This is a genomic window from Kribbella sp. NPDC050820 (assembly GCF_040653975.1).
GTDB lineage: Bacteria > Actinomycetota > Actinomycetes > Propionibacteriales > Kribbellaceae > Kribbella.
In genome coordinates, this window is sequence record NZ_JBFAHB010000018.1 from 1 (window position 1) to 55,848 (window position 55,848).

Below are 55,848 nucleotides of genomic sequence, written 5' to 3' on the forward strand. Positions count from 1 at the left end.
GAACAAACCCTCACAACAGGCCACCCCCCACTCCGAACCCTCCTAACCACCCTCCAGCCCCCCCCCCCGGGGGGCGGCGCCCCCCCTTTCTCTGGTAGCCCCGACGGGATTCGAACCCGCGCTACCGCCTTGAGAGGGCGGCGTGCTAGGCCGCTACACAACGGGGCCAGAGGGTTGTCGTCCGATCCTTTCGGACCGGGCAACGAGGCTGAACTCTACCGATTTTCATCGGTGCGGTCCAATCCGCTGGGGTACTAGGACTCGAACCTAGACTAACTGAACCAGAATCAGACGGGCTGCCAATTACCCCATACCCCAAAGGCATTTCACTGCCGCTGTGAGTTTGTCTCCGCCCTCACAACCTGGCTCGAAGAGAGTACCCGAGCAAGGGCCGAGACACCAAAACGAGGTCCCCCCGGCGGGTTGTCACTCCCGTCACACCAGCCTCTTGCCTGGCATCGGCGCAGCGGTCAGCGGCAGGTCGCAAACGGTCGCGAGCTTCGTCCGCCGCGCGATCCACAACGCCACCAGCCCGAACGCGACGAACTTCGCCACATCCGCGATCACGAGCCCCCACGGCGCGTCCTTGGCGCCCAGGCTGTCGCCCACGCTGTCGGTCAGGGCCGCGAACACGAACGTCACCACGTTGTTCGCCGCGTGCACCGCGATCGGCGCCTCCAGGCCGCCGGTGCGGACGGCGAGGAAACCGGCCACCAGCCCGAACGCGAACCGGTCGAGGAACAGCGCCGGGCTCTCCCACGGCCAGATCCCGTGCGCCATCGTGAACAGCACGGTGGTGACCAGCACTGCAATCACCGAGCTCCGCACCAGCGCACCGACCGCCTGCAGCAGGTAGCCGCGGTAGAAGTACTCCTCCCCCGCGGCCTGGAATGTCGACGTGAGCAGCGTGACCGCAATCACCCCGGCCGCGTCCGGCGCGATCCCGCCGCTGCCGTCGCCCAGTGTCTCCACGCCGCCGAACTGGATCACGCCGACCATCACCAGCTCGATCAGCACGGCGACCGCCGCGAACCAGGCCAGGGGCCGCCAGCGCACCTTCCCGGCCACCGAGGACAACAGCCCCGGCGCCTGCCGGTTCAGCTTCTGCGCGACCAGCATGCAGAGCGGGATCAGCGCGATCAGCGAGAGGTTCGTCGCCAGCAAACCGAACCACGAGACGGTGCCCTCGGGGTCCGTGCGGATGCTCTGCTGGACGAGCGCGATCAAAAGGCTGACGAAGATCCAGCCCGCGAAGATCGCGAAGGCCCCGAGGACCACGTAACCGCGCGGGTTCAGCGGGTTGCGCAGCAACCGGTGGTACGGCGCCGGGGTCGCGTCGGGCATCACTCCGCCAGCAGGGACGCGCGGGCCCGCTCGAGCCGGTGCAGCGACTTCTCCCGGCCGAGCAGTTCCAGCGACTCGAACAGCGGCGGCGAGATCCGGCGCCCGGAGATCGCCACCCGGACCGGCCCGAACGCGTTCTTCGGCTTCAGGCCGAGTCCTTCGATCAGCGACGTCCGCAGGGCCGCCTCGATCGCCTCGGTGGTCCAGTCGACCTCGGCCAGCGCCTTCACCGACGCCTCCAGCACGGCGCCCGCGTCACCCGTCAGCACCTTGCCGGCGGCGTCCGGGTCGAGGCTGAACGCTTCCTCGTCGACGAAGAGGAACCCGAGCATGTCGACGGACTCCGACAGCGAGTTCATTCGCTCCTGCACCAGCGGTACGGCGGCCTGCAGGAGGGCGAGCTGGTCCGCCGACGGCTCGACCGGCAGCACGCCGGCCTTGGCCAGGAACGGGATCATCCGGGTCCCGAAGTCGTCGGCCGGCAGCATCCGCATGTGCGCGGCGTTGATCGCCTCGCACTTCTTCGGGTCGAACCGGGCCGCGTTCGCGTTCACCTTGCGGATGTCGAAGGCCTCGACCATCTCCGCCATCGTGAACACATCACGGTCGTCGGCGATCGACCAGCCGAGCAGGGCCAGGTAGTTCAGCAGGCCCTCGGGCAGGAAGCCGCGCTCCATGTACTCGCCCAGGCCGGCCCCGGGGTCGCGCTTGGACAGCTTCTTGTTGCCCTCGGTGCCCATCACGAACGGCAGGTGCCCGAACCGCGGGGTCCGGCCGCTGCCGACACCGATCTCGGCCAGCGCCTCGTAGAGCGCGATCTGCCGCGGCGTCGACGGCAGCAGGTCCTCGCCGCGCAGCACGTGGGTGATCTCCATCAGCGCGTCGTCGACCGGGTTCACCAGCGGGTAGAGCGGGTAACCATTCGCCCGGACCAGCACGTAGTCGCCCAGGTTCTCCGGCAGGAAGGTGATCTCGCCGCGGACCAGGTCCTCGAACACGATCGGCCGGTCCGGCATCCGCAGCCGGACCACGGGCCGCCGGCCCTCGTCGACGTACGCCTTGACCTGCTCCTCGGTGAGGACGCGGCAGTGACCGTCGTACCCGCTGTGCTGCCCGGCGGTGCGGGCGGCCTCGCGGCGCTGGTCGAGCTCCTCCTGCGAGCAGTAGCAGTGGTACGCCTTGCCGGCGGCCAGCAGCTTGGCCACGACGTCGGCGTAGATGTCCATCCGCTCGGACTGCTTGTACGGGCCGTACTCGCCGCCGACCTCGGGGCCCTCGTCCCAGGTGAGGCCGAGCCAGCGCAGCGACTCGAGGGTGTAGCCGAGGGCCTCCGGAGTGTTCCGGGCCTGGTCGGTGTCCTCGATCCGGAGCACCAGCGTGCCGCCGTAGTGCCTTGCGAACGCCCAGTTGAACAGGGCGCTGCGGATGTTGCCGACCGTCAGCAGCCCGGTCGGGGACGGTGGGAAGCGCACCCGCACCTTGTTCGGCTCCAGGTCGCCCAGCACGTCGTCAGTCACGCACGATCACCTTGTTCGTCAGAGTTCCGATTCCTTCGACGCTGACCGACACCTCGTCGCCGGGCAGCATCGGACCGACCCCCGCCGGGGTGCCGGTGAGCACCACGTCGCCGGGCAGCAGCGTGGTGAAGGAGGTGATGTAGGCCAGCACCTCCGGGATGCCGAAGATGAACTGCGAGGTCCGCCCGTCCTGCTTCGGATCGCCGTTCACGGTCGTGGTGACCTGCAGGTCGGACACGTCGAGCTCGGTGCTGATCCACGGGCCGAGCGGGCAGAACGTGTCGTAGCCCTTGGCCCGGGCCCACTGCCCGTCGGTCTGCTGCAGGTCGCGCGCGGTGACGTCGTTGGCCACCGTGTAGCCGAAGATCACCTCGTTGACCCGCTCCTTGGGCAGGTCCCGGCAGATCCGGCCGATCACGATCGCGAGCTCGCCCTCGAAGTGCAGGTTGTTGGTCTGCTCGGGGTAGACGATGCCGTCGCGCGGGCCGATCACGCTCGTGTTCGGCTTGAGGAAGATCATCGGCTCCTTGGGGACCTCGTTGCCGAGCTCCTCCGCGTGCGCCGCGTAGTTGCGCCCGACGCAGACCACCTTGCTGCGCGGGATCACCGGCGCCAGCAGCCGGACGTCGGCCAGTTGCAGCTTCTCCCCGGTGAACTGGACCGGCCGGTAGAGCGGGTCCGAGTCGAGCACGGAGACGGTGCCGACGAGCCCCTCGGGGTCGTCGGTCTCGACGACGCCGTACTTCGGCTCGTCGTCCACGGAGAATCTGGCGATACGCACGGCCCGAGCCTACCGTCGGCCCGGGATGAGACAGTTATCCGGTGACTCTAGAGATCCGGCTTGCGCTGCCCACCGAGTACGACGCGGTCGGCGAGCTGGCCGCGGAGGCTTACGCGCACGACGGCTTCCTGAAGCCCGGCTACGCGCAGACCGTGCGCGCGGCGGCGGACCGGGCCGCGAAGGCTGAGCTCTGGGTCGCGGCGGACGCTACCGGTCTGCTCGGCACAGTTACTTACTGTCCGCCCGGCTCCGTCTACCGGGAGATCGGCCTGGACGACGAGGGCGAGTTCCGGTTGCTCGCCGTACCGGGTCGCGCCCGGGGGCTCGGCATCGGGACGGCGCTGACGGTGCGCTGCATCGAGCGCACCCGCGAGCTCGGACTGTCCAGGATCGTGCTGAGCAGTGCGTCGTACATGGCGGCCGCGCACCACATCTACGAGCGACTCGGCTTCGTCCGCCTGCCCGAGCGGGACTGGTCGCCGCTCGCCGACATCGATCTCTACGCCTTCGCACTGGACCTGTGACTGTCACGCTGCCCCGCCCGGAATGGACGTCTTCGGCTGACGCCCATGGTGCCCGCGTCGACTCGTTGGTCGCGGACCACCTGGACCGCCGGCGTCGCCGCGAAGCGCACCCGGTCGAGGACTTCCTCTTCACCTACTACCCGACCCGCCCCAACCAGCTCCGCGTCTGGCACCCCGGCCCCGGCGTCCGGCTCCTCGACGCACCCGAGTACGGCGGACGCCGCGGCTACACGTCCGTCGACGGCGCGACCGGCCTGGATCCGGCCGAGATCTCGCGGCGGCGTGACAGCATCCAGTGGATCCGTGAGTTGCTCGCGGCGACCGCGGACCGCCAGCCGCAGTTCGGCTGCTTCGGGATGCACGAGTGGGCGATGGTCTACCGGACCGCCGACGTACGGCACGAGAAGTGGCCGCTGCGACTAGGTGCCGAGGGCACCGATCGGGTGGTCGAGTCGCACAAGATCGCCTGCTCGCACTTCGACGCGTTCCGGTTCTTCACCACGCCGGCGCGCGGGCTGAACGTCCTGCAACCCACCCGGGAGTCGCAGCCGGCACTGGAGCAGGGCGGCTGCCTGCACGCCAACATGGACCTCTACAAGTGGGCCGGCAAGCTGATGCCGTTCACGCCGAGCGCGTTGGTACTGGACTGCTTCGAGCTGGCTCGGGACATCCGCACGCTGGACATGCGCGCCTCGCCGTACGACCTATCGGCGCTTGATTATCAGCCGGTCGCAATCGAAACGCCCGCCGGAAAGGCCGAGTACGCGGCCGCCCAACGCTCCTTCGCCACCCGCGCCCGGCCGTTGCGGCAGCAACTCGTTGCATTGTGCGACGAACTCCTCGAGCCGGCTGGTTGAACGCGGCCGTGACCCCCACGCTCAGGGGACCCGCACCGCCTGTTCGTCGCCACATCGGGGATCACCGCGGACGCGGCCGAGTACTTCGGCCTCCCCCACGACCGGGTCGTCATCATGGGCTCGCACATCAGCGTCTAGTGTCATCACATGGGGAAGATTGTGGCGATCGCGCTCGGCGTCCTGCTCACTGTCTGCGGCGCCGTCTTCACGTTCCAAGGGCTCGGGTACCTCGAGGGCAGCTCTATGACCGGCAGCAGCTTCTGGGCCATCGTCGGCCCGATCATCGCCGCCGCCGGCGTCTCACTGCTGTACGTCGCGATCCGCGGGCCGAAGCAACGCCGCTAGCGGCTGCGTGGAGTGGCTGGAGTCGGCCCAGCCCAGGCGGGCGGGGACGAACGCGAGGTAGGTCCAGACGCGCATCGCGAAGTAGCGCGCGGCGGCGGCAACGATGAGGATCCGGCGCCTGCCCGGACGCCAGCCGACGTACACGATCAATGGGATGACGAGGATCTCGAGCACGCTGTTGACCGCGATGTAGTACGGGATCGACGGCAGGAACATCTGCTCCAGCGCCTCGCCGGTGAGCGATGTGCTGTTCAGCGCGCCCTTGAGCAGCAGGATGGCCATCAGGCCACCACATCCGGCGAACGCGAAGCCGGCCGCGCCGACGGCGTCCTATGGCGAGGAAGCGGGCGGAGCTGCTGGCGGCGTTGGTGCAGGAGATGCCGTGGTACATCTCGGCCGCGACGCGCTACCAGATCGCCGTCGCCGACCAGCTCGGCATGCCCGTGGCCGAGGTCCACGCGGTCGGCGCCCTGCTGGAGATCGGCCCGGCCGGAGTACGGCGACTCGCCGACCTCATGGGGATGACCACCGGCGCCGTCACCCGCCTCGTCGACCGTTTCGAACGCGCCTGCTACGTCCGCCGCGAACCCGACCCCGCCGACCGCCGCCGGGTCGTCGTCCAGGTCGTCCCTGAACGCGTCGCCGACATCGGCCGCTACTACGAACCCATCGGCGAACGCTGGCAGAACCAGGTCTCCACCTACACCGACGCCGAGCTCGCCTTCCTCCTGGACTTCCTCCGCCAAGGCCGCGCCTCGTCGGACTGACTCAGGCCGGCGTGCGCAGCACCGCCCACTGGTAGTGCATTGGGCCGCCCACGCTCCAGTTCGACCATTGCTCGATCGCTCCGTGACGCGTGAGCGCTGCCTGGACCGCACTGTCGGTGCGGATGCTGAAGAACCGGCCGGGCCCGTGGCCGCTGTCGTCCTGCCAGACCCGTTCTCCACCGACCTCATCACCCCACAGGCCGACGCCCAACGGAGCACCCGGCCGCAGCACCCGCACGATCTCCGCCAAGGCGGCGTCCAGATCCTCGTCCGCGACATGCAGCAACGTGCTCATCGTCCAGCCCGCCTCGAACACCCCATCTTCGAACGGCAACTCGAGCACCGACCCGACGTACGCCTGCAGACCAAGCGACCGGCATGCCTCGACGCTCGCCGGAGCCAGATCAACGCCGGTGTACTCGAGCCCCGCCGCCACGAACGCCTCCCCGTCGCGGCCCGGCCCACAACCGATCTCCACCACCGACCGACGCCCCTCGGCCTGCAACTGCCCGACAAAGCCTGTCCGTACGTCGATTCTGGCGTCTGGCAGCTCGCGATCTCGACGGTCCTGCACCTCGTTGGTGTAGTAGTCGATCAGATCGCTCTCACGCTGCGCCCGGTCACTCATCGAGACATTCTAGGAGCGGCGAAGAAGGCCAGGAGGTGCCGGTTGACCGGCTCCGGGCAGTCCAGCTGGGGGACGTGGCCACAGCCGTCCAGGATCACGAGTTGATCGTTCGGGAGCAGCTCCGCGAAACGGTACGCGCGCTCGACAGGCTGGATGGTGTCCTGCTTGCCCCAGAGCACCAGCGTCGGGGTCTTGGTGGCAGGGAGGGCACCTTCGGTCGGCGCCCAGTCCAGACGTCGCTCCAGCAGGTAGGTGGCGCGGATGTTGTCGTGGAAGGTCATCGGAGCCCACCACTCGTCCAGCAGTTGCTCGGTGAGGCGGCCCTTGTTGACCAGCATGCCCTCGGCGAGCCCGCGCACGGTGGACTTGCCGGTGGACAGCTTCACGGCCAACTCGCCGACTACGGGGATCTTCAGGGACTCCCACATCAGCGTGCCGCGCATGTCCAGTCCGGTGGCGTCCAGCAGGGCAAGTTTGGTGACCCGATCGGGGTGGCGCTGGGCGAAGGCCAGAGCCCAGCCGCCGCTCCAGGAGTTGCCCGCCACGGCGGCCTGCCGGACGCCGATGCTGTCCATGAACGTACTGACGGCGGAGACCATGGCATCCAGGTCGAAGGCGAAGCCGGAATCCTTCAACTGGGTGTAGCCCTGGCCGGGAAGATCGACCACGTAGACCGTGTGTTCACGGGCTAGCACGTCGACTTGGTCCTTCCAGCCGATGACAGAGGTACCGCCGGGCGACAGCAGGATCACGGGCGTGCCGGATCCGGCCTGGACGTAGTGGAAGCGGGCGATCGGCGTCTCGGCGTAGCGTGATCCGGCCTCGGCCAGGTACGGCGAGCGGAATGCGCGACCGTCCTCGGCCGGCTTCCAGCCGTACGCGCCGAAGAGCAGGATCGCCACCAGCACCGCCAGCACAGCCGCCAACCAGTGGCGCCAGCGCCGCTTCCGAGCCGGACGGGCCTGTATGGGTTGGCCGGTGGTGCCGGGTTGCGGTGTTTTGTCCAGGTTGACCATGGCGACCCCTTGGCTTGATCCGTTGCGTGTTCCTACGTCTGGACACGTCGGCTTCGGCCGAGGTGACACCGCGGCAGATGACACGGCTCACACGCGGCGGTAGAAGTCGATCTGGTCGGCGACCACGCGGTCCCGGAAGGCGGGGTCTGTGTAGAAGGTGAAGTGAGTGCCTGGGTAGGCACGCAGCTCGCCTCGCGGCGCACGGTCGGCAAGCTGCCTGGTGGTCTCCAGCGGCGTCTCACGATCCTCGGTTGCGACACAGACCAGCAGCGGGCAGGTCAGCCGTGCCGCGGCCTCGGCGGGCCGATAGCGCATCATCTGCAGTAGTCCTCTGGGCGCCACGCTGTTGCGCCACAACGTCGTTTGGCCGCCGGTCAGAATCTGGATGTGTTGCTCGGCCTCGGGCGTCGCGGTCACAGCGAGCTGTCCCGGCCGGCCCACCATGGGGATGTAGTACGGCGGCAGGCCGAGCTTGCCGCGGACCGCGTCCCAGACGATCGCGCCCAGCAGTCGCAGAGTGTCAGCTGTCGACCGTCCCTCGACCTTCTTCGGGAACCCGTTGAACGGGATCTGGGCCACCACGCCGGCGATCCGGGGATCGCTGCCGGCCACGGTGATCACGTGCGCGCCGCCCAGCGAGTTGCCCCACAGCAGCACCCTGTCGGGATCGACGCGCTCGTGCCCTCGGGCGAACGCCACAGCGGCGCGAACATCGACGAGCTGTGCGTCGATGTCGGGAAGCTGACGCGGCTCGCCGTCACTCTCGCCGAAACCCCGATAGTCGAAGACCAGCGCAGCGAACCCCGCGGCGGCGAAGCGCTCGGCATAGTCGAACAGGCGGTCCATCGTCCCGCTGAAGCCGTGGCAGAGCACCACGCAGGGCAGCGGACGGGAACCGGCGGGCAAGTAGAGGTAGCCGACGCACTGGACGCCGGCCGCGCTGAAGGACACCTTGGTCCGCATACGGATCTCCCCAGAGTCATAGACTGACTTCCGGTAAGCACTCTAGCGAAAAAACTGACCGCAGGTAAGTGAGCGCTATGACATCCGAGCGGATCCTGGAAGCGGCCCGAATCCTGTTCGCCGCCCGCGGCTACCGTGCCTCCTCCATGCAGGCCATCGCGGACGAAGTGGGCATCACCAAGGCCGCCCTCTACTACCACTTCGACTCCAAGGAGGAGATCCTCCGCCAGCTCACGGTGCCGTTGCTGGACGAACTGGAGGCGGTGCTGGCTCAGGCCGAGTCCGGCGCCGATGCCGATGAGGTCCGTTGGCGGGCAATCGAGGGGTACGTCGACGTACACCTGCGTCACCGTCACACGCTCACGATGCTGGTCAAGGACATGACCCTGCTCGTCCAAGCGCCGATCGCCGACCGTTTCCGCACCTCGATCGCGTTGGCCAACGACTTGGTGGCCGGCCCGAGCAGCGGGCTCGAGCAGCGGGTGCGTGCCTGCCAGGTGGTCGCCGGACTGGCCGATCCGGTCGTGCTGTTCCGCGACGCACCGGCCGATCGATTGCGCAAGCTGATCCTGGACGGCGCACGGGCGTTGCTGGGCGAAGCGCCCGTACCCCAGGAGCGCGGGCGCGCCCGGGGACGCAACGGCGGGCGACGCCCGCTGCTCACCGAGGAACAGCTGGCAGAGGCTCGGTCCCTGTACGCCGATGGGCAGAGCGCCGAGGAGATCGGAACGCGTCTCGGCGTCTCCAGAGCGACCGTCTATCGCCATCTCAAAATCTAAAGATTCTGAGATTTGATTATGAGACGAACGGCTTCAGGCCCTGACCGCCTTGAGTGCGAAGAGCAGGGGGACGCGGGGCGCGTCGTCGGGTAGGCGCCACCAGCCCTCTGGGGTTTGTTGCATGGACGGCCAGCGCGGCCATTGGAGGACTTCGGACTCGCGGAGGCTGGTGATGGTGAAGCCGGTGGCGGCGAGGGTGGTGACGAGTTCGCCGAGGCCGTGCCGCCACTCATAGCTGCGTTGACGGCCGGGGACTTCGTCGCCGGTGTAGGTCACCGTCGATTCGTGCGCGATCGGGCCGCGGCCTTCGAGGTAGTCGGTACGGATCGTCAGCTCTTCGGACTCGCCGGGCAGCGACACCGGCCGAAGCGCGTTCAGGAGCGGGTGGAACTCGACGATGTAGAGCGCACCGCCGGGCTTGAGCAAGTCGCGAACGACCTTCGCCCACGCCTGCAGCTCCGGCAGGTAGCAGAGCGCGCCCTTGCCGGTGTAGACGACATCGAACTGACGACCCCGCACTGCCTCGACGGCGTCGTACACGTTGGCGTGCACATACTCGACTGCCTGCCCCGACTCGCTTGCGATCCGGCGCGCTTCCTCAAGCGACTTCGCCGACAGGTCCAGCCCGACCGTCCGGGCCCCACGACGCGCGAACGCGATCGTCTCGGTCCCCAGGTGACACTGCAGGTGCAGTACGTCGCGCCCGCCGAGTCGACCCAGGTCCTCCCACTCGTAATCGGCGAACCAGTACTCCGCCGGCTGACTGTAGAACTGGCTGGCCGCGTGCAACGGCGCTCGTGCGTCCCAGTCGGCCTCGTTGGCCGCCACCATCTGCCGAGTCTCCGCGTCCAGGCTCACTGACCCCTCCGTTCGCTGACGTTCAGCCACGGCCCAGTCTGCCCAAGCCCAGGTCCACATCTCCGCGCTCATGCTCATCGGCGGTTCTCACTCACAGTCATGCCACCGATGCCAAGGAAGCTCAGGGCCTGATCGCAACGCTGAGTAATCATGATTCGATCGCACTCCCCTTCACCTCCGCACCATCTTGTTCAAGGTTATGAAGTAAGCTTGAACACGGAAGGGACATGGTCATGGCGCGAGTGGAGTTGCATCGGTGGCCTGGGCACCCGGACGGGTTCACCCGGGCGGAGCGGTTGGGCGGGTCGTACGAGCTGTACTTCCCGGATCCCTTGGTCGGGCGGACGTTCGACCTGAGTGACGACGTGCTCGCCGCCCTGGAGGACGCGGCCGGCGATCTCGCCCGGCTGGACGCGACGGCCGCCGTCCTGACGAACAGTGAGGCGCTGGCACGACTGCTGCTGCGGGCCGAGGCGGTCGGGTCCTCGCAGATCGAGGGACTGGTCGTCGGCGCGCGCCGCCTGCTGAAGGCCGAGGTCCTGGGGGAGCGACAGCGTGACGTGACCGCCGAGGAGGTGCTCGGCGCGGTCGACGCCATGACCTGGGTGACCGAGTCCGTGCAGGCCGGCGACAAACTCGAGGTCGCGCACCTGCTGGAAGCCCACCGCCGGCTGATGGCGCACTCGCCGACGCCAGAGCTCGGCGGCGAGGTCAGGTACCTGCAGAACTGGATCGGCGGCCGCTCCCCCGCCGAGGCGTACTACGTCCCGCCGCCGGCCCAGCTGATCCCGGAGCTCCTCGCCGACCTGATGACCTTCGTCCGCGAGTCCCGCCTGCCGGTGCTGGCGAAGACCGCGATCGCGCACGCACAGTTCGAGACCGTCCATCCCTTTGCCGATGGCAACGGACGGACCGGCCGCGCGCTGATCCACCTGATCCTGCGTGCGGAGGGCTTGGTCGAGCGAACGGTCCCGCCGGTGTCGCTGTCGCTCGCGACCCACGCCACGCAGTACATCGAGGCGCTCACCGCCTTCCGGCACGTTGGCAAGCCGACCACTCCACGGGCCCGCACGGCAGCCAACCAGTGGCTGCAGATGTTCGCCGCCGCGTGCAGCCACGCCACCGCGGAGGCCGCCCGCTTCGAGAGGACGGCGGCCGACCTCAAGGCCGCCTGGCGAGACCGGGCCGCACCGGTGCGGGCCGGCTCGGCCGTGGAGCTGCTGATCGAGACGCTGCCCGCGGCGCCGGTGCTCACCTTGGCGGGCGCGGCCCGACTGATCGACCGCTCGCAACAGGCCGCGAACCAGGCGCTCGCGAGGTTGGTCGAGGCCCGCATCCTGCGGGAGGTCACCGACGGTCGCCGGAACCGCGTCTACGAAGCACCCGAGCTGATCGATGCCTTCACCTTGCTGGAACGGCGTTTCGCCAGCCCGGCCGCCGATACCAGGATCGAACCGCCTAGCAGGCCAGTGCCGTCGAGGCCAGAACCGACACGCAGTGCTCATTGACTTTCTCCTCCCGTTCAGGCAACAATTCGAACACATGTTCGATCCTGCTGCAAAATCTGATCGGGAGCGTGAGGAACCGTGATGCCGGAGCCGTTCGACTGGGACATCCTGTACCGCCCCTCGGCGATGGCGATGGTCCGCGGCCAGCTCGGCTTCAGCTGGATGGTGTTGTCCACCCGGCTCGCGGAGCTGACCGACGAGCAGTACTTCTGGCAGCCGAGCGGCGAGGCGCTGACCGTCGTCCGGCGCCACTACGCCGGCCGGTTCCGATCACTCGGCTCCGGCGAGTGGGTCGCGCAGTGGCCGGACGAGCCCGACCATCGCGGCCCGCGCACGATCGCCTGGCTGATCGCCCACCTGACCGAGATGTTCTTCGAGCGCTGGGAGTGGACCTTCGGCGAGCGAAGGCAAGGGCGCGCCGACATCACGTTGCACGGCAACGCCCGCGACGCCGTCGCCTGGCTGACGCACTGGGTCGAGGCCTGGCGTGAATCGGTCGCCGCGCTGGACGAGGAGCAGGTGATGACGGTCGGCCTCAGCCAGGCGACCGAGCTCGACGCCGCCGAGCCGTTCGGTCACGTCGTACTGCGCCTCAACCGGGAGCTGATCCACCACGGCTCGGAGATCATGACGCTGCAGGACCTCTACGCGGCGGCGGCCTGAGACGCGGGGCGGCGGGGACCACAAGATGTGCGACACGCGGCGTGGCGCTGCCACAAAATGTCGGAGCCGAGCCCTAGCATCACTACTGCTGGTGGTTCGGAGTCACCAACACCACAAGATGTGGGTGACGCCGAGGCAACAGGGGAATCCGGTGCGACTCCGGAGCTGCCCCGCAACGGTGAGCGGAATCCGTCCGCGAGTCCGAGTACCTGCCACCGGCGCGTGCACCGCCGGTGCGCGCGGTCCGAGACCTCGAGGGCGGGTCGCAGGGCGTGACAGGCGCAGTTCCGGCCGGTGCTGCCTGTCCCGTCATGCTCCCCGCCCGCGAGTCCAGGCCCTCCGAACTCGCGTGGAAAGAGCATCTGTGACCGTCACTTCCTCATCGCGATCGACGGCCGGCCGGCCGTCGATCGAGCTGACCGTCGTCCGCCGCGACGGCAGCAGTACGGCGTTCGACCAGTCCAAGATCGCCGTTGCCATGTCCAAGGCGTTCCTCGCCGTCGAGGGCCCGGACGCAGGCGCGACGCACCGGGTCCGCGACCTGGTGACCGACCTGACCGGCCGGGTCGTCGACGCGCTCACCAGCCGCGGTGACGCCCGTCGTACCGTCCAGGTCGAGGACATCCAGGACCAGGTCGAGCTGGCGCTGATGCGCGCCGGCGAGCACCAGGTCGCCCGCGCCTACGTCCTCTACCGGGAGGAGCGCACCCGCGCCCGCACGCCCGCCGACCTGGCCGGCGTGACCGAGAAGCCGGTCATCACCGTGCGCGCGGCCGACGGCAGCGCGGCGCCGCTCGACCTCGACCGGCTGCGGGTGATCGTCGGCGAGGCTGCCGACGGCCTCGACGCGGTCGACCCGCAGCTGATCTTCGACGCGACGCTCGGCTCCTGCTACGACGGCATCGCCCAGCACGAGGTCGAGCTCGCGCTGGTGATGGCGGCGCGGTCGTACGTCGAGACCGAGCCGCAGTACAGCTTCGCCGCCTCCCGCCTGCTGCTCGACCAGATCCGCCGCGAGACACTCGGCCGCGTGCACGGCGAGCCGCGGCAGGCGAGCCAGGCCGACATGACTACGGCGTACCCGGCGTACTTCCCGGAGTACATCCGGACCGGCATCGAGGCGGGCCAGCTCGACCCGGAGCTCGCGAGCTTCGACCTGACCGCGCTCGCGGCCGCGATCAAGCCCGAGCGCGACCTCGACTTCGCGTTCCTCGGCCTGCAGACCCTCTACGACCGCTATCTGCTGCACATCGACAAAGTGCGGTACGAGCTGCCGCAAGCCTTCTTCCTGCGGGTCGCGATGGGGATGGCGCTGCGCGAGGACGACCGCGAGGCGCGGGCCATCCAGTTCTACGAGCTGCTCAGCTCGTTCCGGTTCATGTCCTCCACGCCGACGCTGTTCAACTCCGGCACGACCCGGCCGCAGCTGTCGTCCTGCTTCCTCACCACGGTCGAGGACGACCTGGGCGGCATCTTCACCAAGATCCGCAACAACGCCCTGCTCGCCAAGTACTCCGGCGGTCTCGGCAACGACTGGACCCCGGTCCGCGGCATCGGCGCCAAGATCCGCGGGACCAACGGCGAGTCGCAGGGCGTCGTACCGTTCCTGAAGATCGCCAACGACACGGCGGTCGCGGTCAATCAGTGTTTTGCTCCGGAGACTCTCGTCTATGCCGCATGCGGCGCAACACCGATCAGCGAGATCACGACGGGCGATCTGGTGCTCGGTGCGAGCGGTAAGTATCGCGAGGTAACGAAGACATTCACGTACGACCAAAACGACCCGATGGTGGAGATCGACGTGAAGCATTCGATCGAACCGCTCACGGTTACGGCAGGTCATCCTCTCTACGCGATTCAAGGCGTGCCGATGGAGCAGAGTAACGAGCGAACGCTCGAGTGGCTCGCGAAGGGAAAGGCACAAGCAGCCTGGGTCGAGGCCGGCATGCTCAGCAGCGGTGACTACGTCGGGCAGGTCGTCCCAAAGGAGGTCATTCCGGTTCACGGTCTGACCGAAGACGATGCACGCCTGTACGGCATCCTCCTCGGTGACGGCCACCTGTCGAAAAACGGCAGTCAGTGGGGAGTGTCCGGCAATCCACAGCGCGACACGCACCTGTCGTTCGTACGCGATTACCTCAGCGCTCGCGAAATCCACTTCTGGGAGACCAGTCGCGGTGACAGCTACGCACAGGTCCATTGGGCGGCGGGACGCGGCCCCAGAAGGGACCCGTTGACGGGACGTATCGCCGGACCCGGCGAAGCGACGCTACCGTTCGCCGGCAAGGACCTCTACGACGAGCAACATCGCAAGCACATCGCGCGTCGACTCGCGCATCTCCCGCTCGCCCAGACCCGTGCGCTCATCCGCGGGCTCCTGGAAACAGACGGTGGAGTCTCGCGTGGCAAGGAGATCTACTTCACGACTACTTCACGAAAGCTCGTCAACGGCCTGCGCTACCAGCTGCTCCGGCTAGGAATTCCCACCGCAGGGCAATACCGCACGCGCGACGATCGTCACGTCGGTCAGCGCTCCGACGGATCCGGGATTACCTTTTCGAAACCTGTGCACGTCTTCGACCTCCGTATTCCCGCCGTACCTGGGATTGCCGAACTCGTGGGCGTCACGCCCATCCGGAAGCTCAACTGGATCGCACACCAAAGCATGGTCTTCTCGCGCGTGCGAGAGGTGAGCACAATTGCGACCGTGCCAGTCGTGCACGACCTCGAGGTCGAGGTCGACGAGTCGTACATGACCAGCGCCGGCTTGGCCCACAACGGCGGCAAGCGCAAGGGCGCGGTGTGCGCCTACCTGGAGACCTGGCACATCGACCTCGAGGAGTTCCTCGACCTGCGCAAGAACACCGGCGACGAGCGCCGCCGGACGCACGACATGAACACGGCGAACTGGGTGCCCGATCTGTTCCTGCAGCGCGTCGAGGCGGACGGCCAGTGGACGCTCTTCTCCCCCGACGAGGTCCCCGACCTCCACGATCTGTACGGCGCTGCCTTCGCCGAGGCCTACCGCGGTTACGAGGAAGCGGCGGATCGCGGCGAGATCAAGGTGTTCCGCCGGGTCCGGGCGGTCGAGCTGTGGCGGCGGATGCTGACCGTGCTGTTCGAGACCGGGCATCCGTGGATCACCTTCAAGGACGCCTGCAACCTGCGGTCGCCGCAGCAGCACGACGGCGTGGTCCACTCGTCGAACCTGTGCACCGAGATCACCCTCAACACCACCGTTGACGAGACCGCGGTCTGCAACCTCGGTTCGGTCAACCTGGTCGCGCATCTCACCGACGAGGGCCTCGACGCCGAGCTGCTGCGCGACACAGTGAAGACAGCGGTCCGGATGCTCGACAACGTCATCGACGTGAACTTCTACACCACTCCGGAGTCCGAGCGCGCCAACCAGCGGCACCGCCCGGTCGGCCTCGGCCTGATGGGCTTTGCCGACGCGCTCTTCCGGCTGCGCATCCCGTACTCCGCCGACGCGGCCGTCACCTTCGCCGACACCTCGATGGAGCAGATCAGCTACCACGCGATCGAGGCGTCCAGCGAGCTCGCCGCCGAGCGCGGCCGCTACTCGACGTACGACGGTTCGCTGTGGAGTCAGGGTGTGCTGCCGATCGACTCGATCGCGCTGCTGCGGAACGCCCGCGACGGCGACCTGATCGTTGACGAAAGCAAGCAACTCAATTGGGACGCGCTCCGGGCGAAGGTTCTGCGGGACGGGATGCGCAACTCCAACGTGATGGCGATCGCGCCGACCGCGACGATCTCCAACATCTGCGGGGTGAGCCAGTCGATCGAACCGGCGTACAGCAACCTGTTCGTGAAGTCGAACATGTCCGGCGAGTTCACGGTGGCGAACCCGTACCTGGTCGCCGACCTGAAGGCGCGCGGGCTGTGGGACCAGGTGATGGTGTCGGACCTGAAGTACCACGACGGCATCCTCGCCGGGATCGAGCGCGTCCCGGCCGACCTGCGCGAGCTGTACGCGACCGCGTTCGAGATCGAGCCGCGGTGGCTGGTGAAGGCGGCCTCGCGGCGGCAGAAGTGGATCGACCAGGCGCAGTCGCTGAACCTCTACATGGCCGCGCCGTCGGGCCGGGCGCTGGACGAGCTGTACCGGTCGGCATGGCGTCATGGCCTCAAGACGACTTATTACCTGCGTTCCCAGTCAGCGACCCACGTGGAGAAGTCCACGCTGCAAGGCACGGACGGCCGGCTGAACGCCGTACCGGTGAACCTTCCTGCACCGACCGGAGCCGTGTGTGCCATCGACGACCCGGAATGCGAGGCGTGCCAGTGACCACCGGATTGGGCGAGATCTCCGTCGGCGCCGGCCGGGTGCACGTCGACGACAAGGCGATGATCAACGCGCGGGCGGACGTCAACCAGTTGCTGCCGCTGAAGTACCGGTGGGCCTGGGAGAAGTACCTTGCCGGATGCAACAACCACTGGATGCCGACCGAGGTGTCCATGCAGGCGGACATCGCGCTGTGGCGGCGTCCACCAGGGGCTCGCGACGGACTGACCGACAACGAGCGGCTGATGCTGAAGCGCAACCTCGGCTTCTTCGCCACCGCGGAGTCGCTGGTCGCGAACAACATCGTGCTGGCCGTCTACCGGCAGCTGACCAACCCCGAGTGCCGGCAGTACCTGCTGCGCCAGGCGTTCGAGGAGGCCGTGCACACGCACACCTTCCAGTACATCTGCACGTCGCTCGGCCTGGACGAGGGCGAGTTGTTCAACATGTACCGGGAGGTGCCGTCGATCTCGGACAAGGACGCCTGGGCGCTGAAGTACACCCAGCACCTGGAGGATCCGGACTTCCGCACGGGGACGCCGGAAGCCGACACCGCCTTCCTGCGGGACCTGATCGCGTTCTACGTCGTGTTCGAGGGGATGTGGTTCTACACCGGGTTCGCGCAGATCCTGTCGCTCGGCCGGCGGAACAAGATGGTCGGGATCGCCGAGCAGTACCAGTACATCCTGCGCGACGAGTCCATCCACCTGAACTTCGGCATCGACTGCATCAACCAGATCAAGCAGGAGAACCCGCACCTGTGGACGGCGGCGTTCCAGGCCGAGGTGCGGCAGATGCTGACCGAGGCGTGTGAGCTCGAGGTGGCGTACGGGCGCGCGACGATGCCGAACGGCATGCTCGGGCTGACGGCGGAGCTGTGCGAGCAGTACATGCACTTCATCACCGACCGCCGCGCCGAGCAGATCGGCCTCGCGCCCATCTTCGGCGAGACCCGCAACCCGTTCGGCTGGATGTCGGAGGTGATGGATCTGAAGAAGGAGAAGAACTTCTTCGAGACCCGGGTGATCGAGTACCAGTCGTCGAGCGGACTGAGCTGGGAATGACCGTTGAGATCCCCCGGGTCCGCGAAGACCCGGGGGATCTTAATTCACCTCGACCTCGAGGATGCCGATGATCTTCTCCAGGCGGGCGGCGACCCGGCCGGCGTCGAAGCCGTTGCCTTCGACGACTACGCGGAGGAGGCCGTCGTCGAGGGAGAGGGAGAGCTCGCGGACGTCGTACGGGTTGAGGAGTACGGCGATGCGGGCGAGCAGGCCGCCGGTCTCGACCACGGTGGCGGTGAAGACGGTCTGCGTCTGCTGGGCGGCCAGCACGGTCATCGGGCGACCTCCTTGTGGCGGAGCAGGCCGTACGTGAAGCCGTCGACGAGGGCCTCCCAGGACGCCTCGACGATGTTGTGGCCGACGCCGACCGTGACCCAGGAGCCTTCGCCGTCCGCGGTCTCGATGAGGACTCTGATCACCGCGTCCGTCCCGTGGCCCTGGTCGAGGATCCGGACCTTGTAGTCGACCAGCTCGAACTTGTTCACCACCGGGTACGCGCGCTCGATCGCGGTCCGCAGCGCGTGGTCGAGGGCGTTCACCGGGCCGTTGCCCTCGCCGGTGACGATCTCCCGCTCGCCGCCGGCGACCAGTTTCACCGTCGACTCCGACACTGCCTCGCCGTCGGCGCGCGACTCGGTGATCACCCGCCACGACTCGACGTCGAAGAAGCTGGCCCGCCGGCCGGTGACCTCCTCGGTGAGCAGCAGCTCGAACGACGCGTCCGCCGCCTCGAATGTGTACCCGCGGGCCTCCATCTCCTTGACCCGCTCGGTCACCCGGCTGACCAGGTCGCGGTCGTTGCCGAGGTCGAAGCCGAGCTCGCGGCCCTTCAGCTCGACACTGGCCCGGCCGGCCATCTCGGAGACAAGCATCCGCATGTCGTTGCCGACCAAGGCGGGATCCGTGTGCTGGTAGAGGTCGGGATCCACCTTGATGGCGCTGGCGTGCAGCCCTGCCTTGTGGGCGAAGGCGGACACACCGACGTACGGCTGCCGGGTCGACGGCGGCACGTTCGTCACCTCGGCGATCGCGTGCGCGATCCGGAACGACTCGGCCAGCCGGCCGGCCGGAAGCAGTTCCATTCCCCGCTTCAGCTCGAGGTTGGCCACGATCGCGAGCAGGTCGGCGTTACCGGTGCGTTCGCCGTACCCGTTGATCGTGCCCTGGACGTGCGTAACGCCGGCTTCGACGGCGGCGATCGAGTTCGCCACCGCGCAGCCGGCGTCGTTGTGACAGTGGATGCCGAGCCGGGCACCGGTGGATTCGAGGACATCGCGTACGACGTCCTGGAGCTCCCGCGGTAGCGTCCCGCCGTTGGTGTCGCAGAGCGCGACCACGTCGGCCCCGGCCTCGGCGGCTACTCGTACGACTTCCAGCGCGTAGTCCCGGTTGGCGCGGTACCCGTCGAAGAAGTGCTCGGTGTCGAGGAAGACCCGCTGGCCGTGCTCGCGTAGGTGCGTCACGGTGTCGGCGACCATCCGGAGGTTCTCGTCGAGCGTCGTCCGCAAGGCGCGCTCGACGTGCGCATCGTGGCTCTTGGCAACGAGTGTGACGACCGCGGCGCCGGAGTCACGCAGGGCGGCGACCTGCGGGTCGTCGGCCGCGACGGCTTCGGGCTTGCGGGTCGCGCCGAAGGCCGCGAACGTCGCGTTGCGCAGGTGCAGCTCGGTCCGGGCCCGCTCGAAGAACTCGGTGTCCTTCGGCACCGCGCCCGGCCAGCCGCCCTCGATGAACCCCACCCCGAGGTCGTCCAGGTGCTGCGCGATGGCAATCTTGTCGGCCACGGACAGCGCCAGCCCCTCCTGCTGCGCACCGTCGCGCAGAGTCGTGTCGTAGACGTGGAACTCGTCCGAGATGCTCATGGTCGGCCTTCCGGAGGGGTGCGGCTGGACTGTCGGGGGCAAACAAAAAACCTCCCGCAAGGTGCGAGAGGTCTGCGCGCTCAGGTACAGCTTGCTGAGCGCGCCTAGGGAATAATGACCCGGCAGTTCTTCATGACATTCGGCAGTCTGCCACAACATGTCCGCCAGGTGGCGGCAGCGTCTCGAATCACGAACATTCAGTACTGCGGAGTACCGCAGAGTTCAGGAATCAGGCGGTGAGGGACCAGCCCGGGTCGTCCCAGGCGGTGTAGAAGTCCTCGCGGGTGAGCGCCCGCAGCCCCCACTCGTCGCGGTCGAGCGCCTGGTCGGTGAGCATGCCCTCGTCGTCCTCGAGACGCTGCCACCAGTACCGGGTGATCGTGCCGTCCTCGGCCGCGCCGAGCTGGCGGACCACGACCCACTCGCGCTCGTGCCAGACCGCCTCGTACAGCCAGTCGGTTCCGTTGTCGTCGGCAAGCGCGCCGTACGTCCGCGGGGCGGTGCCGCGGTCGAGGTCCCGGATCAGCTGCACGGTGGACCGGATCGCGGCGGCGGTCTCAGGTGACCAGCCGCGCCGCTCGGCGAGCTCGGCGTAGTAGGCCTCGACGTCGTCCGGGAAGCTGCTCATGGGCCCCGACCCTATCCAAACCCGGCGGTGGACAGCGACCGCCCGTCCACACCACAGACCTGAAAAGCTGCTGTGAAAAGCGGTTGTTGCTCTTGGCATCTGGTTGTGCGGCGACCCGCTCCTGAAGCAGGAGCGGGTCGCCAGGAAACCAAGGGATCAGCAGACGCGGGTCATCCAGCCGTGCGGGTCGGCCGCGCGGCCGTACTGGACGTCGAGCAGGGCGCTGCGGACCGCGGCGGTGGTCGGGCCACCGTTGCCGTCGGCGACCTGCACCTCGCCGTCCTCCCACTTCAGCGACGCGACCGGCGTGATCACGGCGGCGGTGCCGCAGGCGAAGACCTCGCGGATCTTGCCCGAGGCGGCGCCGTCGCGCCACTCGTCGATCGAGATCTTGCGCTCGGTGACGTGGTGGCCGAGGTCGGTGACCAGCTTCAGGATCGAGTCCCGGGTGACGCCCTCGAGGATGGTGCCGGACAGCTCCGGGGTGACCACGGAGTTGTCGTCGAGGACGAAGTACAGGTTCATCCCGCCGAGCTCCTCGACCCACTTCTTCTCGACCGCGTCCAGGAACGCGACCTGGTCGCAGCCCTGCTCGATGGCCTCGGCCTGGGCGAGCAGCGACGAGGCGTAGTTGCCGCCCGTCTTGGCCGCGCCGGTGCCGCCGGGGGCGGCCCGGGTGTACTCCTCGCTCAGCCAGATCCGGACCGGCTTGACGCCGTTCGCGAAGTACGAGCCGGCCGGCGAGGCGATCACGCAGTAGGTGACCTGGGCCGACGGCCGGACGCCGAGGAACGGGTCCGAGCCGAACATGAACGGCCGCAGGTAGAGCGACGTCTCGCCACCGCCGGGCACCCAGGCCCGGTCGAGCTCGACCAGCTTGTGCAGCGAGTCCAGGAACGCCGCCTCGGGCAGCTCCGGGAGCGCGAGCCGGTACGCGGACCTCGCGAACCGGGCCGCGTTGGCCTCGGGGCGGAACAGGTGGATCGAGTCGTCGGGATGCCGGTAGGCCTTCATCCCTTCGAAGATGGTCTGGGCGTAGTGGAACACCGCGGTAGCCGGAGACAGCTCCAGCGGTCCGAAGGCGGTGATCCTCGCGTCGTGCCAGCCGTTCTCCTTGTCCCAGGTGGCGATCGCCATGTGGTCGGAGAAGTTCTGCCCGAATCCCGGGTTCGCCAGGATCGCGCTGCGCTGGTCGTCGCTGGCCGCATGGGTGGTTGGCTCAACGGTGAACTGCAGATCGGCGCTCATGCACCCACCTCGCTGTCGCTCGGTGTCCGCATGAGCGCCGTGGGCGACAGTGTTTTTGTTCGCTCGCTACGCTCGCTCATGAGCGCACCGTACCTCTCGGGCAGGTGGTCATGCGAGCCTCAGCCTGCTGCCCGCTTGGCGATCGCGTCCCCGATCTCGGCGGTGGTCCGGGCGGCTCCGGTGCGCTCCTCGATGTCGGCCGTGACGGCCGCCTCGATCGCCGCGGCGGCCTCGGCCAGGCCGAGGTGGTCGCACAGAAGCGCGGCGGACAGGATCGCCGCGGTCGGGTCCGCTTTCTGCTGGCCGGCGATGTCCGGCGCGGAGCCGTGCACCGGCTCGAACATGCTCGGCGCGGTCCGGTCCGGGTTGATGTTGGCGCTCGCGGCCAGCCCGATGCCACCGCTGATCGCGGCGGCCAGGTCGGTGATGATGTCGCCGAACAGGTTGTCGGTGACGATCACGTCGAACCGGGCCGGGTCGGTGACCAGGAAGATGGTCGCCGCGTCCACGTGCAGGTAGTCCACGGCGATCTCCGGGAACTCCGTCGCCACCGCGTCCACGGTCCGCTTCCACAGGTGGCCGGCGTGCACGAGCACGTTGTTCTTGTGCACCAAGGTGAGCTTCTTGCGCGGCCGCGCCATCGCCCGGGCGAAGGCGTCCCGGACGACCCGCTCGACGCCGTACGCCGTGTTGACCGACACCTCGGTGGCGATCTCGGCCGACGTGCCGACGCGCAGCGCGCCGCCGTTGCCGGTGTACGGGCCCTCGGTGCCCTCGCGGACGACGACGAAGTCGACCTCGCCCGGGCTCGCCAGCGGGGAGCCGACGGACGGGTAGATCTTGGACGGGCGCAGGTTGACGTAGTGGTCCAGGGTGAACCGCAGCTTCAGCAACAGGTTCCGCTCGAGCACGCCGGACGGCACCGTCGGGTCGCCGATCGCGCCCAGCAGGATGGCGTCGTGGCTGCGGATCGCCTCCAGCTCGGCGTCCGGCAGCGTCTCGCCGGTGGCGTGCCAGCGCCGGGCGCCGAGGTCGTACTCGGTCCGCTCGAACGTCACGCCGTGCTGCGCGGCGACCGCGTCGAGCACCTTCAGCGCCTCGGTCGTCACCTCGGGTCCGATCCCGTCACCGGGAACGACGGCCAGCCTGAAGGTCTGTTGCGTGCTCACTTCTTGGGTTCTCCCCCGTTGTAGAGGCGGTTCACGGCTTCCTGGGCAGCCCTGACGTCGGATGCTGCTTCGACGGTACGGCGGGCCGGTCGGCGACGGCGAGCCGCCTTCGGTTCCCGGGCGTCGATCGCGGGCCAGTTGGCTGGATACATGTCGTACATGGTGTTCTCCGGAATGGGTCTCGCCGACTGTGGAACGGGCGGCACGACGGGTCCGAATTTACTCTGACGTCCGACTAAATCGCCACTATGCGGGCACGTTGTCCCGAGATGTGAGATCCCGGTGCGATGCCTGGACCAATGCTGTGCGACTCTCACCCGGTGAGTGCACCTCCAGAACTGCCGCCGCTGGTGTCGGCGGCCCTCAGCCTGTCCGGACGGCGTGGATTCGTCAGCTCGACCAGGAACGAGACCGGCCGGCTGCTCGCCAGCCTGGCGGCGTCGAAGACCGGCATCGTCGGCGAGCTCGGGACCGGCTGCGGCGTCGGCTCGGCCTGGCTGCGCAGCGGCGCCGGCGAGAACACGAGGATCGTCACCGCGGAGAGCGATCCGCAGCTGGCGCAGGCGGTGGCGGAGCTGTTCGCCGACGACGAGCTGATCGAGGTCGTCTCGGCCGACTGGACCGCGCTGATCGAGCGGGGCCCGTTCGCGCTGCTGTTCGTGGACGCGCGGGAGGCGAAGATCGGCGCCCGCGACATCATCGCCGACGTGGTCGAGCCCGGCGGGTTCGTCGTACTGGACGACTTCACGCCGTCCGCGGTGTGGCCGCCGATGTACGAGGGCCGGGTGGACACGCTGCGCCAGGACTGGCTGATGGACAAGCGGTTCACCACCGTCGAGGTGATGGTCGCGCCGGACGCCGCCGTACTGCTGGCCACCCGCCGCTAGACATGAGGCGGGCCCGAGTCATTGGACTCGGGCCCTGATCGGCCGCCATGCGCCTGCGGGCGGCTGACTACCTCCTAGTAAAGCAGTCGTTGTTTTGAATCAGTCGTCCAGGTCCACGGCCCGGGCGGTGTCGGCCTGGACCGCGGTGGCGATGTCGTCCAGGACGGCGGTCGGGATCGCGGAGTCGACGGCCAGGGCGACCAGCGCCTTGCCGCCCTTGCGGTCCCGGCTGACCTGCATGCCGGCGATGTTCACGTCCGCGTCGCCGAGGATGCGGCCGATCTGGCCGACGATGCCGGGCCGGTCCTCGTAGGTGAGGAAGGCCAGGTGCGCCGACAGCTCGATCTCGACGTCGAACCCGTCGATCTCGACCAGCCGCTCGGACTGCCGGACGCCGACCAGCGTGCCGCTGACCGAGACCTGGACACCGTCGGCCAGGGTGCCACGCAGGGTGATCAGGTTGCGGTGCTCCGGGCTGTCGTGGTCGGTGACGAGGCGGACCTCGAGCCCACGCTCGGCGGCCAGCAGCGGGGCGTTCACGTACGAGACGTTGTCCTCGACCACGTCGGCGAACACGCCCTTCAGCGCGGCCAGCTCGAGCACCTTCACGTCGTACTGCGTGATCTCGCCGCGGACCTCGACGTCGAGCTGCTGCGCGACGCCGCCGGCCAGCGCGGTGAAGATCCGGCCGAGCTTCTCGGTGAGCGCGATGCCGGGCCGTACGTCTTCTGCGATCACGCCGCCCTGGACGTTGACCGCGTCCGGGACCAGCTCACCCGACAGCGCCAGCCGGACCGACTTCGCGACCGCGATTCCGGCCTTCTCCTGCGCCTCGTCGGTGGACGCGCCCAGGTGCGGGGTGGCGACCACGTTGTCGAACTCGAACAGCGGCGAGTCGATGCACGGCTCGGTCGCGAACACGTCGAGACCGGCGGCAGCCACCCGGCCCTCCTTGAGCGCGCTGTGCAGCGCCTGCTCGTCGACGATGCCGCCGCGGGCGGCGTTCACGACGATGACCTCGGGCTTGACCTTGTGCAGCTCCTCGTCGCCGATCAGGCCGATCGTCTCCGGGGTCTTCGGCAGGTGCACCGAGATGAAGTCGCTGACCGACAGCAGCTCGTCCAGGGTCGCGAGCCGGACGCCCATCTGCGCGGCCCGGCCGGCCTGCACGTACGGGTCGTAGGCGATCACGTTCATGCCGAAGGCGGCCAGCCGCTGCGCGACCAGGACGCCGATCTTGCCCAGGCCGACGATGCCGACGGTCTTCTCGAACAGCTCGACGCCGGAGTACTTGCTGCGCTTCCACTCGCCGTTCTTCAGCGACTGGTCAGCGGCCGGGACCCGGCGCGCGGCGGCCAGCAGCAGCGCGACCGCGAGCTCGGCGGCGGAGACGATGTTGGAGGTCGGCGCGTTGACCACCATCACGCCCGCCTGGGTGGCGGCCTTCACGTCCACGTTGTCCAGGCCGACACCGGCCCGGGCGACGACCTTGAGCCGCTTGGCCGCGGCCAGCGCCTCGGCGTCCACCTTGGTGGCGCTGCGGATCAGGATGGCGTCGACGTCGGCGATGGCCGGGAGCAGCTCGGCGCGGTCGGCGCCGTTGGCGTGCCGGATCTCGAAGTCGGGACCGAGGGCCTCGACGGTGGCCGGGCTGAGCTCTTCGGCGATCAGGACGACGGGCCGGGTTACGTCAGTCATGGGAGAAGTCTCCTGCAGAAGCGGTAGGGGCTCGTTGATCAGAGCACCGCGCTGTGCCCGCTGTCACTGATAGTACCTTGTCGCCCCAACCGGCCACCTGCGCACCCAGGATCCGGTCAGTCGGAGTCGCACATCCGCGTCGGAGAAACCGTCTCGCCGGTTCCACCGAGGCGGAGCTGGCCGCGCTCCCGGACGAGCTGATAACGCAGGTCCAGCTGGTTGCAGGTCCCGCCCTTCGCACCCCGGGCGTTCGGTGAGAACAGGATGGTGAAGGTCATCCGGACGTTCGCGCCGTCAGCGTCGAACCGGGTCACCTCGATGATCTTGGCGCCGAAGAAGTACGACGTCTCATGGTTGGCCCGGTCCTTACTCTCCGGATAAGAACGGGTCATCGCCTTCGAGTACACCTGCTGCTGCAAGGCGGGAAAGTCGTGCCGGTTCTCCAGGGTCAGGAAGTTGCCGAGCGCCTTCTGTGACTCCAGCGCGAGCGGGGTGGCCGCGACCAGCAGCTCCGGGACCATCGCGGTTTGCGGACCACGCGACCGCTTGCAGGTCCCTGACGGCTCGGCTGTGCGGCCGACGGGCTTGGCCGCGACGTAGCCCTGCAGCTTGTCGAGGGGGACGATCGTGCTGGTGGTGAGTGTGTCACCGGTGACCAGGCCGACGACCTGGCCGGATTTGTCGACCACGGGGCCGCCGAGTTTGGCGGTGTTCAGCACCGAGCTGAGTGCCTGCGGCTGCTCCGTCGTACCGACCGATCGCGAGGTCAGCTGGCCGGCCGCGGTGTAGCCGAGGAGGGCCCGCTCGGCCTTCGGGTCGGGGTTCGCCGACGCGAGCGGGACCGGCTCGACGTCCAGTCGAGTGAGCAACCGCAGTACGGCGACGCCGTCGGCGCTGCTGCCGAGCTGATTGACCCGGCGGACCCGGCCGTCCTCGGTCATGATCGCGATCGACAGCGGCTGCCGGATCGCGGACGCGGCGGTCAGGACCTTGTTGTCACCGATCAGCACCCCGGTTGCCTCGCCGGTGCCCTCGCAGGTCGTGGCCAGGACGCGGACGACCCCGGACCTGACCGACTCGAGGACCTGCTCGGTGTCGAGCCGCAGGCTCTGGGCGCGCAGGTACCAGCCGCCGCTCGCACCGGCGCCCAGGATCAGCAGCACGACCACGAACCCGGCCAGGAACCGGCCGAACTTCCACGGCTGGCGCGGTGGCGGCTGCGGAGCCCGCGGGGTGCTGACCTGGAGCTGGGTGAGCGGCGGCGCACCCGCAGGAACCCGCCGAGGCGGCCGCGGCAGCTGTCTGCCGTCCTCCACCACCGGTCACCTCCCCCACACCCGCGTCGGACTCGTCACTGATTGTGCCAAAAGCAGAGGTCCGGGCCACCCACCTGGGTGCCCCGGACCTCTGCTTCGTGCGCGTCAGCGGGCTGCGGTGCCCTCGACGTAGTCCTCGTCGTGCGACTTGACCCACGCCATCAGGCCGCGCAGCTCCTTGCCCACGGCCTCGATCGGGTGCGACTCGCTCTGCTTGCGGAACTCGGCGAACTCCGGCGCGCCGGCGTCCTGGTCGGCGATGAACCGGGCGGCGAAGGTGCCGTCGGTGATGTCGGCCAGCACCTCCTTCATCCGCGCCTTCACCGACGCGTCGATGATCCGCGGGCCGGACACGTAGTCGCCGTACTCGGCGGTGTCGGAGACCGACCAGCGCTGCTTGGCGATACCGCCTTCGTAGATCAGGTCGACGATCAGCTTGAGCTCGTGCAGGCACTCGAAGTACGCGACCTCGGGCTGGTAGCCGGCCTCGGTGAGCGTCTCGAAGCCGGCCTGGATCAGCGCCGACACACCACCGCAGAGGACGGCCTGCTCACCGAACAGGTCGGTCTCGGTCTCCTCGGTGAAGGTGGTCTTGATGCCGCCGGCCCGCAGGCCGCCGATGCCCTTGGCGTACGAGAGCGCCAGGTCCCAGGCCTTGCCGCCGGCGTCCTGCTCGACCGCGACCAGCACCGGGACGCCGCGGCCCTCGGAGAACTCGCGGCGGACCAGGTGGCCCGGGCCCTTCGGGGCAACCATGAACACGTCCACACCGGCCGGCGGCTTGATGTAGCCGAACCGGATGTTGAAGCCGTGGCCGAAGACGAGCGCGTCGCCGTCGACCAGGTTCGGCTCGATCGCCTCGGTGTACAGCTTGCGCTGCGCCGGGTCCGGCGCGAGGACGACGATCACGTCGGCCTCCTCGCACGCCTCGGCTGGGGCGACCACGCGCAGGCCGTGGGCCTCGGCCTTGGCGCGGCTCTTGGAACCCTCGGGCAGGCCGACCCGGACATCGACGCCGGAGTCGCGCAGCGACAGCGCGTGGGCGTGGCCCTGGCTGCCGTAGCCGAGTACGGCCACGTGGCGGCCCTGGATCACCGACAGGTCGGCGTTGTCGTCGTAGAACATTTCAGCTGCCACTTTGGGCTCTTCTCCTCTGTAGTGAAATTCGGTACGGCGCTGCGACTCAGCTGTGCCGGGCCACGGATCGGCCCGGCGGCGGCGCCGGAACCGGGTGCGGTCGATCGCCGGCGGGCTGTGCCTGGACGTTCGGGGTGCCCGAAGCGACGTGTGGCGGTGGCACCGGGACCGGCCGCAGGGTGCGGTCGGAGATGGAGCGGCTGCCCCGTCCGATCGCCACCATGCCGGACTGCACCAGCTCGCGGACGCCGAAGGGTTCCAGCACCCGGAGCATGGCCTCGAGTTTGTCGGGATTACCGGTCGCCTCGATCGTGATCGCGTCCGGTGCGACGTCCACCACCTTCGCACGGAACAGCTGGACGGTCTCCAGCACCTGTCCCCTGGTCAGGGTGTCCGCCTTGACCTTCACCAGCAGCAGTTCACGCTGAACCGTCTGGCTGGGCTCGAGCTCGACGATCTTGATCACGTTCACCAGCTTGTTCAGCTGCTTGGTGATCTGCTCCAGAGGCTGCTCGTCCACGCTGACCGCGATGGTCATCCGGGACACCTCCGGATGCTCGGTCGGGCCGACCGCGAGCGAGTCGATGTTGAACCCGCGCCGCGAGATCAGCGCCGCCACCCGGGCCAGCACACCGTGCTTGTTCTCGACCAGGATCGACAATGTGTGCTTACTCATCGACGTCCTCGCTTCGCTCCGGGCGCCGATGAGGCACAAGTTACGCTGTGTTGGATTGTTCCTTCGCTTCGCTCAGTCACGGCTACAGCTCCTCGCTGTCCCAGGTCGGCGCCATGTCACGGGCGATCTGGATCTCGTCGTTGCTCATGCCGGCCGCGACCATCGGCCAGACCATCGCGTCGCGGTGCACCACGAAGTCGACCACGACCGGCGCGTCGTGGACCGCCATCGCCTTCTCGATCGTCGCGTCCACCGAGTCCCGGTCGGAGCAGCGCAGCCCGACGCCGCCCATCGCCTCGGCCAGCTTGGCGAAGTCCGGGATCCGGGCCGAGTGCAGGTCGGTGTTGGAGTAGCGCTGGTCGTAGAACAGCGTCTGCCACTGCCGGACCATGCCCAGCGACTGGTTGTTGATCACGGCAACCTTGATCGGGATGCCCTCCAGCGCGCAGGTGACCAGCTCCTGGTTGGTCATCTGGAAGCAGCCGTCGCCGTCGATCGCCCACACGGTCTTGTCCGGCCGGGCGACCTTCGCGCCCATCGCGGCCGGGACGGCGTACCCCATGGTGCCGAGGCCGCCGGAGTTCAGCCAGTGGCCGGGCTTCTCGAACGGCAGGTAGTGCGCGGCCCACATCTGGTGCTGGCCGACGCCGGCGGTGTAGACGGCGTCCGGGCCGGCGATCTTGCCGATCCGCTCGATCACGTGCTGCGGCGACAGCGTGCCGTCGTCGGGCTCGTCGTACGCGACCGGGTACTTCGCCCGGACCGCCTCGAGCTGCTTGCGCCAGGTGTCGTACGACGGGGTGCGGCCGGTGTTCGTGATCTCGGTCCGCAGGGCGGCGATCAGGTCGGTGATGACCTCCTTGCAGTCGCCCACGATCGGCACGTCGGCGGCCCGGTTCTTGCCGATCTCGGCCGGGTCGATGTCGGCGTGGATCACCTTCGCCTCGGGGGCGAACGAGTCGAGCTTGCCGGTCACCCGGTCGTCGAAGCGGGCGCCCAGGCAGATCAGCAGGTCGGACCGCTGCAGGGCGCCGACCGCGGACACCGAGCCGTGCATGCCCGGCATGCCGAAGTGCAGGTCGTGGGTGTCGGGCAACGCGCCGCGGGCCATCAGCGTGGTGACCACCGGGATGCCGAGCAGCTCGGCGAGCTCCTTCAGCTCGGCGTCGGCCTGGGCCCGGATCACGCCGCCGCCGACGTACAGCACCGGCTTCTCGGCGGCCGCGATCAGCCGGGCCGCCTCGCGCACCTGCTTGGGGTGCGGGCGGGTCACCGGCCGGTAGCCGGGCAGCGAGAGCTCGGTCGGCCAGTGGAAGTCGACCTTGGCCTGCATCGCGTCCTTGGTCACGTCGACCAGCACCGGGCCGGGCCGGCCGGTGGAGGCGATGTAGAACGCCTCGGCGACCGTGGTGGCGATGTCGTTCGGGTCGTTGACCAGGAAGTTGTGCTTGGTGATCGGCATCGTGATGCCGCGGATGTCGGCCTCCTGGAAGGCGTCCGTGCCGATCGCGGCGCTGGCCACCTGGCCGGTGATCGCGACCAGCGGGACCGAGTCCATGTAGGCGTCGGCGATCGGCGTCACCAGGTTGGTCGCGCCCGGGCCGGAGGTGGCCATGCAGACGCCGACCTTGCCGGACGCCGAGGCGTACCCCTGGGCGGCGTGGCCGGCGCCCTGCTCGTGACGTACCAGGATGTGGCGGATCTGGGTCGAGTCGAGCATCGGGTCGTACGCCGGGAGGATCGCGCCACCCGGGATGCCGAAGACGGTGTCCACTCCGGCATGTTCCAGCGCGCGGATCAGAGCCTGTGCCCCGGTCAGCTGCTCACTCATGAGTGCCTTCCTGTCCTGTCACGATGTTGGCTTTGTCGCGACCGATCCATCCTCGCTCTTGTCTGTCGTCAGGTCACATCTGGGTCGCAGATAGTCGCCCTGGCAACAACTGAGCTCAATAAAAAGGCCCCTTCCGCCGGGTTGGCTGAAGGGGCGCGCTCGACTCGGTGGTCGCGTCAGTCGGCGCGCCGCACAAGTACGAGGAGAATCGATCGCATGTAGGCAACATTCGCCGACACACCGCGACCGGGTCAAGTTCGACGGCTAACCGTCCCATGATCTGAGATCCCCGTCTTACCGATAGCGGACCGAGAGCGTACTGCTTGGGCGTCGGCTAGATGCAGACCGCGCCCTCAGAAGCTGAGCGGACGAGCCGGGTGTACTTGCCGAGCACGCCCTTGGTGATGTTCGGCGCCTTCGGGGTCCACCCGGCTTTGCGCTGCTCGAGCTCCGCGGCGCTGACGTGGAGCTCGAGGGTGCGGTTCTTGACGTCGAGCGTGATCCGGTCGCCGTCGCGGACGAACGCGATCGGCCCGCCATCCACAGCTTCCGGCGCGACGTGGCCGACGCAGAGTCCCGTCGTACCGCCGGAGAAGCGGCCGTCGGTGAGCAGCAGCACGTCCTTGCCGAGGCCGGCGCCCTTGATCGCGCCGGTCACGGCGAGCATCTCGCGCATCCCGGGGCCGCCCTTCGGGCCCTCGTAGCGGATCACCACGACATCACCGGGCTTGAGGGAGGCGACGGCGTCCATCGCACCACGCTCGCCGTCGAAGACCCGCGCCGTACCCTCGAAGACGTCGGAGTCGAAGCCGGCACTCTTCACCACCGCACCCTCCGGCGCCAGCGAGCCGTGCAGGATGGTGATCCCGCCGGTGCCGTGGATCGGCTTGTCCAGCGCGCGGATGATCACGCCGTCGACGTCTGGCGGGGCGATCTCAGCGAGGTTCTCGGCCATCGTCTTGCCGGTCACGGTCAGGCAGTCGCCGTGCAGCAGGCCCGCGTCGAGCAGCGCGCGCATCACCACGGGGATGCCGCCGACCCGGTCGACGTCGGTCATCACGTAGCGGCCGAACGGCTTCAGGTCGCCGAGATGCGGCACCCGGTCGCCGATCCGGTTGAAGTCGGCCAGGGTCAGGTCCACCTCGGCTTCGCGTGCGATCGCGAGCAGGTGCAGTACGGCGTTCGTCGAGCCACCCAGCGCCATCACGACGGCGATGGCGTTCTCGAACGCTTGCTTGGTAAGGATCTGCCGGGCCGTGATCCCCTTCTGCAGCAGGCCGACCGCGGCCTCGCCGGACTTGCGGGCGTACCCGTCCCGGCGCCGGTCCACCGCGGGCGGGGCGGCCGAGCCGGGCAGCGACATCCCGAGCGCCTCGGCGGAGGCGGCCATCGTGTTCGCGGTGTACATGCCGCCGCAGGCGCCTTCGCCGGGGCAGATCGCACGTTCGACGGCGTCGACCTCGTCCTGCGTGATCAGGCCGCGCACGCAGGCGCCGACCGCCTCGAAGGCGTCGATGATCGTGACGTCCTTGTCGCCGAGCCGGCCGGGCATGATGGAACCGGCGTACAGGAAGACACTTGCCAGGTCGAGCCGCGCGGCAGCCATCAGCATGCCGGGCAGCGACTTGTCGCAGCCGGCCAGCAGCACCGAGCCGTCGAGCCGCTCGGCCTCCATCACGGTCTCGACCGAGTCGGCGATGATCTCCCGGCTGACGAGTGAGTAGTGCATGCCGACGTGGCCCATCGAGATGCCGTCGGACACGCTGATCGTGCCGAACTCCAGCGGGTACCCGCCGGCCGCGTGCACGCCCTCCTTGACCGCCTTCGCGAGCCGGTCCAGGGACAGGTTGCACGGGGTGATCTCGTTCCAGCTCGAGGCGACGCCGACCTGCGGCTTGGCCCAGTCGTCGTCACCCATCCCGACCGCCCGGAGCATCCCACGCGACGCAGTCGCCTCGAGTCCATCGGTCACTGTCCGGCTACGTGGCTTCACATCGACCATGGCCTCACTCTATGCCGCTGTAAATCGACTACACCGTCACTGTCGGCCTAGGCGGGTGAAGGCTGTTAGGGGGTCGGGGGCGGTGGTGTAGGACCAGGGGAGGGATTCGATGCGGCCTTGGGTTTGGGTGGCGTGGTGCAGGGCGGCGGGTTTCGCGCCGGTGAGATCGAGGGCGAAGGCCATGGCGCCGTGGGCGGAGATGTCGGCGGCTTCGGCGGGGCGGCCGGGGAGCATCCACTTGTCACGGGCGGCCAGTAGTTCTTCTCGACGATCGGCGACGTCGCGGGTTTCGACCCAGAGTTCGTTGACGACTTGTGCGAACAGCGAGCAGAGCACGCTGCCGGGTTGTGCGTTCGTCACCACCTGACGGCCGAACCTGACGATCTGCCCGAGGTCCAGGCCCGACCACTTCGGAGCCAGCGCCTGCACTCGCCCGCTGTGCGCCTGGTAGCTGACCGGGTTGCGTTCCATGGCCGAGCGGAAGATGTCGTTCTTGTCCTGGACCGACGCGTGCAGGCCGGTCGCGACCCACTGCAGCACCTCCCACGGCACCGCGTCGTCCGGGGCCGACGCGATCGCGTAGTCCAGCACCTCGGCCGCCGTACGGAGAATGTCGTGAAAGGTGGCGAACCGCTGCTCGGAGACGTACTGCGCGAGTTGTCCGGTCCGCACGTCCCACGCCTCGAAGACCAGCGTATGACCGAGCCACACCAGCAGGTCCGGGTCGCCCGGCGCCGCCTCCAGCCGCAACTCGAGCTGCTCGCTGTGCCCGACCGCCGCCTTGCCGAGCCCCATCACCCGGATCGATCGCAGATCGGTGCTCTGCGGCGTCGCGCTCAGCACGGCGTGGCCGGCCGCCAGGTCCCCACCGCGGATCGAGGCGTACGCCGCGTCGAGCTCCGCGTCGGCCCAGGCCTGGTCCAGCCGCAACTCCTGCGCCGGAACCCCCACCACCGGTTTCCGCGAAAAGATCCCCATGGCCGCGATGGTAGGCCCGATTCCGCCTGCCGAAACGAGCTTTGCACCTTCGTGCAACGGGTTTCAGACGCGATAGGCCCCTGTGGCGACGGCCTCGCGGACGGCGGTGGCGGTCTGCTCGGCGGTCAGCTCGGAGGTGTCGAGGGCGTGCGACTCCAGCTCGGCGAGGTTGGCGAAGGCGCCGTACAGACCGGTGATGGCGTCGACGTCCTTCAGCTCGTCGCTCGCGCGTTGCTGCGCGCGGGTCAGCGTGGTGTCCAGGTCCGGGCGCAGTACGACGTACGACATCGTCCACTGCTCGTCGGCCGCTGCCTTCAGGAACGGCGGCAGGAACCACGGGCCGATGACGCCGTCGACCACCACGTCGTACCCGCCGCGGGCATAGACGACGACCGCGGCCACGATCGCGTCGACGACCACGTCGTTCTGCCGGGAGGACTCCGGCAGGTACGGCGCGATGAAGCCGGTGCGGATGGCGCGGTAGAACTCATCCGTCGTCACGTGCACGGTCGGCCGCGGCGCGTCGGTCGCGACAAGGCGGGCCACGGTCGTCTTGCCGGACCCGGGTGAGCCGGTCAGCAGGAGTACGTCGGTCATGCGCCGCCCGCCACGCTCGGCAGGACCACGAGCTCGTCCCCGTCCTGGACCGCCGTACCGAGGCCGTCCAGGTCGCGGATGTTGTCGTCGCCGAGGTAGATGTTCACGTGTCGCCGGACGGCGCCCTGTTCGTCGGTCAGCCGTCGCCGCAGGACCGGTTCCAAGGCGGCGACGACCTCGCCGACGGTGGCGCCGTCGGCCTCGACCCGCTCGGCGCCACCCGCGAACGGTCTCAGCACGGTAGGCAGCTTCACCGCGATCGCCATGTCAGCCGATCACCGCCGCGCGGACCGTGAGCACGTCCGGCAGGTGCCGCGCGACCTCGGTCCACGTGTCGCCGGCGTCCGCGCTCGCGTAGACGCAGCCGTCCCGCGTGCCGACGTACACCCCGGCCGGATCGGCCGTGTCCGTGGACATCGCGTCCCGCAGCACCGGCGCGTACGACGGGACGTCGGGAAGTCCCTCCGACAACGGCTCCCACGTGGACCCGGCGTCGCGGGACCGGAAGACCCGGCACTTCGCCTCGGTCGGGATCCGGTTCCCGTCGGCGACCAGCGGGAAGACGTAGACCGTCTCCGGCTCGTGCGGGTGCACCGCGATCGGGAAGCCGAAGTCCGACGGCAGCCCGTCCGCGATCGACTTCCAGATCGACCCGCCGTCGTCGGACCGGTAGACGCCGTGGTGGTTCTGCGCGAACATCCGCTCCGGCACGTCCGGGTGCGCGGCCAGCTTGTGGACACACTGCCCGAACTCCGGGTACGGATCCGGGAAGAAGTAGGCCTTGATCCCCTGGTTTGCCGGCTCCCAGGACGCGCCGCCGTCGGCCGTCCGATACACGCCGCCGGTCGACATCGCGACGCTGACCCGATCCGGATCCGTCGGGTGCGGCAGCACGGTGTGGATCGCCTGCCCGCCGAACCCGGCGCCCCACTCCTTGCGGTGCGGGTGGTCCCACAACCCGCGGACGAGCTCGAACGTCACTCCCCCGTCGGTCGACTTCCACAGCGCCGACGGCTCCGTCCCGGCGTACACCACGCCTGGCTGACCCGCGGGACCCGGCTGGATCTGCCAGACCCGCTCGAGCGAGGTCTCGGAGTCCTTCGGGAACCCTATCGAGCCCTCCGGCGGCTCGTCCCAGCTCGCGCCCAGGTCGTCGCTGTGGAAAACGGCCGGTCCCCAATGCTCACTCGTCCCGCCGGCGAAGACGCGCGGCCGGTCGCCGCGGGTGTCGATGCCGACCGCGTACACACCCTGCATCTCGAACTGCTTCACCGGACCGTCCAGCGTCCAGTCCTTGCGCGCAGCGTCGCTGCGGCCGATCCAGAGCCCCTTCTTGGTCCCGATCAGCAGTACGGCCTCGGACATCGTCGTCCTCCCTTATCGCGGTGGTCCCGCCACCACGTTGATCAATGGTTCGCCGGCCGCGTACCGCTCCAGCTGCGCGCGGACCAGCCGGGCAACCCGCGGCGCGAACGCCGTCGAGGCGCCGCCGCGGTGCGGGTTGACCAGCACGTTCGGAGCCGACCACAGCGGGTGTCCGGCAGGCAACGGCTCGGGATCGGTCACATCCAGCGCGGCGCGGATCCGGCCGCCGGCCAGCTCGGTCAGCAGCGCGTCGGTGTCCACCACGACACCACGCGAGACGTTCACGAGCAGCGCACCGTCCTTCAGTTGCGCCAGGAACTTGCCGTCCACCATCCCGCGCGTGTCGGCCGTCGCCGGAGTCAGCAGCACGACGACGTCCGCCAGCGGTAGCAGGGCGGGCAGCTCGCTGATCGGGTGCACGCCCTCCCGCGGCCGCCGCGCGACCCGGATGATCTCGCACTCGAACCCGGTCAGCCGCCGCTCCAGCGCCTCCCCGATCGACCCGTACCCCAGGATCAGCACCGTCCGGTCCGCGAGCGAGTCGTCCATCTCGTCGTACGACGCCGGCCAGACCTGCTGGTCCTGGTTGCGCACGGCACGCGGCAGCCGACGGTACGACGCCAGGATCAGGCCGACCGCGAGCTCGGCGGTCGACGCGTCGTGGACCCCACGCGCGTTGCACAAGGTCACGTCATCGGCCAGATGTGGCAGCACGTTCTCGAAGCCTGCCGTCTGCAGCTGCACGACCTTCAGCGCAGGCATGTCGCGGACCACCTCGACCACGTCGGAGCCGCCCATGTACGCCGGCACGTAGAACTCCACCTGGTCGAGTGAGGCCGGCCGCTCGCCCCCTGCGTACCACTCCGCGTCGAAACCCGCGGGCACTCCGCCGAGGGTGGATTCCGCGTCCTCCCACGGCACCCATGCCTTCACATCAGCCATGCCCCCGAACCTACTCGCCCGCGCAGACAATTTCCTTCCCCACCCCACCACCCCGGATTACATTGGATCGGTGCCTTCGACATCGGATCTGGCCTCGACCCTCGATCACGATCAGGCCGTGGGGCGGCTGCGTTCGTCGTACCAGCGCATCCCGCAGGGGGAGCCGGTGCGGCTGGCGAAACGCAGCTCGAACCTGTTCCGGCCGCGGACCGAGGTCGATCGGCCAGGCCTCGACGTGTCCGGGCTGACCGGGGTGATCAGCGTCGACGTGGCCGCGCGGACCGCCGACGTGCAGGGCATGTGCACGTACGAGGACCTGGTCGCCGCGACCCTGCCGTACGGGCTGACGCCGATGGTCGTGCCGCAGCTGAAGACGATCACGCTCGGCGGCGCGGTCACCGGGCTCGGGATCGAGTCGTCGTCGTTCCGGGCCGGCCTGCCGCACGAGTCCGTGCTCGAACTCGACATCCTCACCGGCGCCGGCGACATCGTCACCGCGCGGCCCGAGGGCGAGCACGCGGACCTGTTCCGCACGTTCCCCAACTCCTACGGCACGCTCGGGTACGCGACCCGGCTGCGGATCGAGCTCGACCGGATCTCGCCGTACGTCGCACTCCGGCACGTCCGGGTCGGGCTCGACCGGCTGGCCCCGGCGATCGAGGAGATCGTTGCCTCCGGCATGTACGAGGGCGAGCCGGTGCACTTCGTGGACGGGGTCGTCTTCAAACCCTCCGAGGTGTACCTGACGCTCGGCCGTAACAGCGACGCCGCGGTGAAGACGAGCGACTACACCGGACAGCAGATCTACTACCGCTCGATCCAGCAGCGGCAAACGGACTTCCTCACCGCACACGACTACCTGTGGCGCTGGGACACCGACTGGTTCTGGTGTTCGGCGGCCTTCGGCGCGCAGCAGCCAGTGGTACGGCGGCTCTGGCCGAAGCGCTGGCGGCGCAGCGACGTGTTCTACAAGATCGTCGGCTTCGAGAACCGGCACCAGGTCGCCGCGCGCATCAACCGCCGTCGCGGCAAGCCCGACCGCGAACGCGTGGTCCAGGACGTGGAGATCCCGGTCACCAGGCTGGCCGCGTTCCTGCGCTGGTTCGACGCCGAGGTCGGGATGCGCCCGGTGTGGTTGTGCCCGCTGCGGCTGCGCGGTACGACGGCCTGGCCGCTGTACCCGCTGACGCCGGAGACGACGTACGTGAACGTCGGCTTCTGGGGCACCGTGCCGATCGCTCCCGGCGCAGCGGACGGTGACGTCAACCGGCGGATCGAGGCGGCCGTCGCGGACTTCGACGGGCACAAGTCGCTGTACTCCGACGCCTACTACGACCGAGACACGTTCGACCGGCTCTACAACGTCCCGGCCCTGACAGAGGTGAAGAAGCGGTACGACCCCGACGCCCGGCTGACCGGGCTCTACGAGAAGGCGGTGACACGCCGATGACCACCCTGGAGACCCGGGTCTCGATCGCCGAGGCGCTGACCGCCGTGACCCAGGACGGGCTGCCGTTCCGGTTCACGGCGTACGACGGCAGTGCGGCCGGACCGGAAGACTCGCAGATCCACATGCACCTCGCATCCGAGCGCGGGCTGTCCTACGTCCTCACCGCACCAGGCGACCTCGGCCTGGTCCGTGCGTACGTGATGGGCGACCTGGAGATCACCGGTGTGCACCCGGGCAACCCGTACGGCCTGATGCAGATGATGCTCAACCAGGTGCACTTCCATCGCCCGACGCCCGCCGAGGCGCTGCGGATCGTCCGCGGGCTGGGCTGGAGCCACCTCAAGCCGCCGCCTCCGCCACCGCAGGAGCACCTGCCGAAGTGGCGCCGTACCTTCGAGGGCCTGCGGCACTCGCGGACCCGGGACCGCGCGGCCATCCACCACCACTACGACGTGTCGAACCGCTTCTACGAGTGGATCCTCGGGCCGTCGATGACGTACACCTGCGCGGTCTACCCGTCGCTGGACGCGACCCTGGAGCAGGCTCAGGCGGAGAAGTACGACCTGGTCGCGCGCAAACTCGATCTGCGCCCTGGGCAACGACTTCTCGACGTCGGCTGCGGCTGGGGCGGCATGGTCCGGCACGCGGCCCGCGAGTACGGCGTGCGGGCGCTCGGCGTCACGTTGTCGTCGGCGCAGGCGGAGTGGGCGACCGAGGCGATCGAGCGCGATGGACTGACGGATCGCGCCGAGGTGCGGTTCCTGGACTACCGCGACGTCCCCGAGTGGGACTTCGACGCGATCAGCTCGATCGGCCTGACCGAGCACATCGGCGTGCGCAACTACCCGTCGTACTTCGGTTTCCTGCTCGACCGGCTCAAGCCGGGCGGCCGGCTGCTCAACCACAGCATCACCCGGCCGGACAACCGCTACCGCTCGACCGGCGCCTTCATCGACCGCTATATCTTCCCCGACGGCGAACTGATCGGCTCCGGCCGGATCATCGCCGAGGCCCAGGACGCCGGCTTCGAGGTCCGCCACGAGGAGAACCTGCGCGAGCACTACGCCCTGACGCTGGCCGCCTGGTCCGACAACCTCGAGGCGCACTGGGACGAGGCGGTCGCCGAGGTCGGCTACCCCACCGCCAAGATCTGGGGCCTCTACCTCGCCGCCTGCCGCGTCGGCTTCGAACGCAACAACACCCAACTCCACCAAATCCTCGCCGTAAAACTGGACCCCAACTCCAACGCCCACTTCCCCCTCCGCCCCACCTGGCTGAGCTGATACCGCCGGCGCATGAACTGTGCGCCGGATCGGCATTGGACGCCGTCGGGTGGGCGGGCGAGGGTGGGTTGGGTGATCGAGTTCGGGGTGTTGATGGATGTTCGGGAGGGTGGGTACGGCGCGGATCGGGTTGCCGAGGTGGTGGTTGCGGATCGGCTGGGGTTCGATGCGGTGTGGTTGTCGGAGCACCACCTGACCGGGGACGGGATGTTACCGTCGCCGTTGGTGATGGCCGGAGTGCTCGCGGCGCGGACGTCGCGGATCCGGGTGGGGACGAACATTCTGGTCCTGCCGCTGCACCACCCGTTGCGGGTCGCCGAGGACGCGGCCGTGCTGGACCAGGTGTCGGGTGGACGGATGATGCTCGGGGTGGGGCAGGGGTACTCGGAGCGGGAATTCGCAGCGTTCGGGGTCGACCGGCGGCGGCGCGGGAAGCTGCTGGAAGAGGGTGTCCGGGTCATCCGGGACGCCTGGTCGGGTGCGGTGACGCCGAAGCCCTGGAGCGACATCCCGATCTACGTGGCCGGGGTGACCGCGGCCGGCTTGCGGCGGGCGGCACGGCTGGGTGACGGGGTGATCATCTACTGCGCGACGCCCGCCGACCTGGTCGCCCGGCGGAAGCTGCTGGACAAGGTGGTCGGCAGTCCACCGCCGCTGATCTGCACGGGGATCATGCACGTGGACGACGACGCCGACCGCGCGTGGGACGACGCAGCGCCGGGAATCGCCTACCTGGAAGGCGAAATCGCGTCGTACGGCGGGACCGAACCGCCGCCGCTCAACCGGGTGGACTACCTCGTCGGCACCCCGGACGACGTCGCCGCCCGGCTGGTCGCGCTGCACGAGGCGACCCGGTTCGCGCACTTCGCGCACTGGCTCCGGCTGCCGACGCTGTCGCACAAGGCCGCGATGCGGTCTCTCGAATTGGTTGCAGGTCGGGTGATTCCCGCCGTACGGGCTGGTGTGAGCCGCTAACTTGGGAGGCATATCGACCTGAGGAGACGGCGTGAAGGCTCGTGCTGCACTGCTGGTGACCGCGCTCGCGCTCGTGGCCGGGTGCTCCGGGGACGACGGCGAGCCGTCCGGCTCCGGGACGACGGCAACCAGTCCCAGCAGCACGACGCCGGCGCCCACAAGCCCCGGTACGACGTCCACCCCGCCACGGACCACCGCCACCGCGCAGGGGCCGGTGAAGCTGACCGTCGCCTCGACGGTGGCGACCGGGATCGAGGTGCCGTGGGGCCTGGCGTTCCTGCCGGACCAGAGCGCGCTGGTGAGTGAGCGCGACTCGGCCAAGATCAAGCGGATCGCGGGCGGGCAGGTGAGCGAGGTCGGCGAGGTCGACGACGTGGACCCGTCGTCCGAGGGCGGACTGCTCGGGCTGGCCGTCGACCCGCAGTACCCGCGCCGCCCCTACATCTACGCCTACTACAGCGCCGGCGGCGACAACCGGATCGCCCGGATCACCTTCCAGAACAATCGGCTCAGCGACCAGCAGGTGATCCTGGACGGGATCCCGGAGGCGTCGATCCACAACGGCGGTCGGCTGCGGTTCGGCCCGGACGGGTTCCTGTACGCCGGGACCGGCGACGGCGCCGACCGGCCCAACTCGCAGGACGACGGGTCGCTGGGCGGCAAGGTCCTGCGCATCACGACCGACGGCAAGGCCGCGCCGGGCAACCCCGGCGGCCGGGTCTGGTTCACGAAGGGCCACCGGAACGTGCAGGGTCTCGCCTTCGACGGCAACCAGCTGTACGCCGCCGAGTTCGGCCAGAACACCTGGGACGAGCTGAACGCGATCACCTCCGGCGCGAACTACGGCTGGCCGGCCGCGGAGGGGATCGAGGACCTGGATGGGATGACGAACCCGATCGCCCAGTGGCGGACGAGTGACGCGTCGCCGTCCGGGATCGCGTTCGCCCAGGGACACGTGTTCATGGCGTCGCTGCGGGGCGAGCGGCTGTGGGCGATTCCAGTTGCCGGAGGCAAGCGAACGGGTGAGCCGCAGGCCTTCTTCACCGGCCAGTTCGGCCGGCTGCGCACGGTCGAGACGGCGCCGGACGGGTCGCTGTGGCTGACCACGTCGAACACCGACGGCCGCGGCGACACCCGCGACGGCGACGACCGGATCCTGCGGATCACGATCAGCCGGTAATTCCGCGAACCGTTTAGTGGCTTTGGTCGTCTGGTACTTGTGGAGGAAGCCCACAGGTCAGAGGAGGACTGATAGTCATGCGGCCCGACCAGGTGTCCGTCGTACCCAGCAGTGTGATCGCATCGGCGAGCAGCTTCGAGAGTGCTCAGCGGACCGTGGATTACCTGAGAAGTTACGGGATGGACTCCGGGTCGATGAGTATCGTCGGCGCCGATCTCCGGCAGGCGCGAAAACGGCAAAGCGTCCCGGTGGTCAGGCTGACCGCGGCCGGCGCGCTGCAGGGCGCCGTGCTCGGGCTGCTGGCCGGGGTCTTCATCACGCTGGTCGCGGAGACTACGCTGACCGGCCTGGTGGTGGTGATCTGGGGACTGGTGTACGGCGGGTTGCTCGGCACGCTGTGGGGTCTGTTCCGCGGACTGATCCGGAATCGTCCGGAGGCCGAGACCCTCGAGGTGGTGCCGACCCGCTACGAGGTCCGCTGCCCGGTCGAGGAGCTCTCGGTCGCCCGCACGCTGCTGGCCGACGCCTCCGACGTCGACGACGACGGCCGGGTCGAGCGCGAGGTCATCGCCGACGCGGCCTGAAGGACCTCGGGGCCGGCCAGGCGGCCGGCCCCGAGACTCAGAGCGCTCTCAGATCCCGAGCTTGGCGTTCAGCAGCTCGCGGACCTTGGCCGCGTCCGCCTGACCGCGCATGTCCTTCATGACTGCGCCGATCAGCGCACCGGCCGCGGCCGGCTTGCCCGAGTTGACCTTCTCGACCACGTCGGGGTTGGCGGCGATGGCCCGATCGATGGCTTCGATCAGGGCGGAGTCGTCGGAGACGAGCGCCAGCCCGCGCTTCTCGATGATCTCGGCGGGCGTGCCCTCACCCTTGACCAGGCCGTCGAAGACCTGCCGGGCCAGCTTGTCGTTGAGCGAACCCTCGTCGACGAGCTTCTGCACCTCGGCGACCTCGGCCGGGCCGACGCCGAGCGCGTCGATCTCCTGGCCCGACTCGTTCGCCGCCCGGGCCAGCTCACCCAGCCACCACTTCTTCGCGGCGGCCGGCGTCACCCCGAGCTCGACCGTCTTCACGATCGGCTCCAGCGCGTTGCCGTTCACGACGTCGCGCATCTCCAGGTCGGTGAAGCCCCACTCCTCCTGCAGCCGGACCCGGCGCAGCGACGGCGCCTCCGGCAGCGACGACCGGATCTCCTCGACCCACTCGCGGGCCGGGGCGACCGGAACCAGGTCCGGCTCCGGGAAGTACCGGTAGTCCTCCGCGTCCGACTTCTCCCGGCCGGACGTGGTGATGCCGGTGTCCTCGTGCCAGTGCCGGGTCTCCTGCACGACCTTGCCGCCGGACGACAGGATCGCCGCCTGCCGGGTGATCTCGTAGGTCACCGCGCGCTCGACCGAACGGAACGAGTTCACGTTCTTGGTCTCGGTGCGGGTGCCGAAGACGGTCGACCCGGACGGCTTCAGCGAGACGTTCGCGTCGCAGCGCAGCGAGCCCTGGTCCATCCGGACGTCGGAGACGTCCAGCGCGAGCAGCAGGTCCCGCAGCATGCTCACGTACGCCCGCGCCACCGCGGCCGCCTTGTCACCGGGCACCTCGATCGTCTTGGTGACGATCTCGATCAGCGGGATGCCGGCCCGGTTGTAGTCGACCAGCGAGTGCGAGGCGCCGTGGATCCGGCCGGTCGCGCCGCCGACGTGGGTGGACTTGCCGGTGTCCTCCTCCATGTGGGCGCGCTCGATCTCGATCCGGTACGTCTCGCCGTCGACGACCACCTCGGTCCACCCGTTGTACGCGATCGGCTCGTCGTACTGGGAGGTCTGGAAGTTCTTCGGCATGTCCGGGTAGAAGTAGTTCTTCCGGGCGAACCGGCACCACTCGGCGATCTCGCAGTTCAGCGCCAGGCCGATCTTGATCGCGGACTCGACCGCACGGGCGTTCACCACCGGCAGCGCACCCGGCAGGCCGAGGCAGACCGGGCAGGTCTGCGTGTTCGGCGGCGCGCCGAACTCGGTCGGGCAGCCGCAGAACATCTTCGACTTCGTGTTCAGCTCGACGTGGACCTCGAGGCCCATCACCGGGTCGTACTGCGCCAGCGCATCGCCGATCTCTAGGACGTTCGCGGTCATCGAGTCACCTCCAGCTCCGGAGCCTGTGCCATCAGGACGCCGCCCCACTGCTCGGCCAAGGCGGCCTCGAGCGCGGAGCCGACCTGGTACAGCAGCTCGTCGCGCATCACCGGGGCCATCACGTGGAAGCCGACCGGCATGCCGTCCTCGTCGGCCAGGCCGCACGGGAACGACGCGGCCGCGTTGCCGGCCAGGTTGACCGGAATCGTGCACAGGTCGTTCTTGTACATCGCGATCGGGTCGTCGGCGCGGTCGCCGATCGGGAACGCGGTCGTCGGCGTGGCCGGCGACACCAGCACGTCGACCTGCTCGTAGGCGGTGGCGAAGTCGCGCTGGATCAGCGTCCGCACCTTCTGCGCCTGGCCGTAGTAGGCGTCGTAGTACCCGCTGGACAGCGCGTGCGTGCCGAGCATGATGCGGCGCTTGACCTCGTCGCCGAAACCGGCCTCGCGGGTCAGGCTCATCACCTTCTCGGCGCTGTTCTCGCCGTCGTCGCCGACCCGCAGGCCGTACCGCATCGCGTCGAACTTGGCCAGGTTGGACGAGGCCTCGCTCGGCAGGATCAGGTAGTACGCCGGCAGCGCGTACTGGAAGTGCGGGCAGGACACCTCGACGACCTCGGCGCCGAGCTTGGTGAGCAGCTCGACCGACTCGTGGAAGCGCGCCTCGACGCCCGGCTGGTACCCCTCACCGCCGAGCTCCTTGACCACACCGATGCGCAGCCCGTTGACGTCGGCGCGCCGGGCGGCCTCGACCACCGGCGGAACCGGCTGGTCGATCGACGTCGAGTCCATCGGGTCGTACCCGGCGATCGCCTCGTGCAGCAGCGCGGTGTCGAGCGTCGTCCGCGCGCACGGGCCGGGCGTGTCCAGGCTCGAGGCCAGCGCGATCAGGCCGTACCGCGACGTCCCGCCGTACGTCGGCTTGACGCCGACCGTCCCGGTGAACGCGCCGGGCTGCCGGATCGAGCCACCGGTGTCGGTGCCGATCGCGAGCGGCGCCTCGTACGCCGAGATCGCCGCCGAGGACCCGCCGCCGGAGCCGCCCGGGATCCGGCCCAGGTCCCACGGGTTGTGGGTGGTGCCGTACGCCGAGTTCTCCGTCGAGGAGCCCATCGCGAACTCGTCCATGTTGGTCTTGCCGAGGATCACGATGCCGGCCGCCTTCAACCGCTTGACCACGGTCGAGTCGTACGGCGGCTTCCAGCCCTGGAGGATCTTCGAGCCGGCGGTGGTCGGCACACCCTCCTGGGTGAGCACGTCCTTCAGCGCCAGCGGGACACCGGCGAGCGGGCCGAGGCGCTCCCCCGCCGCACGCTTCTTGTCCACCTCGGCGGCCTGCGCCAGCGCACCCTCGGTGTCGACGTGCAGGAACGCCTTGACGGCGTCGTCGACGGCGCCGATCCGGTCCAGGTGGGCCTGGGTGATCTCCACCGAGCTGGCCTGGCCGGACGTCATCAGCTCCGACAGCTCGACCGCGGTCTTGCGCGTGAGGTCACTCATCAGTCCTCCTCCAGAATCCGCGGCACCCGGAATCGCTGCTCCTCGGCGGCCGGTGCGCCGGACAGCGCCTGCTCCGGCGTGAGGCACGGCACGTTCTCGTCCTGGCGCATTACGTTCGTGATCGGCAGGGCGTGCGAGGTCGGCGGGATGTCGTCCGCGGCCACCTGGCTGACCTGCCCGACCAACGTGATGATCTGGTCGAGCTGAGGTGCGAGGTGGTCGAGCTCGGCGTCGGTGAGCTCGATCCGCGCCAGTCGCGCCAGGTGCGCGACCTCTTCGCGGGTAATCGATGGCATGAACTGATCCAATGGTTTCGCTGGACGTCCGGCTGTTTTCCGACCGGACCCGGCCATCCTAGTGGGCGGGTGTGACGCTGGTGTTGCCTCGGTCCTGACCGACTTGTGGATGGGCCGGGCGTGTCCCCGCGCTCCGCTCTGTAGCATTGGGCGCGACAAGGCGTTACGCGCATGGTGCTCGGCTGGGAGATGATCGTTCGGTGTTCCTGCTGCGATTGATCATCCCGGACCGTCCCGGTTCGCTGGGGACGGTGGCCACCGCCCTCGGTGAGGTGAACGCCGACATCCACGCGATCGAGATCGTCGAGCACCGCCGCGAGAACGGCACCGCCGTCGACGACATCGTGGTCGACCTGCCGCCGGGCGTGCTGCCCGACCGTCTGGTCTCCGCCTGCAACGGCGTACCGGGTGTCGAGGTCATCTGGTTCTCCCGGTACGGCGCCGGCGGCGGACTGCACATGGACCTGGAAGCCGTCGAGCAGATGACGTCGGCTCCGTCGGACGCGATCGACATCCTGGTCGAGCAGTCACCTGCCGTCCTGCACGCCGACTGGGCCGCGCTGCTGGACGGCACCGGCAGCGAGGTGAAGGTCGCGCTCGAGACGAGTGCCACCCCGGAGTTCGGCGACGTGGCCGACGGCTGGCTGCCGCTGCACAAGGCGACCACCATGGCCGCGCCGGACCAGCACAAGGGCCTGGCCGAGTCGGTGCTGGTCGCCGCGCCGCTGGAATCCGGTCGCCGCATCCTCGTCATCGGCCGGCGCGGCGGGCCCGAGTTCCTCGGCTCCGAGGTCGCCCGGCTCAGCTACCTGGCCTCACTGGCCGTCACGATCCGCGCCACCGCGTAACCGCCGTACACACGACGAAGCCTCCCTCACCGCCTGGTGAGGGAGGCTTCGTGCGTGCTAGCTGAAGCGGAAGTAGGCGAAGACCCACAGACCGGCCAGCACCAGCAGTACGGCGACGCCGACCAGGATCACGATCAGCACCGACTGGCTGTTGCTGTCACTGCGGTCCGGGAGGTCGAACTGGGTCGGGCCCCAAGGACCGCCGCCGTCGACGCGCTGGAGCGCCTCGGGTGGTGGCGTGACCACCGTCCGCGACTCCCGCTTCTCCTTGGGGAACTTCATCCGACTCCCGACTCGCGCGCTCAGACGTAGAAGGTCTCGTAGCTGATCGAGATCCGCGAGGACGAGTAGGAGTCCTCGTTGTTGGCGATGATCTCGACCCGCCATCCGGCCACGTATGAAGCGTACGACTTCCCGTCACTGTGCGCCTGGACGAACGCCTTCAGGGCCGCGATGTCCTCGCCCTTCAGCGCGCCGAACGCGTCGTTCACCGCCGCCGGCAGCGCCTGCTTGACGTCCTCCGGGTCACCCGACGAGCTCATCTCCAGCGACCGGATGCCCTCGCCCTTGCTGGCGTAGGAGTAGATCCGCTGCGAGCCGTACTTGCCGACCTGCTTGCTGCACGAGCTGGTGCAGACGTACTTCTTCGCCTTCAGCGCGGCGATCAGCTGGTCCTCGGTGGTGCTGAAGCTCTTCCGCGGCAGGTCGAACGAGTCCGACCCGGACTTGCCGCCGGACAGCTGTACCTGGTCACCGTCGTTGCGCAGCTCGAACTCGCCCCAGGTGCTGCCGACCTTCTGCGACTTCTGGCCGGTGCCGACCGCGTCCTGGATCTTCTTGACCTCGCCGCCGCCGAAGGTGTCGTTGCCGATCGCCTGCAGCGCCGCGTCGAAGGTGACCTTGGCGTTGTTGACGTTGTCCTCGTTCTCCGACTTCACCAGGACGCCGATGATCGTGCCGTCCGGCGAGAACTGGAAGACCGCCTCGGCCTCGGTCGGGCCGTCGTACTTGAAACAGCCGCGGTGCGCGCCCTGGCCGGTGTTGAACAGGTCGCTGCACTGGAAGCCCTGGCCCTGCAGCTTCTCGGTCGCGTTCTTGGCCTGGCCGGTCGCGTTGCCGAGCGAGCCATTGTCGCCGCCGTTGGACGGGTTGCCGGTCGGCTCACCGGTCTGCGAGGTGGTCGGGTTCGCCTCGGGCTCGTCGTCACCGCCGAGCGCCTTGATACCGAGGAACACGAGCAGGCCGATCAGCACGATGCCGACGACGCCACCGCCGATCAGCAGCGGCATCTTGTCCTTGCCCAGCCCACCGGGGCCCTTGTTGCCACCGCCGCCCGGCTGCCACTGCTGCTGCCCGGGCTGGCCCTGCTGCTGGTGCCAGCCGCCCTGCTGCTGAGAGCCCTGCTGGCCCTGCGGGCTCCAGGGCTGCTGCTGGTAGGAGCCACCGCCCTGCTGCTGCGGGGAACGCTGCCCCCAGCCGCCCTGCTGGCCCTGGCCCTGACCTTGGCCCTGGCCGGGGCGCTGGTCCTGAGCCGGCTGGCCCGGCTGTGGCCGGCCAGGCTGCTGCTGGCCCCAACCGCCACCCTGCTGCGGAGGCTGCTGTGGCTGCTGTGGGCGTTGACCCCAACCGCCACCACCCTGGCCAGGAGGCTGTTGCTGTCCCCAGCCGCCCCCTTGGCCGGGTTGGCCTCCCTGTCCCCCTTGCTGCCCGCCAGACTGGCCCCCCGGCTGCCCAGGACCCCACGGTCCCTGCGGCGGCGTCGTCATATTCGCTCCTTTTGACCCACGTGTAGACGTGCAAAGTTAACAGTCCGACGGCTCAGCACAGCCGCCGGATCCACCGGGGTGTTCGTTATCCGTCGCCAGGCTCAGGAGTGGTCGCAACCTTGGTCGCGGCGTCGGCGCCCTCGTCCAGCAGAACCTGGAAGCCGGCCCCGTCCAGGATCGGTACGCCGAGCTGGACGGCCTTGTCGTACTTGGAGCCCGGAGAGTCGCCGACGACCACGAACGAGGTCTTCTTGGAGACCGAGCTGGCGACCTTGCCGCCCCGGGAGACGATCGCCTCGGTGGCGTCGTCCCGGCTGAATCCCTCGACCGTGCCGGTCACCACGATGGACAGGCCGGTGAGCGTCTGCGGCACGCTCGGCCCGGTGCGCTCCTGGCGCATCTCCACGCCGGCAGCCTTCCACTTGTCCACGATCGCCTGGTGCCAGTCGACGTCGAACCACTCGATCACCGCGTGCGCGATGGTCGGGCCGACGCCCTCGATCTCGGACAGCTCCTCCTCACTCGCCGCGCGGACCGCCTCGATGTCGTCGTACACCGCGGCCAGGGCCTGCGCGGCGGTCGGGCCGACGTGCCGGATCGACAGCGCGACCAGGCCGCGGGCCAGCGGCTGGGTCTTGGCGGTCTCGAGGTTCGCGAGCAGGCGCTGGGCGTTCGCCGACAGCGCGCCCGCCTTCGTGGTGAAGAACGCGCTGCGGGACAGGTCGTCCGCGGTCAGCCCGAACAGGTCGCCCTCGTCGGTGATCAGGTCGTCGCCGATCAGCGCGTCCGCGGCCTTGAAGCCGAGCACCTCGATGTCGAACCCGGACCGCCCGGCCAGGTGGAAGATCCGCTCCCGCAGCTGCGCCGGGCAGGACTGCGAGTTCGGGCAGCGGATGTCGACGTCGCCCTCCTTCATCGGGCGCAGCGGCGTACCGCAGGACGGGCACTCGGTGGGCATCACGAACTCGTGGGCGTCGTCCGGGCGCAGCTCGACCACCGGCCCGAGGATCTCCGGGATCACGTCGCCGGCCTTGCGCAGCACCACGGTGTCGCCGATCCAGACGCCCTTGCGCTTCACTTCCTGCGCGTTGTGCAGGGTGGCGAACTCGACCGTCGACCCGGCCACCCGGACCGGCTCCATCTTCCCGTACGGCGTGACGCGGCCGGTGCGGCCGACGTTCACCTCGATGTCGAGGAGCTTGGTGGTGACCTCCTCCGGCGGGTACTTGTACGCGATCGCCCAGCGCGGCGCGCTCGACGTGGACCCGAGCGCGCGCTGCAGGTCGACCTCGTCCACCTTGACCACGACGCCGTCGATCTCGTGGTCGACGGAGTGCCGGTTCTCGCCGTAGTAGGCGATGAAGTCGTTGACCTGGTCGAGCGTCTCGACCTTGCGGGCGCGGTCGCTGACCGGCAGGCCCCAGGCCTTGAGCTGCTCGTACGCCTCGGACAGCCGGCCGACGTGGTAGCCGTCGACGCGGCCGAGGCCGTGCACGACGAACCGGAGCGGACGGCTCGCGGACACCCGCGGGTCCTTCTGCCGCAGCGAGCCGGCGGCGCTGTTGCGCGGGTTGGAGAACGGGTCCTTGCCCGCGCCGACCAGCTGCGCGTTCAGCTCCTCGAAGTCCTCGACCCGGAAGTAGACCTCGCCGCGGACCTCGAGGAAGGCCGGCAGGTCCTTGCCGTTCAGCTCGTTCGGGATGCTCTTGATGGTGCGGACGTTCAGCGTGACGTCCTCGCCGGTGCGGCCGTCGCCGCGGGTCGCGCCGCTGACCAGCTTGCCGTTCTCGTAGACGAGGTCGAGGGCGAGGCCGTCCACCTTCAGCTCGCACAGGAAGCCGCTGTCGTGGATCTGCCGCAGGGTGACCTCGCGCTCGAGCCGCTTGGCCCAGGCCTCCATCTGCTCGGCGGAGAACGCGTTCGCCAGGCTCTCCATCCGGGTCGGGTGCTGCACCGGGGTGAACAGCGTGGAGATCGGCACGCCGACCTTCTGCGTCGGCGAGTCCGGTGTCCGGAGCTCGTTGTACTGCTCCTCGAGGTCCTGCAGCTCGTGCATCAGCGCGTCGAAGTCCGCGTCCGAGATGGTCGAGGTGGCCAGGTAGTACCTGACCCGGTGCTCCTCGATCTCCTGGCTCAGGGCCGCATGCCGCGCCCGCACCTCGGCCGGCGCCGCCGGCTGCTCAGCTGCAGTCGTCTCGGGGATCTCACTCATGAGGCGAATTTACAGGGGAGCACCGACGATTTACGTGTTCTCTGCGGCCTCTGCAACTGCTTCTGCGGTACGACGCAACAGGTCGAGCCGACTGCGGGCATCTTGAGGTGAGGGAGCGGCGGCCAGACCGCAGGCCGGGGTGATGACGACCTTTTTCAGGAGTTCCGGGTCCAGGCCGAGCTCGCGCCAGCGGCGTACCAAGGGGGCGGCGGCCTGCTCGGGGTTCGGGAGTGGGCCTGTGGTGGCGACCAGGCCGGCGTAGATGGTGCTGCCGGCCTCGGCCGCCAGCGCGATCTGCTCCCAGCCCGGCTCGGTCAGCAGTGAGACGTCCACAGCGACACCGGTGGCCCCGGCCTTGGTGAACACCTCGATCGGCGGCCGTGCGGCGCAGCAGTGCACCACAGTGGGCGCTGCGCCGATCACGAGGCTCAGCAGCTCAACAGCGCCTGGACCGTCCACCGAACGGTGTTTGCTCCAGCCAGATGCCGTAGGCACAGCACCAGCGAGTACGGCGGGCAGCCCCGGCTCATCCACCTGTACGACGACCTCCGCCCCGGGCACCCGCCGCCGTACCTCGGCCACGTGCTCGCCCAGCCCCAGCGCCAACGCGTCAGCCAAGTCCCGCCGAGCGCCGTGGTCGGCCAGCACCTTGTCGCCCCGCGGCAGCTCGACAGTCGACGCCAGCGTCCACGGGCCGGTCAGCTGCAGCTTCAGTGGCCCGGTGTAACCGTCCGCTAGCTCTTCGAGCGCATCGAGATCCTCTGCAAGCAGCGAACGCGCCCGCCGCTGGTCCAGACTCGCCCGCGGATCGCTCCCGCCCGTCAGCCGCCACCCCGCCGGCTGCAGGTCAGCAGCCAGCTCGGTCAGTACGGCGACCGCCCGGCTGACCATGTCGCCGTACGGACGCGCCGGAAGCTCAGCCAGGAACGGGATGTCCACGGCCTCGAGCAGCACCTTCGTCCACTCACGAATGTCGTCACCCGGAACCGAACCCAGGCCGGTTGTGGTCATGGGGCCTCCCGGCCTGGACTGAGGAGCGGAGGGAGCGAAGCGACTGGAGTGACGAGGGAAGGCCGGGAGTCACAGCCCCATGACCCCCGCGCCGGAGGCGCGGAGTTCAACACAGTCATGCGTGCTGTGCCGCCACGCGTGACACGGTGTCGATCGTGGCCGAGCCGATCACGCGTGTGCCGTCGTACAGGACGACTGCCTGACCGGGTGCGACCGCTGACGCCGGCTCGTCGAAGTCGACCACGACCTGGTCGCCCTCGACCCGCGCGGTGACCGCGACCTCCTCGCCGTGCGCACGCAACTGCGCCTTCGCCTGCAGCGTCGCGGTCGGCGCCGGCCCACACCAGCGCGGCTTGGAAGCGATCAGCCGGGAGGCCGCGAGCTCCTCGCGCGATCCGACAGTCACCGTGCGGTCGACCGGGCTGATGTCCAGGACGAACCGCGGCTTGCCGTCGGCGGCCGGCGTACCGATCTTCAGGCCCTTGCGCTGCCCGACGGTGAACCCGTGTGTGCCCTTGTGCTCGCCCAGCTTGTTGCCCTGCGCGTCGACGATGTCACCGGGCGCCTCGCCGAGGTGCTTGCTGAGGAAGCCCGGAGTGTTGCCGTCGGCAATGAAGCAGATGTCGTGGCTGTCCGGCTTGGCCGCCACCGACAGTCCCAGTCGCTCGGCCTCCGCCCGGACCTCGGTCTTCGGAGTGTCCCCCAGCGGGAAGAACGCGTGCTGCAGCTGCTGCTGCGTGAGGACGCCGAGCACGTACGACTGGTCCTTGGCCGGGTCCACTGCCCGGTGCAGCTCCCGACCTCCGTCCGGCGTGTCCACGATCCGCGCGTAGTGCCCGGTCGCGACCGCGTCGAAGTCCAGCGCCAGCGCCCGCTCCAGTACGGCGCTGAACTTCACCTTCTCGTTGCAGCGCAGGCACGGGTTCGGCGTGCGACCGGCGGCGTACTCGCTGACGAAGTCCTCGACCACGTCGGCGTGGAACCGCTCGGCCAGGTCCCAGACGTAGAACGGGATGCCGATCACGTCCGCGGCCCGGCGGGCGTCACGGGAGTCCTCGATCGTGCAGCAGCCGCGGGCGCCGCTGCGGTACGACTGCGGGTTCCGGCTCAGTGCGAGGTGCACGCCGACCACGTCGTGCCCGGCCTCGGCCATCCGCGCCGCCGCGACGGCGGAGTCGACTCCGCCGGACATGGCTGCGAGTACCCGCATCAGGTGTTCCTTCCCACGTTCTGCAAGCCGGCGGACTTGGCCCGCTCCACCACCGGCACGATGTTGTCCAGGACGGCGTCGATGTCGGCCCGGGTGCTGGTGTGCCCCAGGGTGAACCGGAGCGACCCGCGCGCCCGCTGGTCGTCGTACCCCATGGCCAGGAGGACGTGACTCGGCTCGGCGACGCCGGCGTTGCACGCGGACCCGGTGGAGACCTCGATCCCACGCGCGTCGAGCAGCAGCAACAGCGAGTCACCCTCGCAGCCGCTGAAGGACAAGTGTGCATTGTTGGGCAAGCGGTCCGCCGGGTCCCCGGACAGCTGCGCGCCCTCGACGGTGCTCACGACTCCGCCGATCAGCGCGTCCCGGAGCTCGGTCAGCCTGCGGGCCTCGTCGGCCTGGTGCTTGATTGCGTGCTCCGCCGCGACCGCGAACCCGGCCGTCGCGGGCGCGTCGAGCGTACCGGAGCGTACGTCGCGCTCCTGGCCGCCACCGTGCAGCACCGGCGTCAGCTTGGTCTCCTTGTGGACGACGAGCGCGCCGATGCCGTACGGACCGCCCAGCTTGTGGGCGGACACGGTCAACGCGTCGACGCCGAGCTCGGCGAAGTCCACCGGCACCTGCCCGATCGCCTGCACCGCGTCGGTGTGCACGGGGATCTCGTACTCACGGGCCAGTGCGGCGATCTCGCGGACCGGCTGGATCGTCCCGACCTCGTTGTTCGCCATCATCAACGTGACGAACGACACGCTCTCCGGGTCCTGCTCGACGGCCCGCCGTACGTCGTCCGGCTGCACCCGGCCCAGCTCGTCGACCGGCAGCCACTCGATCTGGGCGCCCTCGTGCTGCGCCAGCCAGACGGCCGGATCGAGTACGGCGTGGTGCTCGATGCCGCTGAGCAGGATCCGGCGGCGGCGCGGGTCCTCGGCCAGGCGGGCCCACCACAGGCCCTTCAGGGCCAGGTTGTCGGCCTCCGTGCCGCCCGAGGTGAACACGACCTCGCTGGGCTGCGCGCCGAGCGCGGCGGCGATCGTCTCGCGGGACTCCTCGACCGTCCGGCGGGCGGCGCGACCGGAGCCGTGCAGGGACGACGCATTGCCGGTCCGCGCGAGGTGATGGCTCATCGCCTCGATCGCCGCCGGCAACATCGGAGTCGTCGCCGCGTGGTCCAGGTACACCGTGCGACGGTCGGAAGCAGTCATATCGGATTCAAGGGTATGTCCGCCGCGGTTGTTCCCGCTCCTCGGGCCTCAGCGGTGGGACAGCAGCCGGAGCGTGTCGGCGTGCTCGAACTGCGCCCCGATCCGCTCGAACTGCTCGGCCGCCTGCTCCAGCGGGGCCCGCTCACCGGTCAGCCGCCCCCTGGCTCGCAGCAGTACGGCATCCGACCAGGCGTTCTCGCTCACGGCACGCTGGAGATACTGCTCGGCGTCCGGGTACCGGAGCGCCGCCGCCAGTTCGGCACCGGAGGCCCACGCGTACGGCGCCCACCACGGCTCGGGGAACTCCTCGAAGGCCTGCTCAACCGATCTGGCCAACGTTGCCGACAGCTGCCCGCTGTCGAGGCGGTGCAGGGCCAGGCGGGCGTCGACGAAGGCTGCACTCGCCATCAGGCCTGGGGAGTCGGCTGCGGTGGAGACCTGGGCGATCTGCAGCGCACGGCCCTGCCAGACGGCGTCCTGACCAGTGCCGAGCAGTCCGTGGGTCAAGGCTGCGCACGAGGCGGCTGAGGCCATCCAGGACCGAGGCGGGCGGCCCGCCGTGGTCCAGCCGTTCCACATGACGTCCGCCGCCTGCACTGCTTCGTCGAACAGCCCGCTGAGGGCGAACGCACGGATCTTGCGCGGGGCCGTGATGTACGGGTGCCCGTGCACCGGGTCGTCCGTCAGCCGTGCGAGTCGGACGGCCTCTGGAAGGTCGCCGACCGACACGGCCGTCGTGGACGCGACATGGAAGGCGTCGGTGATCTCCGCGACTGCCCGCGGCTCGTGATCCGGCAGTGTGGCGGCTAGCTCGAGCCTCTCCTCGGCGGACCGCCGTGCATCGTTGAGTCGGCCGGCGCTGGCGACTGCTACGCCGTACGCGTCCAGAGCGTTCATCAGGTCGAGCGGATCGCCGGCCTTGCGTGCTGCATCGAGCGCTGCCTCCGCTGGGCCGACCTCCTGCCGCGATGCCCAGGCTCGTGCGATCAGGACTGGCACAGTGTCCACGTCCTTGGGGAGCAGGCTGGCGCCGTGGTCCGGCGGGGGCGGCATTGCCTCGTAGCGGTTGAGGATGGTGACCGCATAGGCCAATGCGTCCTGGTGGTTGTTCTCCGCGGCCGATCGCATCATCAGTTGGTAGGCGTGTGCACCGTCCGAGACAGCCAGCGCGGCGTCGGCTGCGTCGCGGAGGTCGTCGTACAGCTGGGTGGCGTCCGAGGCGTGCGCTGCAGCGGTCAGGTAGTGCTCGCGGGCCTCGACGAACCGCTTCCGGGCAAAGGTCAGGTGCGCGAGTCTGCGCGCCAACCGCCGTACGTCGGTGTCGGACCGGCTCACCGCTGCCCGCAGGTCGGCTGTCACCTGGTCGAACTCGCTCTGCCAGTCCTCGTGATGCTCCAGCCGCTCCTCCAGCCGGGCGGCGGTGCTGTCGGCCCAGGCAAGGTGCAGTACGGCGACAGCGTCGTACTCACCGCGTCCCTTGAGTTCGTCCAGCGCGTAGGCGCGGACCGTCTCCAGCATGCGCCACCTGCTCGTGCCGGCGAGCTGAGTCCGGTGCAGCAGGCTCTTGTCGGTCAGTCGGCCGAGCAGATCGCTCACCTCACCGCGACTGCTCGCTGGACTGATCGCTTCTGCTGCGCTCAGGTCGAAGCCGCCGACGAAGACGCCTAGGCGCCGGAAGAGGGCTCGTTCAGCATCGTCGAGGAGGTCGTAGCTCCATCCGATGACCTGCGCCAGCGAGTGGTGTCGCTCGTTGGGCCCGCGTCCGCCGGCGGCGAGCCGCAGTCGATCGTCCAGCGCGGCGAGCAACCCGTCCGGACCCAGCGAGTCGGCGCGGGCGGCAGCAAGCTCGATAGCCAGCGGTACGCCGTCCAGACCGGCGCACAGCTGAGCAGCCACTTCGTCGTCGGCGGCGAACTCTGGTGCCACCCGGTCCCGGAACAGCTGCTCTGCCTCGGACCCGAGCGCCAGCGGCGCCAACTGCACGGACCGCTCCCCCGTCACCCCGATCCGCTCCCTGCTGGTCACCAGTACGGCGGTCTGCGGCGCCTGAGCCAGGATGCGGGCAACCAGATCGCCGACGTCCAGCACCAGGTGCTCGCAGTTGTCGAGCACGAGCAGAGTCCGCCCGCGCTGCAGTCGGGCGAACAATGCGTCGAGGAGCGTGTGCGGGGGCTGCTCGCGTACGCCGAGGGCCTCGGCGACCGCGGCCACGACGAAGCCCGGCCGGACCGGGACCAGGTCGACGACGGCACCGCCGTACGGATAGTTGCCGGCGGCCTCGACTGCGACGCGTAGGGCCAGCCGCGTCTTGCCGACGCCACCTGGCCCTAGCAGGCTGACCAATCTGTTGGTTTCGAGCGCGGCCAGGAGCTCGGTCTGCTCGTGCTCGCGGCCGACGAACGTCGTACCTGGGCCGGCCAGGGTGGTGAACTCGCGGCTCTCCTGCGTCAGCTCGGCAAGGCCCGCGAGCTCGTGGCGATCGGAGACGCCGTACTTGCGGAGCAGCGAGGAGACGTGGCTCTCGA

Annotated in this window: 50 protein-coding genes, 2 tRNA genes, 2 pseudogenes and 1 riboswitch (1 of these 55 only partly in view); of the genes and pseudogenes, 17 read left to right on the top strand and 37 right to left on the bottom strand. The window is 69.2% G+C overall.

All coding sequences use genetic code 11. The features are described from left to right. Nucleotides 1-92: 92 nt before the first annotated feature. The 5 genes and pseudogenes from AB0H36_RS17930 to AB0H36_RS17950 all read right to left on the bottom strand — a co-directional run. Nucleotides 93-168: transfer RNA gene (locus tag AB0H36_RS17930), tRNA-Glu, on the bottom strand. Between the two features lie 78 nt (nt 169-246). Continuing rightward, nucleotides 247-318, bottom strand: a tRNA-Gln gene (locus AB0H36_RS17935). A gap of 117 nt (nt 319-435) precedes the next feature. Continuing rightward, nucleotides 436-1,344: a CPBP family intramembrane glutamic endopeptidase gene (locus tag AB0H36_RS17940; protein ID WP_360523817.1), complete on the bottom strand. Its 909-nt coding sequence runs from the start codon at nt 1,342-1,344 to the stop codon at nt 436-438. Beyond that, on the bottom strand, nt 1,344-2,849 hold the full coding sequence (gene gltX / locus AB0H36_RS17945; protein WP_360524139.1) for a glutamate--tRNA ligase: 1,506 nt from the start codon (nt 2,847-2,849) through the stop codon (nt 1,344-1,346). Before gltX ends, AB0H36_RS17940 begins: the two co-directional genes overlap by 1 nt. Nucleotides 2,850-2,859: 10 nt before the next feature. Further along, nucleotides 2,860-3,642 (bottom strand): annotated as a pseudogene (locus AB0H36_RS17950) (fumarylacetoacetate hydrolase family protein); the annotation flags it as partial. A gap of 41 nt (nt 3,643-3,683) precedes the next feature. Between AB0H36_RS17950 and AB0H36_RS17955 the strand changes: the two are divergent. The 3 genes from AB0H36_RS17955 to AB0H36_RS17965 all read left to right on the top strand — a co-directional run bounded on the left by AB0H36_RS17955 (nt 3,684) and on the right by AB0H36_RS17965 (nt 5,368). Next, nucleotides 3,684-4,166: a GNAT family N-acetyltransferase gene (locus AB0H36_RS17955; protein ID WP_360523820.1), complete on the top strand. Its 483-nt coding sequence runs from the start codon at nt 3,684-3,686 to the stop codon at nt 4,164-4,166. Beyond that, the gene (locus tag AB0H36_RS17960; protein WP_360523823.1) at nt 4,163-5,023 is read left to right on the top strand and encodes a 3-methyladenine DNA glycosylase; all 861 of its coding nucleotides are present in this window, start codon (nt 4,163-4,165) and stop codon (nt 5,021-5,023) included. Before AB0H36_RS17955 ends, AB0H36_RS17960 begins: the two co-directional genes overlap by 4 nt. Before the next feature lie 147 nt (nt 5,024-5,170). After that, entirely contained in the window at nt 5,171-5,368 is a 198-nt protein-coding gene (locus AB0H36_RS17965) for a hypothetical protein (protein WP_360523826.1), read from the top strand. Here the strand turns inward: AB0H36_RS17965 and AB0H36_RS17970 are convergent. Then, the gene (locus tag AB0H36_RS17970; protein WP_360523829.1) at nt 5,324-5,650 is read right to left on the bottom strand and encodes a hypothetical protein; all 327 of its coding nucleotides are present in this window, start codon (nt 5,648-5,650) and stop codon (nt 5,324-5,326) included. The two genes, AB0H36_RS17965 and AB0H36_RS17970, sit on opposite strands and share 45 nt — an antisense overlap. A gap of 50 nt (nt 5,651-5,700) precedes the next feature. On the opposite strand from AB0H36_RS17970, the gene AB0H36_RS17975 reads away from it, so the two are divergent. Then, the gene (locus AB0H36_RS17975; protein WP_360523832.1) at nt 5,701-6,135 is read left to right on the top strand and encodes a MarR family transcriptional regulator; all 435 of its coding nucleotides are present in this window, start codon (nt 5,701-5,703) and stop codon (nt 6,133-6,135) included. A 1-nt stretch (nt 6,136) separates the two neighbouring features. On the opposite strand, the gene AB0H36_RS17980 is transcribed toward AB0H36_RS17975, so the two are convergent. The 3 genes from AB0H36_RS17980 to AB0H36_RS17990 all read right to left on the bottom strand — a co-directional run bounded on the left by AB0H36_RS17980 (nt 6,137) and on the right by AB0H36_RS17990 (nt 8,742). Next, on the bottom strand, nt 6,137-6,763 hold the full coding sequence (locus AB0H36_RS17980; RefSeq protein ID WP_360523835.1) for a class I SAM-dependent methyltransferase: 627 nt from the start codon (nt 6,761-6,763) through the stop codon (nt 6,137-6,139). Further along, entirely contained in the window at nt 6,760-7,779 is a 1,020-nt protein-coding gene (locus AB0H36_RS17985; RefSeq protein WP_360523838.1) for an alpha/beta hydrolase, read from the bottom strand. The genes AB0H36_RS17980 and AB0H36_RS17985 overlap by 4 nt, the downstream gene beginning before the upstream one ends. Nucleotides 7,780-7,866: 87 nt before the next feature. Next, a complete protein-coding gene (locus AB0H36_RS17990) occupies nt 7,867-8,742 on the bottom strand; it encodes an alpha/beta hydrolase (RefSeq protein WP_360523841.1) in 876 nt (291 codons plus the stop codon). A gap of 77 nt (nt 8,743-8,819) precedes the next feature. On the opposite strand from AB0H36_RS17990, the gene AB0H36_RS17995 reads away from it, so the two are divergent. Continuing rightward, on the top strand, nt 8,820-9,521 hold the full coding sequence (locus AB0H36_RS17995) for a TetR family transcriptional regulator (protein WP_360523844.1): 702 nt from the start codon (nt 8,820-8,822) through the stop codon (nt 9,519-9,521). A 33-nt stretch (nt 9,522-9,554) separates the two neighbouring features. On the opposite strand, the gene AB0H36_RS18000 is transcribed toward AB0H36_RS17995, so the two are convergent. Then, nucleotides 9,555-10,379: a class I SAM-dependent methyltransferase gene (locus AB0H36_RS18000; RefSeq protein ID WP_360523847.1), complete on the bottom strand. Its 825-nt coding sequence runs from the start codon at nt 10,377-10,379 to the stop codon at nt 9,555-9,557. Between the two features lie 233 nt (nt 10,380-10,612). Here AB0H36_RS18000 and AB0H36_RS18005 point away from each other — a divergent pair, with 233 nt between their 5' ends. The 4 genes from AB0H36_RS18005 to AB0H36_RS18020 all read left to right on the top strand — a co-directional run bounded on the left by AB0H36_RS18005 (nt 10,613) and on the right by AB0H36_RS18020 (nt 17,923). Further along, the gene (locus AB0H36_RS18005) at nt 10,613-11,887 is read left to right on the top strand and encodes a Fic family protein (RefSeq protein WP_360523850.1); all 1,275 of its coding nucleotides are present in this window, start codon (nt 10,613-10,615) and stop codon (nt 11,885-11,887) included. Between the two features lie 81 nt (nt 11,888-11,968). Further along, nucleotides 11,969-12,550 carry a DinB family protein gene (locus tag AB0H36_RS18010; RefSeq protein WP_360523853.1) on the top strand — a complete coding sequence of 194 codons (582 nt, stop codon included), beginning with the start codon at nt 11,969-11,971 and terminating at the stop codon, nt 12,548-12,550. A 75-nt stretch (nt 12,551-12,625) separates the two neighbouring features. Beyond that, a riboswitch (cobalamin riboswitch) is annotated at nt 12,626-12,782 on the top strand. 132 nt (nt 12,783-12,914) lie between these two features. Further along, entirely contained in the window at nt 12,915-16,862 is a 3,948-nt protein-coding gene (locus AB0H36_RS18015) for a ribonucleoside-diphosphate reductase subunit alpha (protein ID WP_360523856.1), read from the top strand. Further along, nucleotides 16,844-17,923: a ribonucleotide-diphosphate reductase subunit beta gene (locus AB0H36_RS18020; RefSeq protein ID WP_360523859.1), complete on the top strand. Its 1,080-nt coding sequence runs from the start codon at nt 16,844-16,846 to the stop codon at nt 17,921-17,923. The genes AB0H36_RS18015 and AB0H36_RS18020 overlap by 19 nt, the downstream gene beginning before the upstream one ends. Before the next feature lie 39 nt (nt 17,924-17,962). Here the strand turns inward: AB0H36_RS18020 and AB0H36_RS18025 are convergent, their stop codons facing one another. From AB0H36_RS18025 to AB0H36_RS18050, 6 genes are all read right to left on the bottom strand, one after another. Beyond that, the gene (locus AB0H36_RS18025; RefSeq protein WP_360523862.1) at nt 17,963-18,199 is read right to left on the bottom strand and encodes a hypothetical protein; all 237 of its coding nucleotides are present in this window, start codon (nt 18,197-18,199) and stop codon (nt 17,963-17,965) included. Further along, complete coding sequence (gene cimA / locus AB0H36_RS18030; RefSeq protein ID WP_360523865.1) at nt 18,196-19,785, bottom strand: citramalate synthase; 1,590 nt, start codon at nt 19,783-19,785, stop codon at nt 18,196-18,198. The genes AB0H36_RS18025 and cimA overlap by 4 nt, the downstream gene beginning before the upstream one ends. Before the next feature lie 229 nt (nt 19,786-20,014). Continuing rightward, nucleotides 20,015-20,413 (bottom strand): hypothetical protein, encoded by a 399-nt coding sequence (locus AB0H36_RS18035; protein ID WP_360523868.1) that lies wholly within the window; start codon nt 20,411-20,413, stop codon nt 20,015-20,017. Nucleotides 20,414-20,569: 156 nt separating this feature from the next. Beyond that, complete coding sequence (locus tag AB0H36_RS18040; RefSeq protein ID WP_360523871.1) at nt 20,570-21,661, bottom strand: branched-chain amino acid aminotransferase; 1,092 nt, start codon at nt 21,659-21,661, stop codon at nt 20,570-20,572. 119 nt (nt 21,662-21,780) lie between these two features. Beyond that, on the bottom strand, nt 21,781-22,830 hold the full coding sequence (locus tag AB0H36_RS18045) for a 3-isopropylmalate dehydrogenase (protein ID WP_360523874.1): 1,050 nt from the start codon (nt 22,828-22,830) through the stop codon (nt 21,781-21,783). After that, complete coding sequence (locus tag AB0H36_RS18050) at nt 22,827-22,982, bottom strand: hypothetical protein (RefSeq protein WP_360523877.1); 156 nt, start codon at nt 22,980-22,982, stop codon at nt 22,827-22,829. The genes AB0H36_RS18045 and AB0H36_RS18050 overlap by 4 nt, the downstream gene beginning before the upstream one ends. A 168-nt stretch (nt 22,983-23,150) precedes the next feature. Between AB0H36_RS18050 and AB0H36_RS18055 the strand changes: the two genes are divergently transcribed. Further along, on the top strand, nt 23,151-23,717 hold the full coding sequence (locus AB0H36_RS18055) for a class I SAM-dependent methyltransferase (RefSeq protein ID WP_360523880.1): 567 nt from the start codon (nt 23,151-23,153) through the stop codon (nt 23,715-23,717). 99 nt (nt 23,718-23,816) lie between these two features. Here AB0H36_RS18055 and serA read toward each other — a convergent pair whose 3' ends face one another. The 11 genes and pseudogenes from serA to AB0H36_RS18110 form a co-directional block, all read right to left on the bottom strand. Beyond that, nucleotides 23,817-25,415 carry a phosphoglycerate dehydrogenase gene (serA, locus tag AB0H36_RS18060; protein WP_360523883.1) on the bottom strand — a complete coding sequence of 533 codons (1,599 nt, stop codon included), beginning with the start codon at nt 25,413-25,415 and terminating at the stop codon, nt 23,817-23,819. Nucleotides 25,416-25,531: 116 nt separating this feature from the next. Continuing rightward, a complete protein-coding gene (locus AB0H36_RS18065; RefSeq protein WP_360523886.1) occupies nt 25,532-26,731 on the bottom strand; it encodes a serine protease in 1,200 nt (399 codons plus the stop codon). 105 nt (nt 26,732-26,836) lie between these two features. Then, nucleotides 26,837-27,856: a ketol-acid reductoisomerase gene (gene ilvC / locus AB0H36_RS18070; RefSeq protein ID WP_360524142.1), complete on the bottom strand. Its 1,020-nt coding sequence runs from the start codon at nt 27,854-27,856 to the stop codon at nt 26,837-26,839. 184 nt (nt 27,857-28,040) lie between these two features. Beyond that, nucleotides 28,041-28,544, bottom strand: a pseudogene (gene ilvN / locus AB0H36_RS18075) (acetolactate synthase small subunit); the annotation flags it as partial. Between the two features lie 82 nt (nt 28,545-28,626). Further along, the gene (locus AB0H36_RS18080; protein WP_360523889.1) at nt 28,627-30,375 is read right to left on the bottom strand and encodes an acetolactate synthase large subunit; all 1,749 of its coding nucleotides are present in this window, start codon (nt 30,373-30,375) and stop codon (nt 28,627-28,629) included. Between the two features lie 334 nt (nt 30,376-30,709). Then, a complete protein-coding gene (gene ilvD / locus AB0H36_RS18085; protein ID WP_360523892.1) occupies nt 30,710-32,377 on the bottom strand; it encodes a dihydroxy-acid dehydratase in 1,668 nt (555 codons plus the stop codon). Nucleotides 32,378-32,413: 36 nt separating this feature from the next. Then, nucleotides 32,414-33,355 carry a hypothetical protein gene (locus AB0H36_RS18090; protein ID WP_360523895.1) on the bottom strand — a complete coding sequence of 314 codons (942 nt, stop codon included), beginning with the start codon at nt 33,353-33,355 and terminating at the stop codon, nt 32,414-32,416. Nucleotides 33,356-33,418: 63 nt separating this feature from the next. Continuing rightward, a complete protein-coding gene (locus AB0H36_RS18095; RefSeq protein ID WP_360523898.1) occupies nt 33,419-33,952 on the bottom strand; it encodes an AAA family ATPase in 534 nt (177 codons plus the stop codon). Then, nucleotides 33,949-34,218 carry a MoaD/ThiS family protein gene (locus tag AB0H36_RS18100; protein WP_360523901.1) on the bottom strand — a complete coding sequence of 90 codons (270 nt, stop codon included), beginning with the start codon at nt 34,216-34,218 and terminating at the stop codon, nt 33,949-33,951. Before AB0H36_RS18100 ends, AB0H36_RS18095 begins: the two co-directional genes overlap by 4 nt. A gap of 1 nt (nt 34,219) precedes the next feature. Beyond that, nucleotides 34,220-35,317 (bottom strand): exo-alpha-sialidase, encoded by a 1,098-nt coding sequence (locus AB0H36_RS18105; protein ID WP_360523904.1) that lies wholly within the window; start codon nt 35,315-35,317, stop codon nt 34,220-34,222. 12 nt (nt 35,318-35,329) lie between these two features. Beyond that, nucleotides 35,330-36,259 (bottom strand): 2-hydroxyacid dehydrogenase, encoded by a 930-nt coding sequence (locus AB0H36_RS18110; protein ID WP_360523907.1) that lies wholly within the window; start codon nt 36,257-36,259, stop codon nt 35,330-35,332. A gap of 70 nt (nt 36,260-36,329) precedes the next feature. On the opposite strand from AB0H36_RS18110, the gene AB0H36_RS18115 reads away from it, so the two are divergent. The 5 genes from AB0H36_RS18115 to AB0H36_RS18135 all read left to right on the top strand — a co-directional run bounded on the left by AB0H36_RS18115 (nt 36,330) and on the right by AB0H36_RS18135 (nt 41,731). After that, nucleotides 36,330-37,709: an FAD-binding oxidoreductase gene (locus AB0H36_RS18115; protein WP_360523910.1), complete on the top strand. Its 1,380-nt coding sequence runs from the start codon at nt 36,330-36,332 to the stop codon at nt 37,707-37,709. Next, nucleotides 37,706-38,992 (top strand): cyclopropane-fatty-acyl-phospholipid synthase family protein, encoded by a 1,287-nt coding sequence (locus AB0H36_RS18120; RefSeq protein WP_360523913.1) that lies wholly within the window; start codon nt 37,706-37,708, stop codon nt 38,990-38,992. Before AB0H36_RS18115 ends, AB0H36_RS18120 begins: the two co-directional genes overlap by 4 nt. 72 nt (nt 38,993-39,064) lie before the next feature. Beyond that, nucleotides 39,065-39,967: an LLM class flavin-dependent oxidoreductase gene (locus tag AB0H36_RS18125; RefSeq protein WP_360523916.1), complete on the top strand. Its 903-nt coding sequence runs from the start codon at nt 39,065-39,067 to the stop codon at nt 39,965-39,967. A 31-nt stretch (nt 39,968-39,998) separates the two neighbouring features. Next, the gene (locus AB0H36_RS18130; protein ID WP_360523920.1) at nt 39,999-41,147 is read left to right on the top strand and encodes a PQQ-dependent sugar dehydrogenase; all 1,149 of its coding nucleotides are present in this window, start codon (nt 39,999-40,001) and stop codon (nt 41,145-41,147) included. A 77-nt stretch (nt 41,148-41,224) separates the two neighbouring features. Beyond that, on the top strand, nt 41,225-41,731 hold the full coding sequence (locus AB0H36_RS18135; protein WP_360523923.1) for a general stress protein: 507 nt from the start codon (nt 41,225-41,227) through the stop codon (nt 41,729-41,731). A 48-nt stretch (nt 41,732-41,779) separates the two neighbouring features. On the opposite strand, the gene gatB is transcribed toward AB0H36_RS18135, so the two are convergent. Genes gatB through gatC form a run of 3 tightly spaced genes read right to left on the bottom strand, consistent with a single transcriptional unit; the run spans nt 41,780 to nt 45,074 of the window. Further along, nucleotides 41,780-43,276, bottom strand: coding sequence for an Asp-tRNA(Asn)/Glu-tRNA(Gln) amidotransferase subunit GatB (gatB, locus tag AB0H36_RS18140; protein WP_360523926.1), 1,497 nt, complete (start codon nt 43,274-43,276; stop codon nt 41,780-41,782). Further along, the gene (gene gatA / locus AB0H36_RS18145; RefSeq protein ID WP_360523929.1) at nt 43,273-44,778 is read right to left on the bottom strand and encodes an Asp-tRNA(Asn)/Glu-tRNA(Gln) amidotransferase subunit GatA; all 1,506 of its coding nucleotides are present in this window, start codon (nt 44,776-44,778) and stop codon (nt 43,273-43,275) included. Before gatA ends, gatB begins: the two co-directional genes overlap by 4 nt. After that, complete coding sequence (gene gatC, locus AB0H36_RS18150; RefSeq protein ID WP_360523932.1) at nt 44,778-45,074, bottom strand: Asp-tRNA(Asn)/Glu-tRNA(Gln) amidotransferase subunit GatC; 297 nt, start codon at nt 45,072-45,074, stop codon at nt 44,778-44,780. The genes gatA and gatC overlap by 1 nt, the downstream gene beginning before the upstream one ends. Before the next feature lie 200 nt (nt 45,075-45,274). On the opposite strand from gatC, the gene AB0H36_RS18155 reads away from it, so the two are divergent. Further along, on the top strand, nt 45,275-45,922 hold the full coding sequence (locus AB0H36_RS18155; RefSeq protein WP_360523935.1) for an ACT domain-containing protein: 648 nt from the start codon (nt 45,275-45,277) through the stop codon (nt 45,920-45,922). 57 nt (nt 45,923-45,979) lie between these two features. Here AB0H36_RS18155 and AB0H36_RS18160 read toward each other — a convergent pair whose 3' ends face one another. Both AB0H36_RS18160 and AB0H36_RS18165 read right to left on the bottom strand, forming a co-directional pair. Beyond that, nucleotides 45,980-46,204, bottom strand: coding sequence for a hypothetical protein (locus AB0H36_RS18160; protein WP_360523938.1), 225 nt, complete (start codon nt 46,202-46,204; stop codon nt 45,980-45,982). A gap of 20 nt (nt 46,205-46,224) precedes the next feature. Further along, complete coding sequence (locus tag AB0H36_RS18165) at nt 46,225-47,211, bottom strand: hypothetical protein (protein WP_360523941.1); 987 nt, start codon at nt 47,209-47,211, stop codon at nt 46,225-46,227. A gap of 84 nt (nt 47,212-47,295) precedes the next feature. Between AB0H36_RS18165 and AB0H36_RS18170 the strand changes: the two genes are divergently transcribed. Next, nucleotides 47,296-47,703 carry a hypothetical protein gene (locus AB0H36_RS18170; RefSeq protein WP_360523944.1) on the top strand — a complete coding sequence of 136 codons (408 nt, stop codon included), beginning with the start codon at nt 47,296-47,298 and terminating at the stop codon, nt 47,701-47,703. Nucleotides 47,704-47,773: 70 nt separating this feature from the next. On the opposite strand, the gene ligA is transcribed toward AB0H36_RS18170, so the two are convergent. The 5 genes from ligA to AB0H36_RS18195 all read right to left on the bottom strand — a co-directional run. Then, nucleotides 47,774-49,900 (bottom strand): NAD-dependent DNA ligase LigA, encoded by a 2,127-nt coding sequence (gene ligA, locus AB0H36_RS18175; RefSeq protein WP_360523947.1) that lies wholly within the window; start codon nt 49,898-49,900, stop codon nt 47,774-47,776. 30 nt (nt 49,901-49,930) lie between these two features. Continuing rightward, on the bottom strand, nt 49,931-50,911 hold the full coding sequence (locus AB0H36_RS18180; RefSeq protein WP_360523950.1) for a methionine synthase vitamin-B12 independent: 981 nt from the start codon (nt 50,909-50,911) through the stop codon (nt 49,931-49,933). 115 nt (nt 50,912-51,026) lie between these two features. Continuing rightward, entirely contained in the window at nt 51,027-52,121 is a 1,095-nt protein-coding gene (mnmA, locus tag AB0H36_RS18185) for a tRNA 2-thiouridine(34) synthase MnmA (RefSeq protein WP_360523953.1), read from the bottom strand. After that, nucleotides 52,121-53,323 (bottom strand): cysteine desulfurase family protein, encoded by a 1,203-nt coding sequence (locus AB0H36_RS18190; protein ID WP_360523956.1) that lies wholly within the window; start codon nt 53,321-53,323, stop codon nt 52,121-52,123. The genes mnmA and AB0H36_RS18190 overlap by 1 nt, the downstream gene beginning before the upstream one ends. A gap of 48 nt (nt 53,324-53,371) precedes the next feature. Further along, on the bottom strand, nt 53,372-55,848 hold the 3' portion of the coding sequence (locus tag AB0H36_RS18195) for a LuxR C-terminal-related transcriptional regulator (RefSeq protein WP_360523959.1). 112 nt of this gene lie beyond the right edge of the window; only the last 2,477 of its 2,589 coding nucleotides appear in the window; its start codon lies beyond the right edge, outside the window; the stop codon is at nt 53,372-53,374.

Excerpts from the sequence above, each read along its gene's own strand:
- AB0H36_RS18110 (WP_360523907.1), bottom strand. The coding sequence starts at position 36,259 with ATGGCTGATGTGAAGGCATGGGTGCCGTGGGAGGACGCGGAATCCACC.
- AB0H36_RS18040 (WP_360523871.1), bottom strand. The coding sequence starts at position 21,661 with ATGAGCGCCGATCTGCAGTTCACCGTTGAGCCAACCACCCATGCGGCC.
- AB0H36_RS17980 (WP_360523835.1), bottom strand. The coding sequence starts at position 6,763 with ATGAGTGACCGGGCGCAGCGTGAGAGCGATCTGATCGACTACTACACC.
- ilvD (WP_360523892.1), bottom strand. The coding sequence starts at position 32,377 with ATGGTCGATGTGAAGCCACGTAGCCGGACAGTGACCGATGGACTCGAG.
- AB0H36_RS18105 (WP_360523904.1), bottom strand. The coding sequence starts at position 35,317 with ATGTCCGAGGCCGTACTGCTGATCGGGACCAAGAAGGGGCTCTGGATC.
- AB0H36_RS18165 (WP_360523941.1), bottom strand. The coding sequence starts at position 47,211 with ATGCCGCTGCTGATCGGCGGTGGCGTCGTCGGCATCGTGCTGATCGGC.
- AB0H36_RS17940 (WP_360523817.1), bottom strand. The coding sequence starts at position 1,344 with ATGCCCGACGCGACCCCGGCGCCGTACCACCGGTTGCTGCGCAACCCG.
- AB0H36_RS18095 (WP_360523898.1), bottom strand. The coding sequence starts at position 33,952 with ATGACCGACGTACTCCTGCTGACCGGCTCACCCGGGTCCGGCAAGACG.
- AB0H36_RS17975 (WP_360523832.1), top strand. The coding sequence starts at position 5,701 with ATGGCGAGGAAGCGGGCGGAGCTGCTGGCGGCGTTGGTGCAGGAGATG.
- AB0H36_RS17995 (WP_360523844.1), top strand. The coding sequence starts at position 8,820 with ATGACATCCGAGCGGATCCTGGAAGCGGCCCGAATCCTGTTCGCCGCC.
- gatC (WP_360523932.1), bottom strand. The coding sequence starts at position 45,074 with ATGCCATCGATTACCCGCGAAGAGGTCGCGCACCTGGCGCGACTGGCG.
- AB0H36_RS18005 (WP_360523850.1), top strand. The coding sequence starts at position 10,613 with ATGGCGCGAGTGGAGTTGCATCGGTGGCCTGGGCACCCGGACGGGTTC.
- AB0H36_RS18100 (WP_360523901.1), bottom strand. The coding sequence starts at position 34,218 with ATGGCGATCGCGGTGAAGCTGCCTACCGTGCTGAGACCGTTCGCGGGT.
- cimA (WP_360523865.1), bottom strand. The coding sequence starts at position 19,785 with ATGAGCATCTCGGACGAGTTCCACGTCTACGACACGACTCTGCGCGAC.
- AB0H36_RS17985 (WP_360523838.1), bottom strand. The coding sequence starts at position 7,779 with ATGGTCAACCTGGACAAAACACCGCAACCCGGCACCACCGGCCAACCC.
- ilvC (WP_360524142.1), bottom strand. The coding sequence starts at position 27,856 with ATGTTCTACGACGACAACGCCGACCTGTCGGTGATCCAGGGCCGCCAC.
- AB0H36_RS18010 (WP_360523853.1), top strand. The coding sequence starts at position 11,969 with ATGCCGGAGCCGTTCGACTGGGACATCCTGTACCGCCCCTCGGCGATG.
- AB0H36_RS17965 (WP_360523826.1), top strand. The coding sequence starts at position 5,171 with ATGGGGAAGATTGTGGCGATCGCGCTCGGCGTCCTGCTCACTGTCTGC.
- AB0H36_RS18180 (WP_360523950.1), bottom strand. The coding sequence starts at position 50,911 with ATGACCACAACCGGCCTGGGTTCGGTTCCGGGTGACGACATTCGTGAG.
- AB0H36_RS18025 (WP_360523862.1), bottom strand. The coding sequence starts at position 18,199 with ATGACCGTGCTGGCCGCCCAGCAGACGCAGACCGTCTTCACCGCCACC.
- serA (WP_360523883.1), bottom strand. The coding sequence starts at position 25,415 with ATGACTGACGTAACCCGGCCCGTCGTCCTGATCGCCGAAGAGCTCAGC.
- AB0H36_RS18035 (WP_360523868.1), bottom strand. The coding sequence starts at position 20,413 with ATGAGCAGCTTCCCGGACGACGTCGAGGCCTACTACGCCGAGCTCGCC.
- AB0H36_RS18120 (WP_360523913.1), top strand. The coding sequence starts at position 37,706 with ATGACCACCCTGGAGACCCGGGTCTCGATCGCCGAGGCGCTGACCGCC.
- gatA (WP_360523929.1), bottom strand. The coding sequence starts at position 44,778 with ATGAGTGACCTCACGCGCAAGACCGCGGTCGAGCTGTCGGAGCTGATG.
- AB0H36_RS18020 (WP_360523859.1), top strand. The coding sequence starts at position 16,844 with ATGCGAGGCGTGCCAGTGACCACCGGATTGGGCGAGATCTCCGTCGGC.
- ligA (WP_360523947.1), bottom strand. The coding sequence starts at position 49,900 with ATGAGTGAGATCCCCGAGACGACTGCAGCTGAGCAGCCGGCGGCGCCG.
- AB0H36_RS17990 (WP_360523841.1), bottom strand. The coding sequence starts at position 8,742 with ATGCGGACCAAGGTGTCCTTCAGCGCGGCCGGCGTCCAGTGCGTCGGC.
- AB0H36_RS18160 (WP_360523938.1), bottom strand. The coding sequence starts at position 46,204 with ATGAAGTTCCCCAAGGAGAAGCGGGAGTCGCGGACGGTGGTCACGCCA.
- AB0H36_RS18090 (WP_360523895.1), bottom strand. The coding sequence starts at position 33,355 with ATGGGGATCTTTTCGCGGAAACCGGTGGTGGGGGTTCCGGCGCAGGAG.
- AB0H36_RS18135 (WP_360523923.1), top strand. The coding sequence starts at position 41,225 with ATGCGGCCCGACCAGGTGTCCGTCGTACCCAGCAGTGTGATCGCATCG.
- AB0H36_RS18050 (WP_360523877.1), bottom strand. The coding sequence starts at position 22,982 with ATGTATCCAGCCAACTGGCCCGCGATCGACGCCCGGGAACCGAAGGCG.
- AB0H36_RS17970 (WP_360523829.1), bottom strand. The coding sequence starts at position 5,650 with ATGGCCATCCTGCTGCTCAAGGGCGCGCTGAACAGCACATCGCTCACC.
- gatB (WP_360523926.1), bottom strand. The coding sequence starts at position 43,276 with ATGACCGCGAACGTCCTAGAGATCGGCGATGCGCTGGCGCAGTACGAC.
- mnmA (WP_360523953.1), bottom strand. The coding sequence starts at position 52,121 with ATGCGGGTACTCGCAGCCATGTCCGGCGGAGTCGACTCCGCCGTCGCG.
- AB0H36_RS18080 (WP_360523889.1), bottom strand. The coding sequence starts at position 30,375 with ATGAGTGAGCAGCTGACCGGGGCACAGGCTCTGATCCGCGCGCTGGAA.
- AB0H36_RS18190 (WP_360523956.1), bottom strand. The coding sequence starts at position 53,323 with ATGACTGCTTCCGACCGTCGCACGGTGTACCTGGACCACGCGGCGACG.